Origin of the sequence: Mesorhizobium sp. CA12 (genome assembly GCF_020165255.1) — a bacterium.
Lineage (GTDB): Bacteria > Pseudomonadota > Alphaproteobacteria > Rhizobiales > Rhizobiaceae > Mesorhizobium.
Window position 1 is genome coordinate 113,775 of the sequence record NZ_JAIUHT010000014.1, and the last position, 53,933, is coordinate 167,707.

At 64.0% G+C, this 53,933-nt stretch carries 62 protein-coding genes and 1 pseudogene (2 of these 63 cut by a window edge); 25 read left to right on the forward strand and 38 right to left on the reverse strand.

Going from position 1 to position 53,933, the window contains the following annotated elements; translation table 11 throughout:
• From LB520_RS22120 to LB520_RS22130, 3 genes are all read left to right on the forward strand, one after another.
• Window positions 1-437: the final stretch of an acyltransferase family protein gene (locus LB520_RS22120; protein WP_224639260.1), read on the forward strand. It extends 1,531 nt beyond the left edge of the window; only the last 437 of its 1,968 coding nucleotides appear in the window; the start codon falls outside the window, past its left edge; it ends in the stop codon at window positions 435-437.
• A gap of 199 nt (window positions 438-636) precedes the next feature.
• Window positions 637-2,916 (forward strand): transglycosylase domain-containing protein, encoded by a 2,280-nt coding sequence (locus LB520_RS22125; protein ID WP_224639273.1) that lies wholly within the window; start codon window positions 637-639, stop codon window positions 2,914-2,916.
• Window positions 2,917-2,981: 65 nt separating this feature from the next.
• Entirely contained in the window at window positions 2,982-3,731 is a 750-nt protein-coding gene (locus LB520_RS22130; RefSeq protein WP_095769240.1) for an SDR family NAD(P)-dependent oxidoreductase, read from the forward strand.
• Window positions 3,732-3,754: 23 nt separating this feature from the next.
• Here the strand turns inward: LB520_RS22130 and LB520_RS22135 are convergent, their stop codons facing one another.
• Window positions 3,755-4,675: a zinc-binding dehydrogenase gene (locus tag LB520_RS22135; protein ID WP_224639275.1), complete on the reverse strand. Its 921-nt coding sequence runs from the start codon at window positions 4,673-4,675 to the stop codon at window positions 3,755-3,757.
• A 125-nt stretch (window positions 4,676-4,800) separates the two neighbouring features.
• Between LB520_RS22135 and LB520_RS22140 the strand changes: the two genes are divergently transcribed.
• A complete protein-coding gene (locus tag LB520_RS22140) occupies window positions 4,801-5,607 on the forward strand; it encodes an AraC family transcriptional regulator (protein ID WP_224532238.1) in 807 nt (268 codons plus the stop codon).
• 6 nt (window positions 5,608-5,613) lie between these two features.
• Here LB520_RS22140 and ybaL read toward each other — a convergent pair whose 3' ends face one another.
• Both ybaL and LB520_RS22150 read right to left on the reverse strand, forming a co-directional pair.
• Window positions 5,614-7,413, reverse strand: coding sequence for a YbaL family putative K(+) efflux transporter (ybaL, locus tag LB520_RS22145; RefSeq protein ID WP_224639277.1), 1,800 nt, complete (start codon window positions 7,411-7,413; stop codon window positions 5,614-5,616).
• A 213-nt stretch (window positions 7,414-7,626) separates the two neighbouring features.
• A complete protein-coding gene (locus tag LB520_RS22150; RefSeq protein WP_095769243.1) occupies window positions 7,627-8,067 on the reverse strand; it encodes a host attachment family protein in 441 nt (146 codons plus the stop codon).
• A gap of 416 nt (window positions 8,068-8,483) precedes the next feature.
• Here LB520_RS22150 and cysG point away from each other — a divergent pair, with 416 nt between their 5' ends.
• The 6 genes from cysG to LB520_RS22180 all read left to right on the forward strand — a co-directional run bounded on the left by cysG (window position 8,484) and on the right by LB520_RS22180 (window position 14,223).
• On the forward strand, window positions 8,484-9,932 hold the full coding sequence (gene cysG, locus LB520_RS22155; protein ID WP_224639279.1) for a siroheme synthase CysG: 1,449 nt from the start codon (window positions 8,484-8,486) through the stop codon (window positions 9,930-9,932).
• A complete protein-coding gene (locus LB520_RS22160; RefSeq protein ID WP_140547052.1) occupies window positions 9,929-10,234 on the forward strand; it encodes a DUF2849 domain-containing protein in 306 nt (101 codons plus the stop codon). Before cysG ends, LB520_RS22160 begins: the two co-directional genes overlap by 4 nt.
• A 43-nt stretch (window positions 10,235-10,277) precedes the next feature.
• Window positions 10,278-11,948: a nitrite/sulfite reductase gene (locus LB520_RS22165; protein ID WP_140688229.1), complete on the forward strand. Its 1,671-nt coding sequence runs from the start codon at window positions 10,278-10,280 to the stop codon at window positions 11,946-11,948.
• Complete coding sequence (locus LB520_RS22170) at window positions 11,923-12,684, forward strand: phosphoadenylyl-sulfate reductase (protein ID WP_095769247.1); 762 nt, start codon at window positions 11,923-11,925, stop codon at window positions 12,682-12,684. Before LB520_RS22165 ends, LB520_RS22170 begins: the two co-directional genes overlap by 26 nt.
• A gap of 171 nt (window positions 12,685-12,855) precedes the next feature.
• Window positions 12,856-13,389, forward strand: coding sequence for a DUF934 domain-containing protein (locus LB520_RS22175; RefSeq protein WP_095769248.1), 534 nt, complete (start codon window positions 12,856-12,858; stop codon window positions 13,387-13,389).
• 213 nt (window positions 13,390-13,602) lie between these two features.
• Complete coding sequence (locus tag LB520_RS22180; RefSeq protein ID WP_224639281.1) at window positions 13,603-14,223, forward strand: DJ-1/PfpI family protein; 621 nt, start codon at window positions 13,603-13,605, stop codon at window positions 14,221-14,223.
• Between the two features lie 23 nt (window positions 14,224-14,246).
• On the opposite strand, the gene LB520_RS22185 is transcribed toward LB520_RS22180, so the two are convergent.
• Window positions 14,247-14,447, reverse strand: a complete 201-nt coding sequence (locus LB520_RS22185) for a hypothetical protein (RefSeq protein WP_224548145.1) — start codon at window positions 14,445-14,447, stop codon at window positions 14,247-14,249.
• 218 nt (window positions 14,448-14,665) lie between these two features.
• Between LB520_RS22185 and grpE the strand changes: the two genes are divergently transcribed.
• Together grpE and LB520_RS22195 are read left to right on the forward strand one after the other, a co-directional pair.
• Entirely contained in the window at window positions 14,666-15,298 is a 633-nt protein-coding gene (grpE, locus tag LB520_RS22190; RefSeq protein ID WP_224548143.1) for a nucleotide exchange factor GrpE, read from the forward strand.
• Window positions 15,299-15,399: 101 nt separating this feature from the next.
• Window positions 15,400-16,032 (forward strand): trimeric intracellular cation channel family protein, encoded by a 633-nt coding sequence (locus LB520_RS22195; RefSeq protein WP_224606875.1) that lies wholly within the window; start codon window positions 15,400-15,402, stop codon window positions 16,030-16,032.
• Between the two features lie 107 nt (window positions 16,033-16,139).
• Here the strand turns inward: LB520_RS22195 and LB520_RS22200 are convergent, their stop codons facing one another.
• From LB520_RS22200 to LB520_RS22230, 7 genes are all read right to left on the reverse strand, one after another.
• Complete coding sequence (locus LB520_RS22200; protein WP_224639283.1) at window positions 16,140-17,027, reverse strand: GNAT family N-acetyltransferase; 888 nt, start codon at window positions 17,025-17,027, stop codon at window positions 16,140-16,142.
• A 183-nt stretch (window positions 17,028-17,210) separates the two neighbouring features.
• Window positions 17,211-19,493, reverse strand: coding sequence for a PAS domain-containing hybrid sensor histidine kinase/response regulator (locus tag LB520_RS22205; protein ID WP_224639285.1), 2,283 nt, complete (start codon window positions 19,491-19,493; stop codon window positions 17,211-17,213).
• 124 nt (window positions 19,494-19,617) lie between these two features.
• Window positions 19,618-20,607 (reverse strand): MDR family oxidoreductase, encoded by a 990-nt coding sequence (locus tag LB520_RS22210; RefSeq protein ID WP_224532229.1) that lies wholly within the window; start codon window positions 20,605-20,607, stop codon window positions 19,618-19,620.
• Window positions 20,608-20,662: 55 nt separating this feature from the next.
• Window positions 20,663-21,151 (reverse strand): signal peptidase II, encoded by a 489-nt coding sequence (gene lspA, locus LB520_RS22215; RefSeq protein WP_224639287.1) that lies wholly within the window; start codon window positions 21,149-21,151, stop codon window positions 20,663-20,665.
• Between the two features lie 10 nt (window positions 21,152-21,161).
• Complete coding sequence (locus LB520_RS22220; RefSeq protein WP_140710196.1) at window positions 21,162-22,022, reverse strand: TrmH family RNA methyltransferase; 861 nt, start codon at window positions 22,020-22,022, stop codon at window positions 21,162-21,164.
• The gene (locus tag LB520_RS22225; protein ID WP_224639289.1) at window positions 22,023-23,105 is read right to left on the reverse strand and encodes a class I SAM-dependent rRNA methyltransferase; all 1,083 of its coding nucleotides are present in this window, start codon (window positions 23,103-23,105) and stop codon (window positions 22,023-22,025) included. It abuts the gene before it with no gap.
• Between the two features lie 88 nt (window positions 23,106-23,193).
• Window positions 23,194-23,679: a DUF1772 domain-containing protein gene (locus LB520_RS22230; protein WP_224639291.1), complete on the reverse strand. Its 486-nt coding sequence runs from the start codon at window positions 23,677-23,679 to the stop codon at window positions 23,194-23,196.
• Window positions 23,680-23,780: 101 nt separating this feature from the next.
• Here LB520_RS22230 and LB520_RS22235 point away from each other — a divergent pair, with 101 nt between their 5' ends.
• Together LB520_RS22235 and LB520_RS22240 are read left to right on the forward strand one after the other, a co-directional pair.
• Window positions 23,781-24,491, forward strand: coding sequence for a helix-turn-helix transcriptional regulator (locus LB520_RS22235; RefSeq protein ID WP_224639293.1), 711 nt, complete (start codon window positions 23,781-23,783; stop codon window positions 24,489-24,491).
• A gap of 70 nt (window positions 24,492-24,561) precedes the next feature.
• A complete protein-coding gene (locus LB520_RS22240) occupies window positions 24,562-24,933 on the forward strand; it encodes a VOC family protein (RefSeq protein WP_224639314.1) in 372 nt (123 codons plus the stop codon).
• Window positions 24,934-24,979: 46 nt separating this feature from the next.
• Here LB520_RS22240 and LB520_RS22245 read toward each other — a convergent pair whose 3' ends face one another.
• From LB520_RS22245 to sppA, 4 genes are all read right to left on the reverse strand, one after another.
• A complete protein-coding gene (locus LB520_RS22245) occupies window positions 24,980-25,942 on the reverse strand; it encodes an ornithine cyclodeaminase family protein (RefSeq protein WP_224639316.1) in 963 nt (320 codons plus the stop codon).
• A gap of 189 nt (window positions 25,943-26,131) precedes the next feature.
• The gene (locus LB520_RS22250; protein WP_224639318.1) at window positions 26,132-26,464 is read right to left on the reverse strand and encodes a LapA family protein; all 333 of its coding nucleotides are present in this window, start codon (window positions 26,462-26,464) and stop codon (window positions 26,132-26,134) included.
• A gap of 118 nt (window positions 26,465-26,582) precedes the next feature.
• On the reverse strand, window positions 26,583-26,867 hold the full coding sequence (locus LB520_RS22255; RefSeq protein ID WP_027165368.1) for an integration host factor subunit beta: 285 nt from the start codon (window positions 26,865-26,867) through the stop codon (window positions 26,583-26,585).
• 77 nt (window positions 26,868-26,944) lie between these two features.
• A complete protein-coding gene (gene sppA / locus LB520_RS22260; RefSeq protein WP_224639320.1) occupies window positions 26,945-27,901 on the reverse strand; it encodes a signal peptide peptidase SppA in 957 nt (318 codons plus the stop codon).
• 392 nt (window positions 27,902-28,293) lie between these two features.
• Here sppA and lptC point away from each other — a divergent pair, with 392 nt between their 5' ends.
• From lptC to ptsN, 6 genes are all read left to right on the forward strand, one after another.
• Window positions 28,294-29,007, forward strand: a complete 714-nt coding sequence (gene lptC, locus LB520_RS22265; protein ID WP_140710212.1) for an LPS export ABC transporter periplasmic protein LptC — start codon at window positions 28,294-28,296, stop codon at window positions 29,005-29,007.
• Window positions 28,994-29,584 carry an LptA/OstA family protein gene (locus LB520_RS22270; RefSeq protein WP_095769265.1) on the forward strand — a complete coding sequence of 197 codons (591 nt, stop codon included), beginning with the start codon at window positions 28,994-28,996 and terminating at the stop codon, window positions 29,582-29,584. Before lptC ends, LB520_RS22270 begins: the two co-directional genes overlap by 14 nt.
• Window positions 29,584-30,402, forward strand: coding sequence for an LPS export ABC transporter ATP-binding protein (lptB, locus tag LB520_RS22275; protein ID WP_095769266.1), 819 nt, complete (start codon window positions 29,584-29,586; stop codon window positions 30,400-30,402). Before LB520_RS22270 ends, lptB begins: the two co-directional genes overlap by 1 nt.
• A 175-nt stretch (window positions 30,403-30,577) precedes the next feature.
• Window positions 30,578-32,107, forward strand: coding sequence for an RNA polymerase factor sigma-54 (gene rpoN / locus LB520_RS22280; RefSeq protein ID WP_224639322.1), 1,530 nt, complete (start codon window positions 30,578-30,580; stop codon window positions 32,105-32,107).
• Between the two features lie 305 nt (window positions 32,108-32,412).
• The gene (hpf, locus tag LB520_RS22285; RefSeq protein ID WP_224630319.1) at window positions 32,413-33,000 is read left to right on the forward strand and encodes a ribosome hibernation-promoting factor, HPF/YfiA family; all 588 of its coding nucleotides are present in this window, start codon (window positions 32,413-32,415) and stop codon (window positions 32,998-33,000) included.
• A 61-nt stretch (window positions 33,001-33,061) separates the two neighbouring features.
• A complete protein-coding gene (gene ptsN, locus LB520_RS22290) occupies window positions 33,062-33,526 on the forward strand; it encodes a PTS IIA-like nitrogen regulatory protein PtsN (RefSeq protein WP_042641064.1) in 465 nt (154 codons plus the stop codon).
• An 81-nt stretch (window positions 33,527-33,607) separates the two neighbouring features.
• On the opposite strand, the gene LB520_RS22295 is transcribed toward ptsN, so the two are convergent.
• Together LB520_RS22295 and LB520_RS22300 are read right to left on the reverse strand one after the other, a co-directional pair.
• The gene (locus LB520_RS22295) at window positions 33,608-33,865 is read right to left on the reverse strand and encodes a DUF1150 family protein (RefSeq protein ID WP_036257920.1); all 258 of its coding nucleotides are present in this window, start codon (window positions 33,863-33,865) and stop codon (window positions 33,608-33,610) included.
• A 63-nt stretch (window positions 33,866-33,928) separates the two neighbouring features.
• Entirely contained in the window at window positions 33,929-34,354 is a 426-nt protein-coding gene (locus LB520_RS22300) for an Hsp20 family protein (RefSeq protein WP_095769269.1), read from the reverse strand.
• Window positions 34,355-34,596: 242 nt separating this feature from the next.
• On the opposite strand from LB520_RS22300, the gene LB520_RS22305 reads away from it, so the two are divergent.
• A complete protein-coding gene (locus LB520_RS22305; protein ID WP_095769270.1) occupies window positions 34,597-35,538 on the forward strand; it encodes a nucleoside hydrolase in 942 nt (313 codons plus the stop codon).
• A gap of 163 nt (window positions 35,539-35,701) precedes the next feature.
• On the opposite strand, the gene LB520_RS22310 is transcribed toward LB520_RS22305, so the two are convergent.
• The 9 genes from LB520_RS22310 to LB520_RS22350 all read right to left on the reverse strand — a co-directional run bounded on the left by LB520_RS22310 (window position 35,702) and on the right by LB520_RS22350 (window position 42,797).
• Window positions 35,702-36,316 (reverse strand): LysE family translocator, encoded by a 615-nt coding sequence (locus LB520_RS22310; protein ID WP_224639325.1) that lies wholly within the window; start codon window positions 36,314-36,316, stop codon window positions 35,702-35,704.
• A gap of 94 nt (window positions 36,317-36,410) precedes the next feature.
• A complete protein-coding gene (locus LB520_RS22315) occupies window positions 36,411-37,862 on the reverse strand; it encodes an amidase (protein WP_224639327.1) in 1,452 nt (483 codons plus the stop codon).
• A 3-nt stretch (window positions 37,863-37,865) separates the two neighbouring features.
• Window positions 37,866-38,771: a ribokinase gene (locus LB520_RS22320; RefSeq protein WP_224639330.1), complete on the reverse strand. Its 906-nt coding sequence runs from the start codon at window positions 38,769-38,771 to the stop codon at window positions 37,866-37,868.
• A gap of 196 nt (window positions 38,772-38,967) precedes the next feature.
• On the reverse strand, window positions 38,968-39,450 hold the full coding sequence (locus LB520_RS22325) for a hypothetical protein (protein WP_095769274.1): 483 nt from the start codon (window positions 39,448-39,450) through the stop codon (window positions 38,968-38,970).
• Window positions 39,425-39,976 (reverse strand): hypothetical protein, encoded by a 552-nt coding sequence (locus tag LB520_RS22330; RefSeq protein ID WP_095769275.1) that lies wholly within the window; start codon window positions 39,974-39,976, stop codon window positions 39,425-39,427. Before LB520_RS22330 ends, LB520_RS22325 begins: the two co-directional genes overlap by 26 nt.
• Complete coding sequence (locus LB520_RS22335; RefSeq protein WP_140546269.1) at window positions 39,943-40,335, reverse strand: hypothetical protein; 393 nt, start codon at window positions 40,333-40,335, stop codon at window positions 39,943-39,945. The genes LB520_RS22330 and LB520_RS22335 overlap by 34 nt, the downstream gene beginning before the upstream one ends.
• A 23-nt stretch (window positions 40,336-40,358) precedes the next feature.
• Window positions 40,359-40,832 carry a hypothetical protein gene (locus LB520_RS22340; protein ID WP_224548052.1) on the reverse strand — a complete coding sequence of 158 codons (474 nt, stop codon included), beginning with the start codon at window positions 40,830-40,832 and terminating at the stop codon, window positions 40,359-40,361.
• A 237-nt stretch (window positions 40,833-41,069) separates the two neighbouring features.
• Complete coding sequence (locus tag LB520_RS22345) at window positions 41,070-41,975, reverse strand: methylated-DNA--[protein]-cysteine S-methyltransferase (protein WP_224639331.1); 906 nt, start codon at window positions 41,973-41,975, stop codon at window positions 41,070-41,072.
• A 327-nt stretch (window positions 41,976-42,302) separates the two neighbouring features.
• On the reverse strand, window positions 42,303-42,797 hold the full coding sequence (locus LB520_RS22350) for a DUF2244 domain-containing protein (protein ID WP_140636934.1): 495 nt from the start codon (window positions 42,795-42,797) through the stop codon (window positions 42,303-42,305).
• 22 nt (window positions 42,798-42,819) lie between these two features.
• Here LB520_RS22350 and nth point away from each other — a divergent pair, with 22 nt between their 5' ends.
• Window positions 42,820-43,629: an endonuclease III gene (gene nth, locus LB520_RS22355; RefSeq protein ID WP_224639333.1), complete on the forward strand. Its 810-nt coding sequence runs from the start codon at window positions 42,820-42,822 to the stop codon at window positions 43,627-43,629.
• A 12-nt stretch (window positions 43,630-43,641) separates the two neighbouring features.
• On the opposite strand, the gene LB520_RS22360 is transcribed toward nth, so the two are convergent.
• Complete coding sequence (locus LB520_RS22360; RefSeq protein WP_140636930.1) at window positions 43,642-44,097, reverse strand: DUF2214 family protein; 456 nt, start codon at window positions 44,095-44,097, stop codon at window positions 43,642-43,644.
• 188 nt (window positions 44,098-44,285) lie between these two features.
• On the opposite strand from LB520_RS22360, the gene LB520_RS22365 reads away from it, so the two are divergent.
• Window positions 44,286-44,846, forward strand: coding sequence for a GNAT family N-acetyltransferase (locus tag LB520_RS22365; protein WP_095769310.1), 561 nt, complete (start codon window positions 44,286-44,288; stop codon window positions 44,844-44,846).
• Here LB520_RS22365 and LB520_RS22370 read toward each other — a convergent pair.
• The 10 genes from LB520_RS22370 to LB520_RS22415 all read right to left on the reverse strand — a co-directional run bounded on the left by LB520_RS22370 (window position 44,843) and on the right by LB520_RS22415 (window position 51,453).
• Window positions 44,843-47,320 (reverse strand): EAL domain-containing protein, encoded by a 2,478-nt coding sequence (locus LB520_RS22370; protein WP_224639335.1) that lies wholly within the window; start codon window positions 47,318-47,320, stop codon window positions 44,843-44,845. The two genes, LB520_RS22365 and LB520_RS22370, sit on opposite strands and share 4 nt — an antisense overlap.
• A gap of 300 nt (window positions 47,321-47,620) precedes the next feature.
• Window positions 47,621-48,019, reverse strand: coding sequence for a DUF1801 domain-containing protein (locus LB520_RS22375; RefSeq protein WP_224532207.1), 399 nt, complete (start codon window positions 48,017-48,019; stop codon window positions 47,621-47,623).
• 78 nt (window positions 48,020-48,097) lie between these two features.
• Window positions 48,098-48,541, reverse strand: coding sequence for a DUF1801 domain-containing protein (locus LB520_RS22380; protein ID WP_224610888.1), 444 nt, complete (start codon window positions 48,539-48,541; stop codon window positions 48,098-48,100).
• Complete coding sequence (locus LB520_RS22385) at window positions 48,541-48,774, reverse strand: hypothetical protein (RefSeq protein ID WP_095769283.1); 234 nt, start codon at window positions 48,772-48,774, stop codon at window positions 48,541-48,543. The genes LB520_RS22380 and LB520_RS22385 overlap by 1 nt, the downstream gene beginning before the upstream one ends.
• A 39-nt stretch (window positions 48,775-48,813) precedes the next feature.
• Window positions 48,814-49,206, reverse strand: coding sequence for a VOC family protein (locus LB520_RS22390; protein WP_095769284.1), 393 nt, complete (start codon window positions 49,204-49,206; stop codon window positions 48,814-48,816).
• Window positions 49,207-49,284: 78 nt separating this feature from the next.
• Window positions 49,285-49,689 carry an SRPBCC domain-containing protein gene (locus tag LB520_RS22395; RefSeq protein ID WP_224639338.1) on the reverse strand — a complete coding sequence of 135 codons (405 nt, stop codon included), beginning with the start codon at window positions 49,687-49,689 and terminating at the stop codon, window positions 49,285-49,287.
• Entirely contained in the window at window positions 49,686-50,009 is a 324-nt protein-coding gene (locus LB520_RS22400) for an ArsR/SmtB family transcription factor (protein ID WP_224639361.1), read from the reverse strand. Before LB520_RS22400 ends, LB520_RS22395 begins: the two co-directional genes overlap by 4 nt.
• 145 nt (window positions 50,010-50,154) lie before the next feature.
• A complete protein-coding gene (locus LB520_RS22405; protein WP_224532205.1) occupies window positions 50,155-50,622 on the reverse strand; it encodes an NUDIX hydrolase in 468 nt (155 codons plus the stop codon).
• Window positions 50,623-50,871: 249 nt separating this feature from the next.
• A complete protein-coding gene (locus tag LB520_RS22410) occupies window positions 50,872-51,168 on the reverse strand; it encodes a hypothetical protein (protein WP_224639362.1) in 297 nt (98 codons plus the stop codon).
• Between the two features lie 108 nt (window positions 51,169-51,276).
• Window positions 51,277-51,453, reverse strand: coding sequence for a hypothetical protein (locus tag LB520_RS22415; RefSeq protein ID WP_224548010.1), 177 nt, complete (start codon window positions 51,451-51,453; stop codon window positions 51,277-51,279).
• 172 nt (window positions 51,454-51,625) lie between these two features.
• Between LB520_RS22415 and LB520_RS22420 the strand changes: the two genes are divergently transcribed.
• Window positions 51,626-52,225, forward strand: a complete 600-nt coding sequence (locus tag LB520_RS22420) for an invasion associated locus B family protein (protein WP_224639365.1) — start codon at window positions 51,626-51,628, stop codon at window positions 52,223-52,225.
• Between the two features lie 61 nt (window positions 52,226-52,286).
• Here LB520_RS22420 and LB520_RS22425 read toward each other — a convergent pair.
• Window positions 52,287-52,622, reverse strand: a pseudogene (locus tag LB520_RS22425) (winged helix-turn-helix domain-containing protein); the annotation flags it as partial.
• Between the two features lie 40 nt (window positions 52,623-52,662).
• Here LB520_RS22425 and LB520_RS22430 point away from each other — a divergent pair.
• A protein-coding gene (locus tag LB520_RS22430) for an NAD(P)/FAD-dependent oxidoreductase (RefSeq protein ID WP_224639367.1) crosses the window boundary here: on the forward strand, window positions 52,663-53,933 show its 5' portion. 520 nt of this gene lie beyond the right edge of the window; 1,271 of the gene's 1,791 nt are visible here — the first part of the coding sequence; the start codon lies at window positions 52,663-52,665; its stop codon lies beyond the right edge, outside the window.

Sequence of the window (53,933 nt, forward strand, 5' to 3'; positions counted from 1 at the left end):
GGGAGAAAGTTCTCGCTGAAATCGCCAAATTGAAGCCCGATTTCGTGATCACCAGCCAGAGCAATTATACCAGCGTTACCCAGGGTGCGATGATTGAGGGATTGCGCAGCGTCTGGGGCGAGCTCACAAGTCAGGGCGTGCGCGTCGTCGCCATCCGCAACACACCTTTTAGCCTGTTCGACCCGCGCACCTGCCTGGGCACGGACCCGGCCAAATGCATCAATCCTCGCGCCGAGGTCGAACGGGAAAACATCTACGCGCTCGCCGCCCGGTCCGTGGCCGGGGTGACCTTGGTCGACATGAACGATGCGCTATGCAGCAAGGACAGCTGCCCGGCGGTGGTCGGCAACATCGTCGTGCTGCGCGACAACCATCATCTCACGGCAACCTACGCGCTGGCGCTGGCGCCCTATCTGGCCAAGGCAGCGGGACTTTGAGCAACCGTCCACCCGCGATAATACGGCGCCCCGCAGGCGATGGATTCGACAGCGAAGGACGGTGCGATGCCGTTGGATTCAGAAAATCCTAAGGGTTTTCAAGACGCTGCATAAACCCTGCTTTAACCCGCCCTTAAACCGCCGCATCTACTCTGCAACCCGAACGCCATCGGCATCGGGGACAGACAAGCAAGAGCACATGGCGAACCGCAGGGACAGTCGCATCGAACCGAGCTTCGAGGGATCGCCGCGCGCGAAATCTTCCGAGGGCTTTTCGGTGAGCGAGGAGGATCGCGTCGTGCCGCGCACCCGTAAATCCGCTGCGAAGGGCAGATCCGCAAAGGTGAAATCACGCGGTCGCGGCCGCGACCGCAGCCGGCGGGGCTTGCTTGGCATCGCCACCCGCCTGGTCTACTGGTGCTTCGTGTTCTGCATCTGGGGCGGCATCGCGGCGGCCGGCATCGTCGTCTATTACGGCGCCAAGATGCCGGCGGCGACCACCTGGTCGATCCCCGACCGCGCGCCCAACATCAAGATCGTCTCGGTCGATGGCGGGCTGATCGCCAATCGCGGCATGTCGGGCGGCGAGGCGGTCGGCCTGCACGAAATGTCGCCTTATATCCCGCAAGCCGTCGTCGCCATCGAGGACCGTCGCTTCTATTCGCATTTCGGCATCGATCCGATCGGGCTTTCACGCGCCATGGTCACCAACGTTCTCGGCGGCCATTTCTCGCAGGGCGGCTCGACGCTGACGCAGCAGCTGGCCAAGAACCTGTTCCTGACGCCGGACCGCACGCTGGAGCGCAAGGTGCAGGAAGTGCTTCTGGCGCTGTGGCTCGAACACAAGCACAGCAAGGACCAGATCCTCGAAATGTATCTCAACCGGGTCTATTTCGGATCCGGAGCCTATGGCGTGGAAGCGGCTTCGCGGCGCTATTTCGGCAAGAGCGCGCGCGACGTGAGCCTTTCGGAGGCCGCGTTGCTGGCCGGGCTGCTCAAGGCGCCGTCCAAGCTTTCGCCGGCACGCGATCCCAAAGCGGCCGAGGAGCGGGCGCAACTCGTGCTCGCGGCCATGCGCGCGGAAGGCAAGATCAGTGATAAGGAATATAAGGTGGCGCTGAGCGCGCCGGCGACGCGCGCGCCGTCCTACTGGACCGGCTCCGAGAACTATGTCGCCGACACGGTGATGGAGGAGCTTCCCGATCTCATCGGCGAGGTGCGCGGCGACATCGTCGTCGACACCACTGTCGACTTGACCCTGCAGAAGCTTGCCGAACAGTCGATCCGCCGGCTGATCGACGAAAGCGGTAAGAAGCTCAACGTCAGCCAAGGCGCGCTGGTGTCGATCGATGATTCCGGCGCGGTGCGCGCCATGGTCGGCGGCTATGATTATTCGACCAGCCAGTTCGACCGCGCCTCGGAAGCGCGCCGGCAGCCGGGCTCGGCCTTCAAGCCGTTCGTCTACATGGCGGCGCTGGAGGCCGGCCGCACGCCGGACAGCATCCGCAACGACGCGCCGATCAAAATCGGCAAATGGACGCCGGACAATTACGGCGGCAAATATTACGGCAAGGTGACGCTGGCGACGGCGCTGGCCAAGTCGCTGAACTCAGTGGCGGCGCAGCTCACCATGGAAGTCGGGCCCGACGCGGTGGTGGAAGCCGCGCATCGCATGGGCATCCAGTCCGACTTGCAGGCCAACACCTCGATCGCGCTCGGCACCTCGGAGGTGACGCCGCTGGAGCTGACTTCCGCCTACGTCCCGTTCGCCAATGGCGGCTACAAGCCGGACGTCCATTTCATCCGCCGCATCACCACCGGCGACGGCAAGGTGCTTTACGAGAACAGCGGCGGCAGCGCGCCGCGCGTCGTCAAGGCCGACACCGTCGGCATGATGAATTCGATGATGACCGGCACGGTCGAGATCGGCACCGCCAAGAAGGCGGCCTTCAATTGGCCGTCGGCCGGCAAGACCGGCACCAGCCAGAACTCGCGCGACGCCTGGTTCGTCGGCTACACCGCCAATCTCACGACGGGCGTGTGGTTCGGCAATGACGACGGCAGCCCGATGAAGAAGGTCACCGGCGGCGCCCTGCCGGCGCAGGCCTGGCACGAATTCATGGTGGCCGCGCATGAGGGCGTGCCGGTGCGGCCGCTGCCCGGCACCTGGAAGTCGACGCCGTCCGACACGATCGTGCCGGACGAGATCCCGTCGGCGGACGCCTCGCAGCCGCCGCCTGCGCCGCCGGCGGCCGTCGGCCAGTCACAGCCTGCTGCTCGATCGCAGCCTGTCGCCCAGGCGCCCGCACGCCCAGTGCGGACCGCGCGACCTGCCGAGACGGTCGATGCCGCCGGCTTCGATATGCCGAGCGACAGCGGCGAGACCGCCTCGATCAAGCATCCGGTGCCGCCCGGCAATGTCGGCGGCCCGACGAAAAAACGCCAGACTTCGATCCTCGATATTCTGAGCGGGGGTTAGAGCGGCAACTTCACCTCTCGCAATGGCAAGCGCCTTCGGCTACATGTCCGGCCGGAGACAAAACCATGGCCGAGACCGACAGCAGAAAAACAATCGTGCTCACCGGCGCCAGCCGCGGCATCGGCCATGCGACGGTGAAGCGCTTTTCGCGCGAGGGCTGGCGCGTCATCACCTGCTCGCGCCAGGCCTTCGCCGAGGATTGCCCGTGGCCGGCCGGCCCCGAGGACCACATCAAGGTCGACCTCGCCGACCAGGAGGATGTCGGCATCGCCGTTTCGGAAATCCGTCACCGGCTTGAGGCGCATGGCGGACAGCTGCACGCCCTGGTCAACAACGCCGGCATTTCGCCGAAGCTGAAAGACGGCAGGCGCATGGACTCGATCGAGACGCCGATGCATGTCTGGCGCGACGTGTTCCAGGTCAATTTCTTCGCGCCGATCATGCTGGCAAGGGGGCTGTTCAAGGAACTCGCCGCTGCCAAGGGCTCGATCGTCAACGTCACCTCGATTGCCGGCACCCGCGTGCATCCGTTCGCCGGCACGGCCTATGCGACGTCGAAAGCGGCGCTGGGCTCGCTGACTCGCGAGATGGCGCATGACTTCGGCCCGCACGGCATCCGCGTCAACGCCATCGCGCCGGGCGAGATCGACACGGCGATCCTTTCGCCCGGCACCGACAGAATAGTCGAGACGATCCCGCTGAGACGGCTGGGCGCCACCTCTGAAGTTGCCGACATCATCTTCTTCCTGTGCTCGGGCCAGGCATCCTACGTCACCGGCTCGGAGATCCACATCAATGGCGGCCAGCACGTTTGATTGGCTGGCGCCAAGAACTCCGCTCATCCGGCCATGGTGACAACGGCCTTGCCGCTGAAGCTGCGTTGCCGCAGCGCGTCCAGGGCCCGGCCGATCTCCGCCCACGGCACGGTCATGGCCACGCGGGTCTCCAGCCGGCCGGCGGCGACCAGATCGAGCAGCGCGGCGATGTCGGCGCCGATGGCTGAACCGGACGTGTAATAGGCGAAGGTCTGTAGTCGCGCGCCTTCGTGGCCGGGAACGAATTGGCGGAAGCCGATCGGCGTGAGCTCGCCGCTGCTGGAGCCGAACATGACGATGGTCCCGCCGGGCGCGACGCGTTCGATCGCGTTGGCGAGGCTTTTGCCGCCGACCGACTCGGTGATCAGCGAAAACGGTCCCTCGGCCAGTTCGATCGACTCGACGACCTGCCCGGCGCCCAGATCGCGAAGGTCATCGTGATGCCGCGCCGAAGCGACCGCTGTCACTGAAGCGCCTTGCTCGCTGGCGATCTGGACCTGGAAGCGGCCGACCGCGCCGCTTGCGCCGGTGATCAGGACCTGCTGTCCGGCGAGATCGCCGCCATGGCGCAAGGTTCTCAGCGCCGTCGTGCCCGCGACCGGAAGCGTGGCTGCGGACGCGAAGCTGACCGCGTCCGGCACGACGGCAAGACGATCGGTCGGAATCGCGACCCGTTCGGCCCAGCCGGCCTGGTCGACCAAGGCGGCAACGCGCGTGCCCGCGGTCGGGCCCGAGCCATCGGCCGCCGCGCGCTCGACAATGCCGACGATGTCCTGGCCAGGTATCCACCCGTCAGGTCGTAAGCCGAGCAGGCGCAGCTCGCCACGATTCAACGATGTTGCATGAACTGCCACCAATGCTTCATTTCCATTGCAGTTTGGGTGATCGACCTGGGTGAGCTTCAGCCGGTCGGGGCTGTCGGAAGAGATGGCGAGAGCGAGCATGGGCCCATCCTTTTGAAATTGGCGTTTGGGAGTCGCGATCGATTGACGAATTGGCTGGAGCCTATCGACTTTCCTGGTTGAAGAATTTAGAGATAACGCCAGATGATCGCTGAAAGCAGTCAAGGATGAGACAGCCGCTTCGCTGGCCCTGGCTGGATTTCGACGTCGACGATGTGGCTGCGCCGGCGATGGCCGTTGGCGTCGACGTCACCGAGACCAGGGCCGAGGCGCGTGAGCATTGGCACCGCAAGGCGCAGCTCGTCTTCGCGCTCGGCGGCGGCGTCACCTGCCGCGTTGCGAGCGGGCTTTGGATGGTGCCGCCGCATTGCGGGGTGTGGGTGCCGAGCCGCATGGAACACAGCAACATCGCGACGGCGAATGCGCGGATTTTCTTCGTCTATATCGAGCCCGGCGCCGCCGACCTGCCGGACCGGTGCTGCACGCTTTCGATCTCGCCGCTGCTGCGCGAGCTCATCATCGAACTGTCGGAGTGCGCGCCGGACGATGCGCGCGGCAACTTCCTGGGGAGCGTGCTGCTCGCGGAACTGCCGCGCATGCCTGTGCAGCAATTGCATTTGCCGATCTCGGCCGAGCCGCGGCTGCGGCGGATCGCCGAAGCGCTGGCCGACGACCCCGCCGATCGCAGCACGTTGGCGCAATGGGCCGGCCGCGTCGCGCTCAGCGAGAGCAGCCTGGCGCGGCTCGTTGTGAAGGAGACGGGCCTGAGTTTCGGACGCTGGCGCCAGCAGCTGCATCTGATCGTGGCGCTTCGGGAGCTGTCTTCCGGCGCCAGCGTGCAGCAGGTGTCGGGCGATCTCGGCTATGAATCCGTGACCGCTTTCATCACCATGTTCAAAAAGGCGCTGGGCAAGCCGCCGGCAAAATACCTCAGCGATATCGCGCAGAATGGCGGCTCCGCGTTCCTGGCCTGACATCCATCAAGCGGGCTGCGGATCGATCTCCATGCCAGGCGCGGCCGGATCGGTGGTCTTGCCGGTCACCACCTCGACGATGCCGCGGGCGATCTCGCGCTCGCCCATGATCACGATGTCTGCGCCGAGCCCTTTCAGATGCTCGACCTCGGCGTCGGAATGAGCGCGGGCAATGATGCTGATCGCCGGATTGGCGGCTCGGGCCCGAAGCACGATCTGGCCGGCCTCGAAGGCATTGGGGATGGCGAGGATCAGCCGCTTGGCGCCCTCCGGGTTGGCGGCCGCGAAGACGTCCGCATTGGCGGCGTTGCCGGCGATGGTCTCGACGCCGTCGTCGCGCAGCTTGGCCAGCGTCTTGTCGGCGTCCTCGATGACCAGGAAGGGCAGGGCGGCTTCTTTCAGCGCAGCGCCCACAAGGCTGCCGACCCGACCATAGCCGATGAGGATGGAATGGCCGGCGAGGGTCGTCTTCGGCGGCGGGCCGTCTTCCTTTTCTGGAGCCGCCGACACCGAAGCGACCTGGCCGGGCTCGGTCGCCGGGCCGATAGGCCTTTGCTCTTCGGCCGGCGCGGCCTTGCCGGCGTGCTTTTCCAGCCACGGCTTCACCCAGTCGACAACGAGGAACATCAGCGGATTGAGCAGGATCGAGAGAATGGCGCCAGCCAGGATCAGGTCGCGGCCCTGTTCGGGCAACAGTTTCAGGCCGACGCCAAGCTCGGCCAGGATGAAGGAGAATTCGCCGATCTGGGCAAGGCTCGCCGAAATCATCAGCGCGGTCGCGATCGGATAGCGGAAGACAATGACGATGACGAAAGCGGCGATCGACTTGCCGATGACGATGATGGCCAAGGTGGCGAGGATCGGCAGGCCGTTGCTGATCAGGCTGAACGGGTCGAACAGCATGCCGACCGAGACGAAGAACAGCACCGAGAAAGCGTCGCGCAGCGGCAGCGATTCTTCCGCCGCGCGGTGGCTGAGCTCGGATTCGCTCATGATCATGCCGGCGAAGAAGGCGCCGAGCGCCAGCGAGACGCCGAACAGCTTCGCCGCGCCGAAGGCGACGCCGAGCGCGATGGCCAGCACCGCGAGCCGGAACAATTCCCGGGAGCCGGTGTGAGCGACGTAATGCAGGATCCACGGAATGACCCTGCGGCCGACCACCAGCATGACGACGACGAAGGCGGCGACCTTGGCGAGCGTGACGCCGACCACGCCCCAAATGCCATAGCTGGTGGGCAGCGAAAGCAGGCTCGCATGGTCGTCGACCTGGGGCTGGCCGCCGAGCACGCCGGCGAGCGCTGGCAAGAGCACCAGCGCCAGCACCATGGCGAGATCCTCGACGATCAGCCAGCCGACGGCGATGCGGCCGCGCTCGGTCTCGATCAGCCGCCGCTCCTGCAAGGCGCGCAAAAGCACCACGGTCGAGGCGACCGAAAGCGCCAGGCCGAAGACCAGGCCGGCGCCCAGCGACCAGCCGAGCAGCCAGGCAAGTCCGACGCCGAGCAGTGTCGCAAAGCCGATCTGCACGATGGCGCCCGGCACGGCGATGGCGCGGACGGACAGAAGGTCCTTCAGCGAAAAATGCAGGCCGACGCCGAACATCAAAAGGATGACGCCGATTTCCGCGAGTTCATTGGCAAGGCTGGCGTCGGCGACGAAGCCGGGCGTGTTCGGACCGACAAGGACGCCAGCGACAAGATAGCCGACGAGCGGCGGGATGCGGAAACGGTTGGTTAGCGCCCCGAAGACGAATGCAAGCCCCAGACCGGCGACGATGGTGGCGATAAGGGGCGTGTCATGCGGCATTGTCTTTTGCGCGCCTTTCGAAAAGTTGCGATGCCGGATGGGTGCCCGCCGAGGCCGTCGCCTTCGGCAATATGATGGTGGGAGCGGCGATGATGCAACCATCGCCACGCCGAAATCGACGCTGAAGCAGGTCCTTCGCGCGGAATCTGCGACGCGCGGCCAGAGGCAGCTTCCGGACCCTGTTTTGCCCTCAGCCGCTTTCCTTTCGCCGCTTCATGCCGCTTGCAACAGGTTCTCGATGTCGGGAATCGTATGGTTCGTGAGTGTCTTCGGGATTTCCGCCTGCACCTTCTCGCAAACCTCCTTGTGCAGCTTCTGGCGCATCTCGCCAAGCACCTGCGGCGGCGCAATCAGCACGACCGCGTCGAACGCGCCGCGGTGCGCCAGCTTGTATAGCCGGTCGGCAATCTCGACGGCGAAGCGCTCCTTGCCGAGACGGTGCCAGTCGGTTTCCTCGACGGCGCTGCGGGGACCCTCGTTGCTCTGGCGGCCCGGCTTGTCGCTGCCTTGCTCGCGCGTGGCGGGGTTCTCCTGCTCCATCTCCTGCACCACTTCGAGGTTCGGGAACTTGGCGTCGCCCTGGTTGCGCAGGAAAAGCGCCTTTTCGCCATCAGCCACGATGACCCACAGTCCGTGTTTCAGCTTGATGCTCATGGCGTTCCTCCTTGCTTGCTGCTTGCCGATAGATGGAGCTTGGGATCCGCAAATGGATTGCTAGGCAAACGAGCCGCGAGGCATGATTGTTCCGATCCGGAGATGGCGTCTCGATCGCTTCCGGCAGACTCGGTCGAGCGCCTATCCCGCAGGGTCAGCTTTAATCTACTAACTTAGTAGAATTTAGAATAAACTGTTTTGCGGCTTTCTCGGTCACGCGCTAAAAATTACGACGGATCAAGGCTGTTTCTTATGCCGCTCCGGCCGTCTCACCGTCAAAGTAGAATTTTTTTCTCTTGGCCTTCGCAGTTGCGAAAAAGCGATTGCCTGCCGTTCGGCGACGCGCGAGTGCTTGCCTTCTGATTTTGGGCGTGGCCGCGTAAAACTGCCAAACTATTCCAATATTGCTCATTGCCATGTCGCCAGCCAACGCCAAGCTCAATGCCTTTCCCGTCTTCATGCGGGTCGACGGCGAAGCCGTAGTCATCGTCGGCAATGGCGAGGAGGCGCTCGCCAAGGCGCGGCTGCTTTCGCAATCGAGCGCGGTGTTGCGCATCGTTGCCGACGATGCCAGCGACGGCCTGCTGGATTTCATCGCGTCGGCCGGCGCTGTTCACATCAACGCAGTCTATGAGGCCGCGCATCTCCAAGGTGCCGCCCTGGTGTTCGCCGCCAGCGGCGACGAGACGCTCGATCGCCGCGTCGTCGAGGACGCGCGGCGGCGGGGCATTGCGGTCAACGCCGTGGATCGTCCGGAGCTGTGCGATTTCTTCACGCCCGCATTGGTCAACCGGGCGCCGGTGGCGATCGCCATCGGCACAGAGGGCGCCGGACCGGTTCTGGCGCAGATGCTGCGCGGGCGCATCGACCGCATGCTGTCGCCGTCGCTCGGCCGGCTGGCGGCACTTGCCGCGTCCTTCCGGGCCGCCGCCGAGAGCCTGCCGAAGGGCAATCGCCGCCGCCGCTTCTGGAGCGATTTCTTCGCCGGTTCGCCGGCCAAGGCCATCGAAGCCGGCGACCTCGCCGAGGCGCATGGCGCGGCGCTCGAGCTTTTGGCTCACGATGCTCCGGTCGAGGGACATATCGCGCTGGTCGGCGCCGGTCCGGGTGCGGAGGACCTTTTGACCTTGCGCGCGCATCGCCTGCTGTTGGAGGCCGACGCCATCGTCTACGACGCGCTGGTGCCGGAGGCGATCGTCGCCATGGGCCGCCGCGACGCCGAGCGCCTGCCGGTGGGAAAACGCAAGGGTTGCCATTCCAAGAGCCAGGAAGAGATCAACGCGCTGCTCATCGAGCTGGGCCGCGCCGGCAAGCGCGTGGTGCGGCTGAAGTCCGGCGATCCGCTGGTGTTCGGCCGTGCCGGCGAAGAGATGGCGGCGCTGCGCGAGGCCGGGATCGCCTATGAGGTGGTTCCGGGCGTCACCGCCGCCTTCGCCGCCGCCGCCGACTTCGAGCTGCCGCTGACGCTGCGCGGCGTTTCGTCCTCGATGGTGTTTACCACCGGCCACGACCTCAAGGGCAACTCGCTGCCCGACTGGGCCAAGCTTGCCATTTCGGGCGCGACCGTTGCCGTCTATATGGGCCGTTCGGTCGCGGCGGAAGTCGCCGGCCGGCTGATCGAAGCGGGACTGTCGCCGGATACTGCAGTTGCCGTCGTCGAGAATGCCAGCCTCGGCAACCGCCGCCGTTTCCACGGCACGCTTGCCGACCTGCCGTCGCTGGAGGAGCGCGCCGATCTCACCGGACCGGTGATGACGATCATCGGCGATGCCGTCGCCGGTGCCAATTTTGAACAATCTGAGCCGCTCGCGGCACATAAGCATGAGGGCGCGGCTTCAGCCGTGGCCGAAGGAGTCCGGCAATGAAGGTTCTCACCGCGAACAGGCTCTCCGACGGCATCGCCGTCTGGTACGCCGACGGCGGCTGGGCGGAGACGGTTGGTCACGCCGATATAGCGCATGACAAGACGGCGGAGGACCGGCTGGAAGCGATCGGTGCCGCGGCTGGCGCCAACAACGAGGTGGTTGACGTCAACCTGATCGACGTCACGGTGGTCGATGGCCTGGTCGAGCCGGTGCGGCTGCGCGAAAAGATCCGCGCCGCGGGCCCGACCATCCGCACCGATCTCGGCAAGCAGGCGAGCCCGGAAGCGGCCCGGGCGGCTTAAACCCAAGAAAAGCAGCGGGCGGACGCGCCCTGAAAGACGAAGCATGTACCGTTACGACGAGTTCGACCAGGATTTCGTTCACGCCCGTGTCGCCGAGTTCAGCGACCAGGTGCAGCGCCGGCTTGCCGGCGAGATCACCGAGGACCAGTTCCGGCCGCTCAGGCTGATGAACGGCGTCTATCTGCAGCTGCACGCCTATATGCTGCGCATCGCCGTGCCCTACGGCACGCTGAACAGCAGGCAATTGCGCATGCTCGGCCACATCGCGCGCAAATACGACAAGGGCTACGGCCATTTCACCACGCGCCAGAACATCCAGTTCAACTGGCCGGCGCTGTCGGACATCCCTGCGATCCTCGCCGATCTGGCGAGCGTCGAGATGCACGCCATCCAGACCAGCGGCAACTGCATCCGCAACGTCACCGCCGACCATTTCGCGGGAGCCGCCGCCGACGAGGTCGCCGATCCGCGTCCCTATGCGGAAATCCTGCGCCAATGGTCGTCGGTGCATCCCGAGTTCTCGTACCTGCCGCGCAAGTTCAAGATCGCGGTGACCGGTGCCGAGCGCGACCGCGCCGCCATCCAGACGCATGACATCGGTCTGCATCTGAAAAAGAACGCCGCCGGCGAGCTGGGCTTTGCCGTCTACATAGGCGGCGGCCAGGGCCGCACGCCGATGGTGGCGAGAAAGATCCGCGACTTCCTGCCGGAGGCCGAGTTGCTGTCCTACTGCACGGCCATCCTGCGCGTGTACAACCTCTACGGCCGTCGCGACAACAAGTTCAAAGCGCGCATCAAGATCCTGGTGCACGAGACCGGCGTGGAGGAGATCACCCGCCAGGTCGAGGCCGAGTGGCAGGCGCTAAAGGACGCCGAGCTCAAGCTGCCGGAAGCCGATATCCAGGCGATCAATGCTTATTTCGCGCCGCCGGCGCTGGTTTCCCGGCCGGAAGGCGATGATGCGGTGAAACAGGCCAGGCTCGATTCCAAGAGCTTTTCGGAATGGCTCGACCAGAATGTCGTGACGCATCGCCATCCCGACTACGCGGCGGTGACGATCTCGCTCAAGGGCATCGGCGAGGTGCCCGGTGACGCGACGGACAGCCAGATGGAAGCGGTTGCCGACATCGCCGAGAAATACGCCTTCGACGAATTGCGGGTCAGCCACGAACAGAACCTCATCCTGCCGCATGTGGCGCGCGCCGACCTCAAGGCGGTCTACGACGCGCTGGTCGAGATCGGCCTGGCGACAGCCAATTCCAATCTGATCAGCGACATCATCTCCTGCCCGGGCCTCGATTATTGCGCGCTGGCCACGGCGCGCTCGATTCCGGTGGCGCAGGAAATCTCGCGCCGCTTCGCCTCGCTGGAGCGGCAGCGCGAAATCGGCGAGTTGAAGCTGAAGATCTCCGGCTGCATCAATGCCTGCGGCCACCACCATGTCGGCCATATCGGCATTCTGGGCGTGGAGAAGAAAGGCACCGAGCTCTATCAGGTGACGCTCGGCGGTTCGGCCGACGAAAACACATCCGTCGGCGAGATCATCGGCCGCGGCTTCTCCTCCGATGAGATCACCGATGCCATCGAGCAGATCGTCGATACCTATCTCGGCCTTCGGCTCAGTCCCGACGAACGTTTCATCGACGCCTACCGCCGTGTCGGTCCCGCGCCGTTCAAGGAGGCGCTCTATGCTGGCGAAACCAAGGCCGCTTGACCGGACAGGCGAAGTCGAGACCGGCGTTGCCGCCGAGGCAGCGGGGCTCGACGCGCTGTTGGGCCATCTGAAGCCGATCGAGATCATCGAACGGTCGGCGCACGAATTCCGCGGCGCGGTCGCTGCGGTGTCTTCCTTCGGCGCGGACTCCGCCGTGCTGCTGCACATGATTTCGGAGATCGACCGCGCGCTGCCGGTCATCTTTCTCGACACCGGCAAGCATTTCGAGGAGACGCTCGGCTATCGCGACGCGCTGGTCGCTGATTTCGGCCTCACCGACATCAGGGTGATCAAGCCGGAAGAGACCGCGCTCCAGCGCGTCGACCCGACCGGCAGGCTGCACGAGACCGACACCGATTCCTGCTGCAATGTGCGCAAGGTCGAGCCGCTGGCGCGCGGCGTCGAACCGTTCCGCGCCTGGTTCACGGGGCGCAAGCGCTTCCAGGCTTCGACGCGCACGGCTTTGCCCGTCTTCGAGGCCGTTGGCTCGCGCATCCGCATCAATCCGCTGGCGCATTGGACGACATCGGACCAGGCCGACTATATGCGGGCGCATGCGCTGCGCGAAAATCCGCTGGTCGCCTATGGCTATCTCTCGATCGGCTGCTTCCCCTGCACGCAGCCGGTGCAGCCGGGCGAGGATGCGCGCAGCGGCCGCTGGGCGGGGCACGCCAAGACCGAGTGCGGCATTCATTTGTCGGGGCTGGAAAAGTCGCTGACCGACGCCTCACTTTAGGATACGCCGATATTCAGGTGATGCCGGCCTGCAAATGGCGACTTCCTGCGCTTCCGGTGCTCACGTACTTCAAGTACGCTCCGCTCCGGTTCTCGGAAGCCACAATTTTCGGCTCGGCCTGACCTGAATCTCGACATATCCTTGGGACTCTTTGGAACTTTAGGAATTTTGATGACTGGATCGACGACAGCGGGGACCCGCCTCTGGACCCGTGACGGTTTTCGCGAGGATGAGTGGACCCACGCCGAAAGCGCCGAGGCGCTTGCCGGCAACGGCCGTTTCATCCTGCCTCTGCAGGCTTTTCTCGGGCTGGATGAAGACGTTCGCAAATCGGCCAAGGAGCGTCTCGGCGTCCTGCTGCAGCCCGGCGACGAGCTGGATAAGATAACTGGCCTGCTCGACCAGCTGTCGTTGGTGGCGCTGGCCTTCCCGGCCTTCAATGACGGCCGCTCTTTTTCCAAGGGCGAATTGCTGCGCGCCCGACATCAATTCAAGGGCGCGGTGCGCGCCACCGGGCAGGTGCTGGTCGACCAGCTGCCGCATATGCTGCGGCTCGGCTTCGACGAGTTCGAGGTCTCCAATCCGGTGCTCTTGAAGCGGTTGGAGGAAGGCCGCACCGGCGGCTTGCCGCTTTACTACCAGCCGGCCGTCGAACCGGAGGCCAAGGGTCCAAAATATTCCTGGCGGCGCAAGCGCCCCAGCTGACGCGGCATTTCATAGGGCAAATGAAATCGCTGTGGTCCGACCAGCGTCACACATTTTGTTGGTCAGCTCAGCTCAAGATAGGTTTGGAAGGCGCGCCGCGCTGGTCTGGTCAGACCACATTGGCGATTCGGGCTTCCGCTTCGGCCGACCTGCCCTTAGGATAGGGCCATTACTTCGTACCACGAAATAACGGCCAGCTAAGGAGGAAGCAGCATGGCAGGCAAGAAGATATTGATGCTCGTTGGCGAGTTCAGCGAGGAATACGAGATTTTCGTCTTCGAGCAGGCCATGCACGCGGTCGGCCACACCGTCCATGTCGTGTGCCCGGACAAGAAGGCCGGCGACGTGCTCAAGACCTCATTGCACGACTTCGAGGGCCACCAGACCTATACCGAAAAACCCGGTCACGATTATGTCCTCAACAAGACCTTCGCCGAAGTGAACCCAGCCGACTACGATGCTGTCTATGCGGCGGGCGGGCGCGGGCCGGAATATATCCGCATCGACAAGCGGGTGCAGGCACTGGTCAGGCATTTCCATGAAACCGGCAAGCCGATCTTCACCATCTGTCATGGCGCGCAGATCCTGATCGCGGTCGACGGCGTGGTGCGCGGCAAGGAAGTGGCGGCGCTGCATTATTGCGAGCCGGAAGTGACGCTCGCCGGCGGCATCTATATCGATGTCGCGCCGACGGGCGCCCATGTCGACGGCAATCTGGTTTCAGCCAAGGGCTGGCCGGGCCTAGCCGCCTTCATGCGGGAATGCCTGAAGGTGCTCGGCACCGAGATACGTCACGGCGAAGTGCTGATGCGCGACGACAGGAAAGCGGCCTGAAACTTGTCAGTTGCGGCGCGCGGCTATTGACGCCGCGGGTCGTCCGCGTTCTCCGCCTCGGCGCCGTCGAGGCGGTCAAGCAGGTCGGTCAACTGCCGGGGCATCTCCCTTTCCAGGCGAAACACCGGCAAGGTACGCAGAAAGCGCTTCGTCGCTTCGCTGCCCGCCTGCCGCCTAATATCGTTGGCCAATTCGGCGCGCCTGTTGCCGCTGTTGCCGTTCATCGTCCCAAAATCCTGTGTCGGCTTCGAAACTCCCGCAGCCGGTTCATGGTTCCCGCAGTAGTGCCCGAGAGCAAGCAAAGCTACGTGATACGGTAAAGTTTGAATTAATTTGGAATGGCAGCCTGCTATCAGCCGCCTGCGCTTGCCCCTTGATTTTTGGCCTCCAAACCTCGATATCGGGCGCAAATCCAGAGCAATTCGAAATGACGGGAAACGCGATGAGCGACCAGGCAAAAGACGAACGCACGCCCGAAGAGATGGAAGCCGCCGAGGCTTCCGGCGAGCGTGCGGAGGGCGGCGTCGACGGCGACTACGAAGCGCTGGTGCGGCTGCTGAAGGAAAACGAGGAACTGAAGGACCGCGCGCTGCGCGCGGCGGCCGAAATGGAGAATTTGCGGCGGCGCACCGCGCGCGACGTCCAGGACGCCCGCGCCTATGCCGTCGCCAATTTCGCGCGCGACATGCTGTCGGTGTCCGACAATCTGCGCCGCGCGCTGGACGCGATTCCCGCCGAGGCAAAGGCCAGCGGCGACGCCGGCTTCAAATCGCTGATCGAAGGGGTCGACCTTACCGAGCGCGCCATGCTTTCGGCGCTGGAGCGCCACGGCGTGAAGAGACTCGCGCCCGAAGGCGAGAAGTTCGATCCGAACTTCCACCAGGCGATGTTCGAGATCCCCAATCCGGATGTTCCCGCAGGCACTGTCGTCCAGGTGGTGCAGCCGGGCTATTCGATCGGCGAGCGCGTGCTGCGGCCAGCGATGGTCGGTGTCGCCAAGGGCGGCCCGAAGGCGGCCGCCGAGGCCAAGGTCGAGCCGGGCCCGGTGAACGAGCAGGCCGAGAAGGATGCGTGAGAGGGAGTAGCGAATAGGGATTAGTGAGTAGGGACTGATATTTATCCGCGGCTTCGTGCTATTTCCCTACTCACTATTCGCTACTCACTACTCGCTCGCCCATGAATCCCATCGCGTTGCTCGACTATGCCGGCGTCGCCGTGTTCGCGGCGACGGGTGCGCTTGCCGCATCGCGCAAAGAACTCGACATCATCGGCTTTCTGTTCCTGGCCAGCGTCACCGGCATCGGCGGCGGGACGCTGCGCGACGTCATCCTCAACCTGCCGGTGTTCTGGGTCGCCAACAGCGGCTATGTGCTGATCTGCGCCGTCGTCGCGGTGCTGGTCTTCTTCAGCGCCCACCGGTTCGAATCCCGCTACAAGCTGCTGCTGTGGCTCGATGCCGTCGGCCTTGCCGCTTTTTCGGTGATGGGCGCGGCCAAGGGGCTGGCGATCACCGGCTCGCCCGTCGTGTCGGTCATCACCGGCGTCTTGACGGCGACCTTCGGCGGCATTCTGCGCGACCTGCTTGCCGGCGAGCCATCGGTGCTGCTCAGGCCCGAGATCTATGTCACGGCCGCGCTTGCCGGCGCCGCCATCTTCACCCTTGGCGATCTTGCCGGCCTGCCGGCGCTGGCGTCCAGCCTGCTCGGCTTCGCGGGCGCATTCGCGGTGCGCGGCGGAGCGCTTAAATTCGGCTGGTCGTTTCCCGCCTACAAGAGCCGGCCGGGGCGAAGGCCGGAGGATATTCCCTGAGGGAGCAGGGGTTAGTGAGTAGTCAGTAGTCAGTAGTGACAAGGGCGCGAGCGGCGGTGTCCATCACTACTCACTACTCACTACTCACTACTCACTGCTCACTGGAATCACGCCGCGAAACGCTGCCCTTCGCCGCCATAGTAGTTGACATAGCGGGCGCCGATCTCCTTGACCGGCATAACGACGAAGACGTCGACGGTCGAGAATTCGTGGTCGATGACGCAGCCGTCGCCGATGCGGGCGCCGACACGCAGATAGCCCTTGACCAGCGGCGGCATGGCGGCGATCGCCGCCTTGGCGTTCACCGCCTCGATCGGCATCAGGTCCATCGAACAGTAGCGTCCCGGAACCGCGCGAACATCCCAGGCGGAGTTGGTGCGGCAATGATGGGCGAGATAGGTCAGCGCCTCGGCATGCGCCGCCGGCACGATGCCATGGAACGAGGCGCAGCCGGTCATCACGCCGATGTCGTAGTGGTTGATATAGGTCCAGATGCCTTGCCAGAGCGCCTCGATGGTGCGCTTGGAGCGGTATTCCGGCAGAACGCAGGAACGGCCGAGCTCGAGGAAGCGCTGGCCGGGATGCCGCGCGATCAGCTTGGTAAGCTCGAACTCGCCCTCGGAATAGAAGCCGCCGGCCGTCGCGGCGATTTCCTGCCGCAGCAGGCGGTAGGTGCCGACGATGCGGCGGTGCTCAGGGCCGGGAAGGGAATTGTCCAACACCAGAAGGTGATCGCAGAGCGGGTCGAACCGGTCGGCGTCGCGCCGGTCCTGCGCCTGGAACAGGTCCTTCCTCGCGCCAAGCTCGTCGTAGAATACCCGGTAGCGCACTTCCTGGGCGGCGGCGATCTCGGCCTCGTTGCGGGCGAGCCGCACTTCGAGATTGCCGATGCGGCCCAGCGGAGCGCCGCTTGCGACGGCGTCGGCGGTACGGGCGGCGAGCAGGGCGCCGCCGGCATTCGGCCGAGTGTCACATTCAGGCACGACTGTATGCACGAGTGATTCTCCTTCGAGCCATCCCTCTTGGCACGGGGATACGGTGTAGGTGCAACAGGATTGTGACAGTACCGTGATACGACGTGGCGGGCAATACTTTGTCGGCTGGGCAATACACTCAACCGGCTATCTTGTGATCGCGAAAGCCAAGCAAGCCAAGGTGTTCAACGGTTAGAAATTTCCTCAGGCGGCAACCTGGCCCTCGACCGCCTGGACAAGCGCGTCCGGGTCGAGCGGCTTGGTCACGAAACCGCTGGCGCCATGGGCGAGCACGGCATGCCGGGTCTTTTCCTGGCTGTCGGCCGAAAGCACCATGATCGGAATCGGGGGCATGGCCAGGGACTCTTCATGGCGACGGATGGCGGCGATCGCGTCCAGCCCATCCATGACAGGCATATGCAGGTCCATCAGCACCACGTCGAAGCGGAACTTGAGGCCGGCATCGGTAACGGCATCGACCGCGGCCTTGCCGTTGCCGACGATCTTGACGCGGTGTCCGGCCTTGAGCAGCGTGGCGCGGGCGAGCATGGCGTTGATGTCATTGTCTTCCGCGATCAGCACCGACAGGCCCTGGTCGCGCTTGCGCACCGAGGGGGCACCGCGCGGCTTCGGCAGCGGCTTGGCTAGCGCCGAGCCATGGCTGGTCAACAGCAGACGCAGCAGGGTCTCGCCCCGCACCGGCCGGGCCAGGAAGGTGGCATAGCCGCTGGCCCGGAATTCGCCGAGCATGCCGCGATCCGTCGGCGCAATCAGAGTGATGGCCTCGCAGTCGGCAAAGCCAGAATCGCGCAGCCGCTTGAGCAGCCTCCCGTCGCTGTTTTCGAGCGCGGCATCGATCAGAAGGACGTTGCAGCCCGCAGCGAAGGTGGCGGCCTGGCCCGGTGTCGCGGCAACCTCGCCGATGCCGCCATGGGCCTTGATCGCGCGGGCGATGGCATCGGCCTCGATGGCGTTTTTCGACACGATTACGGCCCGCCGGTCGGCAAGGATGTTGTGGCGATGCGGCGGCGGCTCGGTCGCGGCGACCGCCGGAAGCTCCAGGACGAATTCGGATCCTTCGCCGAGCCGGCTCGAGACCGAGATCGAGCCGCCCATCGCCGTCGCCAGCCGCTTCGAGATGGCAAGCCCGAGGCCGGCGCCGCCATGCACCCTGGTTGAGGTGCCGTCGGACTGCTCGAATTCCTCGAAAATGCGCTCCATGTCCTCTTCGCGCAGGCCCGGGCCGGTGTCGGCGATGGTGAAGCAGATCCGGTCGGTGGTTTCGCTGCGGGCGCGCGTCACGGTCAGCAGCACCCCGCCCGTGTCGGTGAACTTCACCGCATTGCCGATGAGGTTGAGCAGCACCTGGCGCACGCGGCCTGGATCGGCGGTGATCATCTGCGGCACATCGGGCTCGACATGGCAGCCGAGGCCGATGTTCTTGGCGAAGGCCTTTGCGGCCAGAAGCTCAATGATGTTGTCGGCGATCTCGCGCAGCGAGATCGGCTGGGGCTCGGGTTCGAAGCGGCCGGCCTCGATCTTGGAATAGTCGAGCAGGTCCTCGATGAGCGCGAGCAGCGCGCTGGCCGAGGTGGAAATGGCGCCGACATAGGTGCGCTGTTCGGGCGAGAGGTCGGTATCGGCAAGCAGCTTCGCCATGCCCATGATGCCGTTCATCGGCGTGCGGATCTCATGGCTGACGGTGGCGAGGAAGCGTGACTTGGCCTGGCTGGCATATTCGGCCCGTTCGCGCGCGGTGATCAGCGAGGATTCGGCGCGCTTGCGGGCGGTGATGTCGCGGGCGATCGCCCGGTGCGAGACCGCACCCGTGTCCTTGTCGCGCACCGACAATTCGATCCAGGAGAACCAGCGTGGTCCGTTCGGGGTGCGGATCGCGACATCGGTCGAGCTCAGGCATTCATGATCGGAGAAGGCGGCGTCGGGAACGATGCCGACATCGATGCCAAGCTCGGACAAGGTCTTGCCGGCAAGATCGCGCGCATCGAGCTCGACAAGCGAGGCAAAGACGCTGTTGGCATAAACGATATGGCCGTCGCGGTCGCGATGGACGACAAGGTCGCCAAGCGCGTCGATCAGGCCGCGGAAGCGCTCCTCGCTCTCCTGCATCTCCCACATGCGGTCGGCGAGGGTTTCGATCTCGGCGCGGCTGCGCGCGGCGGTCTCGTCGAGAAGCGCTGCGGTGCGGCGCTCATCGCGACGGCTGCGCAGATGCATGGCCAAGCCCGCAAAGGCTATGGCGGCGAGGCCGGCGGTGATGATGAGCGGCGCTCCGGTGAGATGCGCGAGCCCCGCCATGATGGCGATGGCGGCAACGATCGTCAGGAAGGGCAGGCCGTCGTGGCGGGCCCCCGGCAGGTCGGGAGCCAGCGGCGGCGCGACGAGCACCTGCCGCTTCGGCGCATCAGTGATGAGCCTGTCAGCGCCGGCGGCTTTGCTGCCCAGTCTGATGTCGGAGTCCGCGACCATGCGCAGATCATGCCAGACAGAAATTATGGAAGGCTGGGAGGGATCGTTCGAATTTTAGCTATTTGAGCGGATTCCGGCTGTCCGTACGCGTGGGCGAAACCGAGCTTCGCGAGGTCGTTGCGAGCTACATATCGACAACGACGCGACCCCTGACCTTGCCTTCGACGATATCGCGCGCGGCGGCTACAATGCCGTCGAAACCGATCGTGCGGGACAACGTCGACAGCTTCTTGGAGTCGAGGTCGGTGCCGATGCGGCGCCATGCTTCCAGGCGTACCGGCTTCGGCGCCATCACCGAATCGATGCCGAGCAGCGAGACGCCGCGCAGAATGAAGGGCGCGACGCTTCCGGGCAGGTCCATGCCGCCGGCCAGGCCGCAAGCGGCGATCGCGCCGCCATAGGAGGTCATCGACAGCACATTGGCCAAGGTATGGCTGCCGACCGAGTCGACGCCGCCTGCCCAGCGCTCCTTGGCGAGCGGTTTCGCGGGCTGGCTGAGCTCTTCGCGCGAGATCACCTCGGCCGCGCCAAGGTCGATCAGATAGGGGCTCTCGGCGTTGCGGCCGGTCGAGGCGATGACATGGTAGCCGAGGCTCGACAGGATCGAGATGGCGACCGAGCCGACGCCGCCGGCAGCACCCGTCACCACCACGGGACCGCGGTCCGGCACGATGCCGTGCCGCTCCAGCGCCATGACCGAGAGCATTGCCGTGTAGCCCGCCGTGCCGACAGCCATCGCATCATGCGCGCTCATGCCCTCGGGCAGCGGCACCAGCCAGTCGCCCTTGACGCGGGCGCGGCCGGCATAGGCGCCGTAATGCGTCTCGCCGACGCCCCAGCCGTTGAGGATCACCTTGTCTCCCTTGCGCCAGTCGGCATGCGAGGAAGAGATCACGGTGCCGGCGAAATCGATGCCTGGAACCAGCGGCCAGCGGCGCACGACCGGGGCCTTGCCGGTGATGGCGAGCCCGTCCTTGTAGTTCACCGTCGTCGCCTCGACGGCGACGGTGACATCGCCTTCCATCAGGTCGGCCTCGGCGAGGTCGACGACATCGACGGACTGCTTCTTGTCCGCATCGCGCGAGACGAGGATGGCTTTGAAGGTGTCGGGCATGATTTTCTCCTCGCCTTTGGCTGATGAGGAAGTCTGCTGTTTCAACAGCGTGAGGTCAATTGCCAAGGTCCTGGGACTTGGCTTCGCGCCGCCAGCCGATCAGTTCGTCGAAGACGACAAGCGCTGCGCCGACCGCGATGAAGGTGTCGGCGAGATTGAAGACCGCGAAGGACCAGACGGGCGTGTGGAACAGGATGTAGTCGATGACGTGACCGTAGACGGCGCGGTCGATGAGGTTGCCGAGCGCGCCGCCGATGATCAGCGCAAAGCCGATACGAGCGACGACATGGCCGGCCGACGTGCGCGTGGCGAGATAGAGCACGAAGGCGACGACGAGCACGGCGATGACCACCAGGCCGGTATCGCCGAAGGACTGGAACATCGAGAAGGCGATGCCGGTGTTGTAGGTGCGAAACAGCGCCAGGAATGGCAGCAGATCGACCTTCTCCTGAAAGGCGAGACCGTTCTCGACCAGCTGCTTGATCCACTGGTCGAGCGCAATGGCGATGACGACCAGCACGACGTAAGGCGACCAGTATTTCATTTGGCGGTTCTCATCGGATGTCATTGGCAGGCTCGAGCTTCAACGCGCCGCGCCGGATTTCGAACAACATCACGCCGGTGGCGACCGCCAGATTGAGCGAATCGGCCCGGCCTGCCTGGGGAATTCTGAGCAGCCGGTCGCAGCTTTCGGCGAGACTGTCCGGCAGGCCCTGCTGCTCGTTGCCCATCAGCAGCAGGACCGGTCCCCTGGAGAAATCGACCGAGCGATAGTCGACCGCGCCCTTGAGATGGGTTCCGGCGACAAGGCCGGAGAAATCGCGGCGCCAGGCGAGGAAGGCCTGCTCGGTCGCCCTGGCGACCGGCACGGCGAAGATCGAGCCCATGGTGGCGCGCACCGTCTCCAGCGAGAACGGGTCGGTGGTGTCGCCGACCAGGATGACGCCCTTGGCGCCGACGGCGTCGACGGTGCGGATCACGGTGCCGAGATTGCCGGGGTCGCGCACCCGGTCGAGCGCCACCCAGACATCGCCGTCCCTGGCGCGGATGTCCTTCAGCGGCACCGTCTGCTGCGCGAAGACGCCGACCACCATTTGCGGGTTCTCGCGGCGGGTGATGGCAGCGAGCACCTTTTCGGAAACTTCGAGCACCATGCCGCCGGCGGCAACGGTCCGCGCGGCGACCTTTTCGACGGCCGGGTTGCCGCGTCCGGCCTTGGCGAAGACCAAGGTCCTGATCGACCAGCCGAGGTCGAGGGCATCGATGACCAGCTTCAGGCCCTCGGCCATGAAGGCGTTCTGCTGGTCGCGGAATTTCTTGAGCGCCAGCGCCTTGATGTCCTTGACCAGGGGATTGGCAAGGCTGGTGACTTCCTTGACCTGCCCGACCGGGCGAGCGCCGTCATGTGCCGTCATTCAAGCCACCCAGCGCGAGAACAGCGAAGTCGACAGCACGCGGCCGGCGGATTTCTCGCGAATGATCAGCTCGCCGGATTCGACCGTGCCGCCCATACCGGCGAAGGTATCGCGCATCAGCGCATGGATGGCGAAGAAGGAAGCGCGGATCGAATAGGCGGTGAGGACGACGGCGAGCGGTTTCGGCGTCAGGATCGAGCGGCAAAGCTCGGTGAGGCCCGGCAGGTCCTCGAACAATTGCCAGACCTCGCCCTTGGGTCCGCGGCCATAGGCCGGCGGATCGAACAGCACGATGTCGTAGCGGCTGCCGCGGCGTTCCTCGCGCTCGGCGAATTTCATCGCGTCCTCGACGATCCAGCGGATCGGCTTGTCGGCAAGGCCGGCCATCTCCTGGTTCTCGCGCGCCCAGCCGATCGCCTTCTTCGAGGCATCGACATGGGTGACCTCGGCGCCGGCGCGGGCCGCCACCAGCGAGGCGAGGCCGGTATAGCCGAACAGGTTAAGCACCTTGACCGGGCGTCTCGCCGACGCGATCAGTCCCGCCATATGGTCCCAATGCGAGGCCTGCTCCGGAAAGACGCCGACATGGCGAAACGAGGTGAAGCGGCCGAGATAATCGATGCCGTCATGCTTCATCGGCCAGGTTTCGCCGAGCGGCGTTTTGGGAAACCGCCAGCGGCCGATGCCTTCTTCGTCGGTGTCGCCGGTGAAGATGGCGTCGGCGCGCTCCCATTCCTTCGCCGGCAGGGCCCGCTGCCAGATTGCCTGGCCCTCGGGACGCACGATGCGGTACGGGCCGTATTGCTCGAGCTTCTCACCGGCGCCGCTGTCAAGCAGGGCGTAATCGGCGTTTGGCGCGACTTCGAGGATCAATGGCAGGCGCTCGGCAGGCAACGCGCCTTCGCGGCGCGCAAGCACGCGTGGCGCCGGCTTGGCTTCCTGCCGCTCCGCCGGCTTTGTTTCACGGCGCTCGGCAGGTGCGGCCTGCTGCCGTCCGGCCGCGAACGCATCACGCGGGCGGGGCTGTTCCGCCCTTGCGGGATGCGGGCGGCCATCGCGGCGTTTGTCGCGAAAAGATTTCAAGAAAGGTCATCTCCGGCGGTTCGGCCCGCTTCTGCCACAGCTCAGCCCACCGGCGCAACAAAGCCTGGCTCATTCAATGGTGCTGTAATCAACCATGCCGGATACCGAGCAGGCCGAAACAAAGCGAAACGAAGCCAAGCGCCTTCGCCGCGGCCACCGCCATGTGGCCGGTCTCCCAACGCAGCCGGACGGCCTCGAAATTGTCCGGGATCGGTCCGGGCGCCCAGGTCGCAAGAATGTCGTTGGCCGGCTTGACCAGTCCGAACCAGATCGCCAGCGAGACGGCATAAAGCAGTGTGGCGGCGAGCAAGAGCCAGAAGGCTGTCGCTTGGCCGCGCAGCATCCAGGCAAGCAGCGCCGGGCAGAGGATCGCAGCGATATCGAGCGGCGCTCCAATGACGGCAAAGAGCAGGAACTGACCGTTGAAGACCGTCGCCTCTCGCCAGAGCGCCGGCGACCATTTCGTCAGCCTGGGCAGCGATTCCAGCACATGGGCAAAGGACGGCCCAAGGCTGAGCGCCGCGACGAAAGCGGTCAGCACTGACCAGAACAGCAGGGTCCCGGGCATCTCCATTGTGGGGAGAACGGGAACGGGACGCGGGCGTTCCGTGGCAGAAGGTCGCTTGCCGCGATGTGCAGGCCAGCCCTATTGTCCGGCACGCCGGTTAGCCATTCATGTCCCGTTCAGCCCGCCTGCTCGACCTCGTCCAGATCCTTCGACGCCATCGCCGGCCGGTGAGCGGCCGCACGCTTGCGGACGCAATCGGCGTGTCGATCCGCACGCTTTATCGCGACATCGCGACGCTGCAGGGGCAGGGCGCGCCGATCGAAGGCGAGGCGGGGCTTGGCTATGTGCTGAAGCCCGGCTTCATGCTGCCGCCGCTGATGTTCACCGACGAGGAGATCGAGGCAATCGTGCTCGGCTCGCGCTGGGTGGCTAAGCAGCCGGACAAAAGGCTGGCGGCCGCCGCGGCGGATGCGCTGGCCAAGATCGCGGCGGTGCTGCCGGATGATCTGCGCGACGATCTCGACGCGACGACACTGCTCGTCGGGCCGCGCTCGGAAAATGCCGAAGCGATCGACCTCGGCATCGTGCGGCAGGCGATCCGCGACGAGCGCAAGCTTGGCTTCCTCTATCGCGACGCCGGGGGAGCGGCATCGAAGCGCCTGGTCTGGCCGTTCGCGCTCGCCTTCTTCGACAAGGTGCGGGTGATGGTGGCGTGGTGCGAAACGCGCCAGGATTTCCGGCATTTCCGCGCCGACCGGATGTCCGGCCTGACAGCGACAGACATCCGCTATCCGCGCCGCCGCCAGGCAATGCTGAAGGAGTGGCGGGCAACCCTCGATGCGCCGGGCCAAAATGGGGCGAAAGACGCCTCCGGCTGATCGCTGCTGCCAGAATCTGACAACAGGTCCTCATATGGTCTCCAAGGTTCAGACACTTTGGAGATCAGATATGACCACGCCGAATTTCGTCATCCTCTATGTCGACAGCCCGGAAAAGAGCGGCGCGTTCTACGCTTCACTGCTCGGACGCGAGCCGGTCGAATCCTCGCCGACCTTCGTCATGTTCGTGCTCGACAAGGGGCTCAAGCTCGGCCTCTGGTCGCGCCACACGGTGGAACCGGCTGCGGCGGCAGCGGGCGGTGGCGGCGAGCTCGTGCTTGCCGTCGAGAACGCGGCAGCGGTCGATGCCACCCATGCGGATTGGACTGGCAGGAGCCTCAACATTCTGCAGACCCCAACCGATCTTGATTTCGGCCGCACCTTCGTCGCGCTCGATCCCGACAATCATCGCCTGCGCGTCTACTGGCCGAATGGGCAGTAGGCAGCAGGCCTATGTTCCCTATTGCCTACTGCCCAATCCCTACTGCCTATTTGAGCGCCTTGTAGACGGCGACGCCGGCGGCGAGATCCTCTAGCGCCGCGCCGACCGACTTGAACAGTGTGATCTCGTCATCGGTTTGCCGGCCCTGTTTCTCGCCGCGCGCGAGCTCGTGCAGGTCAGCGACAATCGCTTCCGGTTTCAGCACGCCGGAGGCCAGCGGCTGGACGATGTCGCCTGCCTCTTTGGTGGCGCCGGCGCGGGTGTCGACATAGACGCGGGCGCGCCTGATCGCATCGTCATCGCTCTCGCGCATCGTCGGCGTGAAGCCGCCGACGAGATCGACATGGGCGCCCGGCTTCAGCAGCGCGCCCTTGACCAGCGGCGTGTTCGAGATGGTCGCGGAAGCGACGATGTCAGCCTCGGCAAGCTCCGCGTCGAGATCGCCGGCGGCACTTGCCGGAAGGCCTTCGGCGCGCAAGGCCGCCGCCACTTTTTCGGCATTGGCCGGCGTGCGGTTCCAGATGCGGATGGATGTGATCGGCCTGACTGCAGAATGCGCCTTGGCAAGGAAGGGCGACAGCGCGCCGGCGCCGATCACCAGAAGCCGCGAGGCGTCCTTGCGGGCGAGATAGGAGGCGGCGAGCGCGGAGGCGCAGGTCGTGCGCCACTGGGTCAGCCGCTGGCCGTCGATCAGCGCCTGCGGCTCGCCGGTGACGCCGTCTAGCAAAAGATAAAGGCCCATGACCGCCGGCTTGCCGATGGCATTGTTGTCCGGCGACACGGTGACGATCTTGACGCCGATATGGCCTCCCTCGGAGGTGCCCGCGGCGTTGAAGTCGGTCCAGGCCGGCATCAAAAGCAAGGTCGAGGCGACGCCGTCCGGCCGCTCGACGCCATGATGGTGGCGAACCGGCTGCACGGCGCCATCGCGAAAAGCCGTGCGCAGAGTCTCGACAAGGCCCGGAAAGGTCAGCGCGCGGTCGACCTCGGCGGCCGAAATGGTCAGCATTGAAAGCTCCGTGGTGTCGAAAGGACGCTCGACTATCTTCTACGCAATTCCGGACGGAAAACCGCTACGCACTTTGCCTGGAATTGCTAAAGCGCGTCGCGCTGAAACAGAATCAGGCGGCGCGCTTTAAGTCTTTGTTCGATGCATGTCGTTGTCCCAGAACCGCTGCGCACTTCTGGGCGACATGCATTAGTTCGTCGGGTTGGGCAGCGCCGGTCCCTTGGGCGCCACGGGCGTGCGGCTCACCGCCTGGCGCAGGTTTTCCGCCTCGAGGCCGCGCTGGCGCGCGAGCTTGCGATAGCGTCCCTGCTTCACCCAGGTGGCCAGGCTTCCGACGACCATGCCGATGGCCAAAGCCAGGAACAGGAAGATGAAAAGCGGCAGGGTCAGCGTCAGCGCGGGATTGCCGGGATGAAATGGATCGACCGTGAAGGCGACAGGGCCGCGATTGGCGACGGCGAGCGCGATCAGGATGACGGCCAGCGGCACGAAGACCACGACGAGTATGAAGCGATTGAACATCAAATCTCCATGGGGAGGCTTCTTGAAGCGCGCATGTCCTTGTCCTGAAACCGGTCTCCACTTTCGGGAGACATGCCTTTAGGCGCCAAGATGCCGTTTCGACCCGCCGGCCCGGCGCCTATTTGCCGCCGTTCAGCCTTTCGCGCAACTCCTTGCCGGTCTTGAAGAACGGCACCCATTTTTCCTCGACCTCGACGGACTCGCCGGTGCGCGGGTTGCGGCCGGTGCGGGCCGGACGGTTCTTCACCGAAAAGGCACCGAAACCGCGCAACTCGACCCGGTTGCCCTCAGCAAGCGCGTCGGTGATCTCGTCAAAGATCGCGCCGACGATGTTTTCGACGTCGCGCAGGAAAAGGTGCGGGTTGCGTGCAGCAATGATCTGCACAAGCTCGGATTTGATCATAGAACATTCCCCGTAAAACCACTGCAACCGATTATCAGGATGATTTTATTGCTTTTTCGGCTCGTCCCAACGGCACCTTAAGGGTGCCAGACCGAAACGAGACCGTCAAGAAACAAGCGGTCGGCGCCGAGTTCGTGAATGATATCGCCGCCGGCATCCGGCAGGCCGAGCGCCTTGGCCGCCACTTTTGCCATCGACTGGGAAAACAGGAAACCGCCACGCCTGTCCTTGTCCTTCCACTCGACGACCTTGAGCTTGCTGTCCACGCCCTTCGTCGCCAGCCAGTCGATCGCCTCCTGCTCGCCGCCGAGGGCGTCGACCAGGTGGTTGGCCAAAGCCTGGCGGCCGGTGAAGATCGAGCCGTCGGCAAGCGCCAGCGCCTGCTCATGCGACATCTTGCGGCGATCGGCGACGATGCCGACGAACCAGTCGTAGCTGTCGAGGATCAGCTTGCGCACCATGGCGCGCTCGTCGTCATTGGTCGGCTTGAAGGGCGAGGGCGAAGCCTTGAGCGGCGACGATTTCACCTCCTCCAGCTTGATGCCGAGCTTGTCCATGAGACCGCTGACGTCGGGATACTGGATCAGCACCCCGATCGAGCCGACGATCGATGTCTTGCGGGCGACAATGTGGTCGGCTGCACTTGCGATCATATAGCCGGCCGATGCCGCCAGCGTGCCGACTTCGGCCACCACCGGCTTGTCACCGGCAAGCTTGCGCACGGCGTCGAATGTGGACTCGCCGCCGACCGTGGTGCCTCCGGGCGAATCGATCGAAAGGATGACGCCCTTCACCTCCGGCGACTTGCGGATCGATTCCAGCCTTTTGAGCAGCTCCTCGTCCTCGGTGATGGTGCCTTCGACCTTGACCTTGGCGATGTGGGGGACCGCCCGGCCGGTAAAATTGTCGTCATAGACCCAGGTCGAGAAAGCGATGATCGCTGCCGCCAGAACCAGAAACGCGACCACGCGCCAGAATGTCAGCTTGCGGCGCAAGCGGCGGCGGTCGATCAAGTCGTCGGCTCTCATTGCCATTGTCAGCCTCATGGGTGGTGGGAAAGCACGCTTTTAAAGCAAGCTTCTACACACGGCTACCGTTTCCTGGCGCGGGTCATCCGCTTCACAGAAGGGTGACCCCTCTACTTTCTTGTCCTGATGCAATTCCTGTCGGAAACCGCTCGCAGCTTTCCCGGAACTGTTCCGAAAGGCCCGGCTTCGGCCTCCGGCGGTGACGCCGGGCTCACGAAAAATTAACGCAAGCAGTCCGTATCTGCTATGAAGTACAGGCCGTCTCGCCGAATTCCTTTCGATTTTGCGCGCGGCAGCTGTCACATTTTTGCAGTTTTCCTCCGCTTGTGCTTGCTTGTAGGTGCCGGCATACCACCTATAGGCGGTGTTTGGGCGGGCAAAGGTCCATTAGAAAAGTCATGTTGGCGCGATCTGACGAAACGAGCGATGCCGGTGAGGCATCGGCTCCCGCGAACCAAGGCGGCACGCGTGGCGATGCGTTCAACCGCGCCCGGCGGCACTCGCGCCGCGTCCGCGTGCTGAAATTTGCGGTACCGCTGCTCGCGGTCGCGATCGCCGTCGCCTTTCCGGTCTATTCCTACCTCAAAGCGCCGCTGTCGGTATCGGTGCAGGCCGACGGCACGGCGTTTTCCGATGGCAAGCTGGTGATGGCCAATCCGAAGCTCAACGGCTTCACCAAGCAGAAGCTGCCATATTCGCTGACGGCGACCAGGGCGACGCAGGATGTTGGCCAGCAGGCCGTCATCGACCTCGAAGGCATCAACGCCAGACTGCCCGTCGCCACTGACAACATCGTCTCGGTGGATGCCGCGCACGGTATCTACAATCGCGACGCCAACACGATGGATCTGACCAGCGACGTCAGCGTGACGACGACCGACGGCCTGATGGCGAAGTTCAAATCGATCTTCCTAGACATGGGCAAAGGCTCTATGAAGACGAGCAATCCGGTCGACGTCAGCCGTGGGGGGTCGCGCATCACCGCGGACTCGATGTCGGTCGAGGACAATGGCAGGCTCGTGGTCTTCGAGAGCCGGGTTCGCGTCAACATAGATCCAACTGCGCTGAAGGCAGCGGGGGTAAACGGTGGAGAACAGAATGCGTCGCAGTAAATCCGCATGGCTTCCGGGCGCTGCTTCCGCATTGCTGTTTTTGGCAACGGCGCATTCGTTCGCGCAATCGAGCGCGACCAGCCAGATTCCCGGGCTCAAGCTGTCGGGTGACCAGCCGATCCAGATCGAAAGCGACAAGCTCGAGGTCCGCCAGGCCGACAGCATGGCCGTGTTCAGCGGCAATGTGACGGTCAATCAGGGGCCGACCCTGCTCAAGGCCGGCAAGATGACGGTCTACTATGTCAAGGATGCCAATGCCGGCAAAAGTGCCGCAGCAGGCGCATCGGCGATGACGGGCGCCGCCAATATCGACCATCTCGAGGTCGAGAACAAAGTCTACATCAAATCGAACGACCAGATCGCCACCGGCGACACCGGCAAATTCGACATGAAGACGCAGGTGCTGGTGCTTTCCGGCAAGGAAGTGGTGCTGTCGCAGGGCGACAATGTGCTCAAGGGCTGCAAGCTCACCGTGCAGATGAAGAGCGGCCTCGGCAATGTCGAAGGCTGTCCTCGCGTCATCATGATGTTCAAGCCGCAGAAACAGGACGCGCAGCAGGGAGCGTCGAGCAAGTAATGGCCGGCGTGACTTCGCTGCTGGCCCGTCTCCCGGGACGGGCAGCCGCACAACCCGCTGCGCCGGCGACGGTCGGCGCCGACAAGGCGAAGTTCAAGGGCACCCTGATCGCCAAGGGGCTGACCAAGAGCTACAAGGGCCGCAAGGTGGTGAGCGGTGTGACGCTCGGCGTGCGCGCCGGTGAGGCTGTCGGCCTGCTCGGCCCCAACGGCGCTGGCAAGACCACCTGTTTCTACATGGTCACCGGCCTTGTTCCCGTCGACGAAGGTTCGATCGAGATCGACGGCTTTGATGTCACCTCAATGCCGATGTACCGGCGGGCCCGCCTCGGCATCGGCTATCTGCCGCAGGAAGCGTCGATCTTCCGCGGCCTGAATGTCGAGCAGAACATCCGGGCCGTGCTGGAGGTGGTGGAAAAGAGCCGCAAGGAACGCGAGCGCACGCTCGACGAGCTGCTCGAGGAGTTTCACATCAGCCATCTGCGCAAGGCGCCGTCCATGTCGCTGTCGGGCGGCGAACGGCGTCGCCTCGAAATCGCGCGGGCGCTGGCGACGCGGCCTGCCTATATGCTGCTCGACGAGCCCTTCGCCGGCATCGACCCGATCGCCGTCGCCGACATCCAGCAACTCGTTCGCCACCTCACGGCGCGCGGCATCGGCGTCTTGATCACCGACCACAATGTGCGCGAGACGCTCGGCCTGATCGACCGCGCCTACATCATCCATGCCGGTCAGGTGCTGACGCATGGCCGCGCCGACGAGATCGTCGCCAACGCCGATGTGCGGCGTCTCTATCTCGGCGAGGGTTTCACGCTCTGACCGCGGGTTTCGACGCGGTTCGATGGCCGCGTCACGGCTTTCGGTCATTTTAGCGCTCGATAACGCTCCGGTAAGCCGCAACTGCTAGCGTTTTGCTTGACAAGCAAAAGCCGGGCCAGTTTCTATGCCCGACCGAAAAACAGTCGACGCGTAGACGAGGCGTTTGAAGTCCATCATGGCGCTGGCAGCCAAACTGCAGCTCAGACAATCCCAGTCGCTGGTGATGACGCCGCAGCTGATGCAGTCGATCCGGCTGCTGCAGCTCACCCATGTCGAGCTCGAGCGCTTCATCGACGAGGAGATCGAGCGCAATCCGCTGCTGGAACGGGCCGAGCCGCAGGACGATGCCGCCGGCGATCTATCCCAGAAAAGCGAGACATCGCCGGAAAAGGACAGAGAAGGCGACTGGTTCGAGGGCGAGATGGAGTGGAGCGCGGAAGCGATCTCGCAAAAGCTCGATTCTTCCCTGGAGAACCTGTTTCCCGACGATCCAGGCACCAGCGAGAGGCTGGGGCCGGATCTCTCGGCGCAATGGAAGTCGGCCGCCGGGGGCGGCGCGGGCGCAGCATCGTCCGAGGGGTTCGACGTCGGCGACATGGCCGCGGCCGCCATCACGCTGCGCGAACATGTCGGCGAGCAGATCGCGCTTGCCTCCTTGAGCCCCGGCGAACGCCTTATCGCGGGTGAGCTGGCCGAAGGGCTCGACGAAGCCGGGTACCTGCGCACCGAACTCGACGAGATCGCGGTTCGGCTCGGCACGGACGGCGCGGCGGTGGCGCGGGTGCTTGGCGTGTGCCAGACCTTCGAGCCGGCAGGACTTTTCGCGCGCGACCTTGCCGAGTGCCTGTCGCTGCAACTGGCGGTGCGCGACCGGTTCGATCCGGCGATGAAGGCGCTGGTCGCCAACCTCGAGCTTCTGGCGCGGCGGGATTTCCAGTCGCTGAAACGCATCTGCGGCGTCGACGAGGAAGACCTGCTCGACATGCTGGCCGAGATCCGCGCGCTCGATCCGCGGCCCGGCCTGGCGTTTTCGGGCGGCGCGAGCGACGCGATCGTCGCCGATGTCGAGGTGCGCGCCGCCAATGACGGCAGCTGGGCGGTGGAGCTCAATGCCGATACGCTGCCTCGCGTGCTGGTGGACAATGTCTATTTCGCCCGCATTTCGAGCCATGCCAAGGACCAGGCGGAAAAAGAGTTTCTCGCCGAATGCCTGCAGAACGCCAACTGGCTGACGCGCAGTCTCGATCAACGGGCCAAGACCATTCTCAAGGTGGCGTCCGAGATCGTGCGGCAACAGGACGCTTTCCTCGTCCATGGCGTGCGCCATCTCAAGCCGCTCAACCTGCGTACGGTGGCCGACGCCATCGGCATGCATGAATCGACGGTCAGCCGCGTCACCGCCAACAAATATATGCTGACGCCGCGCGGCGTCTTCGAGCTGCGCTATTTCTTCACCGCGTCGATTGCCTCCGCGGAAGGCGGCGAAGCGCATTCGTCCGAGGCCGTGCGCGACCGCATCAAGCAGATGATCGACGAGGAAAAGCCCATCGACGTGCTTTCCGACGACGCCATCGTCGACATGCTCAAGGAAAGTGGGGTCGACATCGCGCGCCGCACCGTCGCGAAATATCGCGAAGGCATGAACATTCCCTCGTCGGTGCAGCGGCGGCGGGAGAAGCGGGCGCTCGCGAACGCCGGCCGCTAGGCCGATGCGAATCTCGACAAGCCCTGGCCGGTGCGAGACGGTGCTGATTTCCCACAATTCCCGAGTTTCATTGACAAGCCGCAATGAAGTGTCTAGAAGCCCGCCCGCATGGAGCAGGGCGGTGATGCCCGCTAGCGAATGGGTCCGTCAGACACGGCCATGGACGGCCAAGAAGGCGACTTGTGATCAACCGGAAAGTTCGGGTCTAAAATCGGCGCGCATGCCGCTGCAAAGCTTGTGCGCGCGCACCACGGGTATAAACTCGGGAACAGTTTGGAGCCTGAGCAAGGAAGGTCAGTTTTCAGATGAATCTACGCATTTCGGGAAAACACATGGACATCGGCGATGCGTTCCGCACACGCATCAACGACCGGGTCGGCGAGGCGATCGAGAAATATTTCGATCGGGGTTTTTCAGGACATGTCACGGTCATCAAATCGGGGTCGCGTTTCTCCGCCGACTGCATGGTCCGGCTCGATTCCGGCGCTTCTTTGCAGGCGACCGGCGACGCCCAGGACCCGACGCTTGCCTTCGAGGCGGCGGCCGACCGCCTGGAAACGCGGCTGCGGCGCTACAAGCGCCGGCTGAAGTCGCGTAACACCGGCAACGGCAATGGCGAAGAGCCGACCGACATCGCCTACACCGTGATGGCTCCCCTCGCCGACGACGAGGAAGACATTCCGGAGGACTTCGCTCCGGTCATCGTCGCCGAATCAAGCTTGACGCTGCGGACCATGTCGGTGGCTTCGGCGGTCATCGAGCTCGACAACAGCGACAGCCCGGTCTTCCTGTTCCGCAACGCCGGAACCGACCATCTCAACATCGTCTACCGCCGGCCGGATGGCAACATCGGCTGGATCGATCCGTCGACGACCAAAGTCGCGCAAGGATAAAAAGCCAGCCGCGCAAGGGGGCGACGACTGGCGCGGCAGGCGAGCAAGGGATTTTTCAAGCATGGATCTCAGCGATCTCATCAGCGTTCCGGCGATCATGCCGGCGTTGAAGGCGAATTCCAAAAAGCAGCTTCTGCAATTGCTGTCGGAGAGGGCGGCGGCAATTTCGGGGATTCCGGAGCGGGAGGTGTTCGACACCATCCTGCAGCGCGAGCGGCTGGGCTCGACCGGCGTCGGCAACGGCATCGCCATTCCTCACGGCAAGCTCGCCGGCGTGAAGCGGATCGCCGGCGTCTTCGCCCGGCTGGAAACGCCGGTCGATTTCGAGGCGCTGGACGACCAGCCGGTCGACCTGGTGTTTTTGCTGCTTGCGCCGGAAGGTGCCGGCGCCGACCATCTCAAGGCGCTGTCGCGCATCGCACGCGTGCTGCGCGATGCCGACACGGTGGCCAAGATCAGGGGCACGCGCGACGCGGTGGCGATCCACGCGCTCTTGTCTGATACGCAGGCCTCGCACGCGGCCTGACGTTTTGGGATCGAACCTGGTTTTTGGGCTAGAGGGGCCGCCGGGAGCGGCCCTTTCCATTTCAGACTGCCAGCAATCGCCTTAGTGAATGGCGACAGTGGTCAGGTCGTTCTCCAACGCACCCGCCAGTGCCCGGTCACGGGCGTCGGAAAGCAGAATCGGCTGGCCGTTGGCGGCAAACAGCGCCCACAGCTCCAGGCCGGGCGCGATCTCGCCGAGGCCGGGGAAGCGGCCGCGCAGGTCGTCGCTCGACACTTTCCTGAGATAAGCGACCGAACCTTCGCCGAGATGGGCGAGTTCGCCGCTGGTCATGGTGATCGTTTCGTCAGTTCTGGTCATTTCAAGCCTCCTTGGCGCGAGGACGCCAGGATCGGCCGCCTCGCATAGAGCCATCGGCAAAGGTCAGTCTTTCACCGATATGTTTATTTTCCGTACCATCCGCTCGGACTCCGGCCGATCGAGATCGATCGACAGCAGACCGTTCTTCAGTTCCGCCGCGATCACCCGCATGCCGTCGGCCAGCACGAAGCAGCGCTGGAACTGGCGCGCGGCGATGCCGCGGTGCAGGAATTCGCGCTCGGTGTCGTCGGTCTGACGACCGCGCACGATCAGCTGGTTTTCCTCCGTGGTGACATCGAGGTCGCTTTCTGCAAAACCGGCAACGGCCAGCGTGATGCGCAGCCTTTCGGCCTTGCCGTCGGCGGCATTGAGGCGCTCGATATTGTACGGAGGGTAGCTGTCGCCGGACTTCGCCAGACGCTCAAGCGTCTTTTCCATGGCATCAAAACCCAGGAGAAGCGGGCTGGAGAAAGGCGTCATTCGACTCATTGTTACACTGTCCTCTGAAGAGCGACACAAACTGGAAAAACCCGGATGGCATTTTTCCCGATGGTCTTGATATGGTCCGTCGCGCGATCAAGTTCAAGCCGCCAAATCAGGATGGCGTTTCGTCGAACCGTCATCTTCATCCAGCCTTTCATTGGAGCATGATTTCGTCCGAAAACCGGTTCCCACCTTTCGGGAACCATGCTCTAAAACCCGCCCAAAAAGACTTCCCAAAAGGAATTGAAATGCCCCAGTCCAGAAAGATCATCATCGACACGGATCCCGGCCAGGACGATGCCGTCGCCATATTGCTGGCGCTCGGCAGTTCCGAGCTGGAGATCGTCGGCATCACCGCGGTAGCCGGCAACGTGCCGCTGAATCTGACCCAGAACAACGCCCGCAAGATATGCGAGCTGGCCGGCCGGCCCGACATCAAGGTCTATGCCGGCGCCATCCGGCCGCTGGCGCGTGAACTCGTCACCGCCGAGGAGGTGCATGGCAAGACCGGCCTGAACGGCCCGCAGCTGCCCGAGCCGACCATGCCGCTCCAGGAACAATATGCCGTCGATTTCATCGTCGAGACGCTGATGCGCGAGGAAAGCGGCACCATCACGCTCTGCCCGCTCGGACCGCTCACCAACATCGCGCTGGCGCTGATCCGCGAGCCCAGGATCGCGCCGCGGATCAAGGAAATCGTCCTGATGGGCGGCGGCTTCTTCGAGGGCGGCAATGTCACGCCGGCCGCCGAATTCAATATCTATGTCGACCCGCAGGCCGCCGATCTGGTGTTCAAATCGGGCATTCCGATCGTGATGATGCCGCTCGACGTCACCCACCAGGCGCTCACCACGTCCGAGCGCATCCAGGCCTTCCGCAAGCTCGGCACCAAGGTCGGCACCGCGACCGCCGAGATGCTGGAGTTCTTCGAGCGCTATGACGAGGAAAAATACGGTACTGATGGCGGGCCGCTGCACGACCCGTGCGTGATCGCCTATCTCGTCAAGCCGGAGCTGTTCAAGGGCCGCCACTGCAATGTCAGCGTCGAGACGACCTCCGAGCTCACCATGGGCATGACGGTGATCGACTGGTGGGGCGTCGCCAAGCGCAAAAAGAACGCCATGGTGATGCGCGACATCGACCATGACGGCTTCTTCGCGCTGCTGGTGGAGCGGCTCGGGCGGCTATAAGGGCCGCTTCTTCCTTCCCCCCTTGTGGGGGAAGGTGGATCGGCGCGAAGCGCCGAGACGGATGAGGGGTGCTCCAGCGGAGTGAGACGTCGGCATTCCCTGGAACACCCCTCATCCGTCGCCTTCGGCGACACCTTCTCCCACAAGGGGAGAAGGTGAGGTGCTACTTAGCCTTCGAGAACGCCAGCCATAGCCCGCCGCCGACGAGGAAGCTGCCGCTGATGCGCGACATCAGCTTGACGCGGCTGGCCGACAGAACGCGCCCGGCGCGGCCTGCCGCAAGCGCATAGGTCGAGTCCGACATGGCGGCGAAGATCATCGCGGTCAGGCCCATCACCACGATCTGAAGCGAATAGTTGCCCTGCGGGGCGATGAACTGCGGGAAGAAGGCGCCGAAAAACACCAAAGTCTTCGGATTTGAGATCGCCACCAGAAAACCCTGCAGGAAGAAGCCGCCGCGCGGCTTTTTGGCCGAGCCGTCGGGGTTCAGCGCGCTTTTGGCGCGAAACATCTGCACACCCATCCAGATGAGATAAGCGGCGCCGATCAGCCGCACCCATTCGAACCAGTGGCCCATGCCGGCGATCAGCGTGTTGAGGCCAATGCCGACGATGGCGATCATGATGGCAAGGCCGGCCTGCGTACCGGCGACGTTGGCCAAGCCCGAGCGCGAGCCGTGGCGGATGCTGTTGGCGATGATCAGCGTGACCGTGGGACCCGGCACCAGGATGATGACGATGCAGGCGACGACGTAGGTGGCGTAGAGTTCCAGCGACATGATCTTCCCCCGAACAGGACAGCGCCGACTTGGGCGGAGCGCGATCAATGCACGGGATTGACGCTGGCGCAAGCTGGCCGGGCAGGGCGGCCCGTCATGCAGCTCCCGCCGCCCATGGCAGGGTTGCCTCGTAGGCGGCGCCGGCCTTGAGCACGGCGAGATCGGCGCGCGGGCGGCCGATCAATTGCATGCCCATGGGCCGGCCCTTCTCGTCGAAGCCGGCCGGCACGTTGAGCGCCGGGCAACCGCCCAGCGTGGCGAAAGCGGAGACCTGCATCCAGCGGTGATAGCTGTCCATAGTTCGCCCCGCGACCTCGCGCGGCCAGCGGGTGGTCACGTCGAACGGGAAGACCTGAGCGGTGGGCAGCGCGATCAGGTCGAAGCGCTCGAAAAGCGCAAGCAACGTCCTGTGCCAGGACGTGCGCCGGACGGTCGCGGCATGGATCTGCGGGGCGGTCAGGCGCATCCCCTGCTCCACTTCCCAGACAGCCTCAGGCTTCAGAAGCCCGCGTTTTGCCGGATCGTCGTAATGCGCCTTTAGCCCGCAGCCGCTGCTCGCCTGGCGCAAGGTGACAAAAGCCTGCCACAGCGCCTCGAAGTCGACATCCGGCACCAAGGCCTCGCTGTGGAAGGCAGCATCGGCGAAGCGGGCAAGCGCGGCCTCGCAAAGGTCGAGCACGCCGGGCTCCGTCGGCAGGCGGCCGCCGAGGTCGCCCAACCAGGCGATGCGGCCGCCTGACGCTTTGGTCCGTAAACCTTCAAGGAACGAGCCCGTCTTGTCGTGCGAAAGCGGTGCATGCGGGTGATAGCCGGCCTGTTCGTCGAGCAGCAGCGCGATGTCGCGAATGTTGCGGCCCATAGGCCCTTCGACGCCCATCTGGGAATGGAAGACATCGACGTCCGGGCCAGCAGGCACCAGGCCCTGCGAGGGACGGAAGCCGTAGACATTGTTGTAGGCCGCCGGATTGCGCAGCGAACCGCCGAAGTCGCTGCCGTCGGCGACCGGCACCATGTCGAGCGCCAGCGCCACGGCCGCGCCGCCGCTCGAGCCGCCGGCGGTCAGCGCCGGGTCGAAGGCGTTGAGCGTCGGCCCGAAAACCGGATTGTAGGTGTTGGAGCCGAGGCCGAATTCCGGAACATTGGTCTTGCCGATGATGATGGCCCCGGCCTTGCGGACGCGCTCGACGAAGAAGTCGTCCGTGTCGGGAATGAAATCGGCAAAGATCGGCGAGCCGAAGGTGGTTCTGAGCCCTTTGGTCTGGGCAAGGTCCTTGATGGCGATCGGCAGGCCGTACAGCGATCCGGCCTCGCCGCCACGGGCGAGATGAGCATCGGCCCTGTCGGCCTCGGCCAGGATGTCGGCGTGCTCGCGCAGCGAGACGATGGCATTGACCTGTGGGTTCACGGCCTCGATGCGGTCGAGGAACGCGCCGACCACCTCGCGAACCGAAAAGCGACGCCGTCTGATACCTTCAGCGAGCTCAACGGCGGAGAGGCGGCAGATATCGCCGGCCGGCGGCACGGCATGTTTTGTGACGGGGCGCATCGCTCAACGGGTGCCCGCCAAAGTCGCGTCGACATCCTTGGCCAGTGGGATCGCCGGTTGCGCGCCTGGCTTCAGGCAGGCGAGCGACCCGGCCGCGGCGGCGCGGGTGAGCGCATCCTGGAGTGACAGACCGGACGATAGGCCGGCGCCGAAATAGCCGCAAAACGTATCGCCAGCGCCGACCGTGTCGACCGGGGTGATCTTCAGCGCGGGGACGGCAAGGAAATCGCCCGGTGTGGCGGCCAGCACCCCGTCGCCACCGAGCGTGACGACGATGATGCTGCCTGTCTTTTTGGCATAGTCGCGCATGCGGGCCGGGCGGTCGCGCCCCGAAAGCGCGAGGGCCTCGCCATAGAGATCGAACTCGGTTTCGTTGGCGACGGCATAGTCGGCCTTGCCGAGGAGGCCGGCGGCTTCGGCACGGAACGGGGCGGTGTTGAGCACGCTGACGGCGCCCGCCGCGCGCGCCGCGTCGAGTGTGGCCTCGACGGTCTGCAACGGGATCTCGTGCTGCAGGAGCACGACGTCGCCTTTCTTGAGATAGGCCTTGGCGACATCGCCCGGCACCACCGAATCATTGGCGCCCGGCACGACGGCGATGACATTTTCGCCGTCGGCGCCGACCAGGATCAACGCTGTGCCGGTGGAGGCGAAGCTCTCGCCGACACCGGACAGATCGACATTGCCGGCCTTGAGAAGGGCGAGCGCCTCGGCGGCAAAACTATCCTTGCCGACCGCGCCCACCATGCGCACTTGCGCGCCGGCGCGCGCCGCGGCCAGCGCCTGGTTGGCCCCCTTGCCGCCGGGCGCGGTGGCGAAGCCGGAGCCGCGCACCGTCTCGCCGGGTTCCGGCAAGCGGTCGACATTGGCGATGAGGTCGAGGTTGATCGAACCGACAACGATAATCAAAAAACTGCCTCCCGGTGAGGCGGGTCAGCCTGTGCTGAAAGGCGGACCTGCTCCAAGACTTCTGCTTTCTTGCGCAATTCCAGGGGAAATGCATGGCGTGTTTTTTCCCCTGGAATTGCAGGCTGGGCGCGAAGCTAGCCGCAAAGCCCGCCGGTTGCCAGATCATGTCGTCGCTGGCGCGGTCTGGCCCACAGCATCATTCGCAACGGACAGTGACCTCCGCCTGGTAACTGCCGGCCGGGAAGATGCCCGGCGATTTCGTGGCGGTCAGATCGACCTGGATGGTATGGGTGCCGTTGGTCAGCCGCTGCGGCGAGCCGCCTGGGTTATCCAGCCCCGAGCCGTCGAGGCGGAAGACTGAGGCGAAAGAGACGTCGGTGTCGCCGCCGCTCGGAGCCGAGGTGAAGGCGATCGGCGCCGGCGCGGAGACGGTATAGCAGTCTAGCAGGTTCAGGATCGAACACAGCGTCGAGTTCGCGATGATAGTGGCGCCGGCGCTCGACCCGCCCGCCTGCTTGGAACCGAATATGTTGATAGAGGGGTTCGACTTCATCGTTCCCGAGGCACCGATCATGATGGTGCAGGTGCCGATGATCGCCGCCTGTGCTGGGAGACAGAAGCCGGCAAGCGCTGCCGTCGTAAGCAGCGCGCGGCTATTTCCTCTTCTTTTTCTTTTCATTGCCGGTCGTGCCTCTGATGCTCCAGCCTTCGTTGGCCCATCCCGCCGATGCGGCCGAGCGAGCCGTAGGAGCCTCGGAAGCCGTGGCAGCGATGCCCGTCGTGCTCCCCGTTGTCTGACCATCGGCGCCAAGGCCCATTTTCAGGAGCTTCAATTCAAGCTGCAGGCGCTCGACTTCCAGCTCGTAGAGGCGGCTGCAATCGACGCGTTTCGGCGTCCGCCCGATCGGGATCACCACGCGGCCGTATGTTGCGATGTCGCTATTGGCCTGATTGCTGCTGTTGTTGCCCCGGATGACGCCGAGGTCGAGATAGGCGCCGCTGCCGGAGACGGCTGAGCGGCAGGTCGTGCCGTCGCTGGCATGAACCTCGTCCTGGCCCTGAGGCAGGCTGACGCCGGGCAGACTGAAACCGGTTTGGTTCTGGTTCAGGTTCAGGATGTCCTCGGCAAGCCCCTGACTTACGACAGCCAAGGCGGACAGCAGGGACAAGGTCAGAACCTGCGATGCCCGAAAAACTTTCCGCATATCTGTGCCCTTATCTGGGTCTGCTCGCTTGGAAAGGGGATACTCTCGGTACAGATACGCACCTTGCGCTCGTTCGCGCCGTCGAACGGGACGACCACCAGAACCGGACGCGACGCCTGGCCGGCCAGAAGGAAGGCGCTTGGCGTGATCTTGGCGTCGACCGGCTGGAAATCCTGGTCATAGACATGAACCTCGACACGTATGCGCTGGTTATACGGGTTGCCTGGGAAGACACGAACGGCGAAGGCATCCGCGAAGGATCGCACCTCACCCCGCATCGGCGTCATCGACTGGCCGGTCGCGGCGATGGGAAACAGCACGGCAGTCAGGCCCGCCGCCAGAATTGCAATCGTTCTCAAGGATCACTCCTTTCGCGACAAGACTATTCGCAGCGCAGCGTCACCGTTGCTTGGTAGTTGCCGGCGGAGAAGCGGTTCGTGCCGCTCTTGGTGCCGGAAAGATTGACGGCGACCGTGGATGTGCCTGGCACCGTCAGGGCCGTCGCAGTGCCGGTTTCCGCAATCGTCTGGGCGCCGGAAGTGGCGAAGGTGGGGGTCCATGTCGTCGCCGTAACGTCCGAAGCCGGCACGGTCGTCGTGGTTACCGGGTCTACGCTGAGCGAGACGCCGCCCGTGGTATCGACCTGAGCGCTGCCGGCTGAGCCGCCGGCATTATGCGAGCTCAGCGACTGAAGATTGCTGCTGACGGTCATCGTACCGTTGGAGTTGATCGTGACCGTGCAGGTCGCGGTGATCGTACCATTGAACAGCACATTTCCGGTGGTGGCGGCCGATGCTGCCTGGCCGCCGCAGGCGGCGAGCACGCTCGCAGCCATGACGGCGCGAAAGAACTTCATTGAGACCCCGCTTTCGAGCCGGATAATGCGGCTCAATGTAGGGTTATCTTCTCTTTATCGTGGTTAATTTAGCGTTAAGTGAAATAACAACGGAAAGCAACTTCAAAGAAAGCGGCGATAACCAGAGGTTGTCGCCGGTTGCATTTCATGAACAAGGCTGTTTATTTGTTTGGCTTGTGCCGCTTTATATTTGATGCGCGGTTTTTCGCAAGGAGACGCGAAAAAATCGATTGTTTTTCAGGACGTCACTTGTCCCGCTTCCCAACCGAGGATGGCGCGCTTGCGCGTCAGGCCCCAGTGATAGCCGGTGAGCGCGCCGGACTTGCCCAACGCCCGGTGGCACGGCACCACGAACGACATCGGGTTGGCGCCCACAGCCGCGCCCACGGCCCGGCTCGCGCTTGGCGCGCCGATGCTTGCCGCGATCGAGGAATAGGTACAGGCCCTGCCCATCGGGATGCGCAGCAATGCTTCCCAGACGCGAAGCTGGAAATCGGTGCCGATCATTACCACGCGCAAAGGCTGGTCGGCGCGCCATTTCGTCGGGTCGAAGACCCGCGCGGCGTAAGCCTGGGTAACGGACATGTCCTCGACATAGGTCGCGTTCGGCCAGCGGCCGGACATGTCGGCGAAGGCAGCCCGCTCGCCGCCGGCGTCACAGAAGGCGAGACCCGCTAGACCGCGGTCGGTGACCATGATCAGTGCGATACCGAAAGGCGAGATGTGATAGCCGTAGCGGATGGTGAGACCCGCGCCCCGGGTCTTATAGTCGCCGGGCGACATCGCCTCATGGGTGACGAAGAGGTCGTGCAGTCGGCCGGGACCGGACATGCCGAGCTCGAACGAGGTCTCCAGCAGCGGCATGCCTGAATCCAGCAGCCTGCGCGCATGGTCGAGCGTCACCGCCTGCAGGAAGGCCTTGGGCGACAGGCCGGCCCAGCGCGTGAACAGCTTTTGCAGGCCGGTCGGCGTCTCGCCGACTTCCTCGGCCAGCACCTCCAGCGAGGGCTGGTCGCGATAGTCGAGGCTGATCTTCTCGATGGCGCGGCGCACGACGTCATAGTCGCTGCCTTCCGGCGTGATGTCATTCTCAAGGATCGCGGTTGGTTTCATCCGCGTATTCATGGTCATCTGAGCGTTCATGGCAATATCTCCTTGACCGCGAATATCGGTCCTCCAGAGCTTTGCCACCACCCGAAACTTGCCTTCCCGCCATCCGCACCCAGATAGAGTCAGCTTCGGGCCGAAGAGGGTGATCATGGCCGTCGAAAAGGTTGATCTGACCGGGGCAAGGGAGACCTTGCTGATGACGCTCTACGGCAAGGCGCTGGAGAGCCGGCTGCCCAATTCGCTGCTCCAGGATCGCTTTGCCGACTAGGCGGTGCGCAGGATCGACTATATTTCTCGAGGCTCAAGGTCGACGGCAATCTCGGGCTGGGATTTGCAATCAGGGCGAAGACACTGGACGCATCAGCGCGTCTTGGCGGTCGCCAGCGCGCGCGAAAAGGCGGTGGCAAAACTTTCGCGGTCGTCGGGATTGAGGAAGCCGCCAATCGCGACACTCTTGCCTTGCGCCTCGACGGCCATCTTGGTGATGCCGATCTCGCTGTGGCGGGCGATCGAGAACCGCGTCCAGAACGGGTTGAAGCGATGGTTTTCCGAGCGGCCGGAAGGCGCTGTCTTGCGAATGTCGAGACTGGTGCGCGAGACCGAGATTTCCTCACGGGCGCGCGCAGCCCGGTAATTGGCGCGGAAAGCGATGTAGACGGCGACCACGTCGAGGCCGAAGAAGCCGAACACCGGCCATGCGCCATGCGCCAGGAAGAACGCGCCGGTGACCGCCCAGCCGAACAGAAGCGCCCCCATCAGGATCAGAAAACCGGTGCGGCCGAGCGAGCGGTGCGGCGTCAGCAAGGCCTGGAAAAATGGCTCGTCGGCCTGGAACGAGGCGTTTGTGTCGCTCATGAGGGAATATTATAGGAGGGAAATGGCGCCTCCCAAGTCGAAAAAATCCGCAGCTGTCAAAAAACCTCAGCCCGCTATCCCGGGCGGCGGCCGGGCGCCTGGTCGACGGCCGCGAAAAGCCGCCACGCGGTCGCTCTACAGCCCCGCCGAAGTGCATGAGATCTTCCGGCGCTTTTCCGTGCAGCGGCCTGAGCCGAAAGGCGAGCTCGACTATGTCAACGCCTTCACTCTGCTGGTCGCAGTGGTGCTGTCGGCGCAAGCGACGGACGCCGGCGTCAACAAGGCGACGAAGGCGCTGTTCGCCGCGGCCGACACGCCGGCCAAGATGCTGGCGTTGGGCGAGGCCAAGGTCGGCGACTATATCCGCACCATCGGTCTGTGGCGCAACAAGGCCAAGAACGTGATCGCGCTGTCGAAGGCGCTGATCGACGATTATGCAGGCCAGGTGCCGCAGGATCGCGACGAGCTGGTGAAGCTGCCGGGCGTCGGGCGCAAGACCGCCAATGTCGTGCTCAACGTCGCCTTCGGCCAGCATACCATGGCGGTCGACACCCATATCTTCCGCATCGGCAACCGGATCGGGCTGGCGCCCGGCAAGACGCCGGAGCAGGTCGAGCAGGGGCTGCTCAAGGTCATCCCCGCCGAATATATGCGCCATGCGCATCACTGGCTGATCCTGCATGGCCGCTATGTCTGCAAGGCGCGCAAGCCCGATTGCCCGGTCTGCGTCATCGCCGACATCTGCAAGTCGAAGGAAAAGACCACCGACGTGCCGGCCCCGCTGGTGCCGATCGCGCCGCTGGATGAGACGTTTCCGGTCGAAGCTGTCTGACACAGTAAAGTTTTAATATCCGTAGCCGCGCGCCATGGCCGCGGCAAAAACTGGAATGAGCAGGAAGATAAAGCCCTCGGCGCGGACATAGTTCTTCACCGAGGCCAATTCCGCCGCCGGCACCGCGAAAGACGGATTGCCGCTCGCCTGCCTGTTCCAGGAGAGGAAGCGCATAGTCGGCACAATCGACAGCAGGCCGACGATGACGAAGGCCGCCATCTTTGCCCAGAACACCCAATTGTAGACGTAGAATTCCCAGCCCTTCAGACCGAAGAACACCCGGCAGATGCCGACGATGACGATCAGCGCGGCGATGATGCCGTAGTGGCGGTCGATGCCGGCAAGGCGCTTCAGCGTCGCCGCTGCCAAATCGCCGCGCACCAGCACGAACTCGGCGCCGATGATGCCGGCCAGCGAGAACACCAGAAGGTGATGCGCGATCGCCAGCAACAGGTCTGTGGTGTCCATGGTTCTTCCTTCGGTCGACTTGCGTTTCTGGGTCGGCTTCGCGCGCAAACTAGCATCGCCGGGCGAAAAGCCCATAGCGATGCTGCCGTGCCATGGCTTTTATGGCTGGAAGAGCCAACGCATTGGCCTGGCTCTTGATCGAGCGTGCTGTTTTGCTAAGCGCGGTCGCGTCAATGGAGGGCAATGCCATGAGCATCAAGATCGAAGCCGGCGTGCCGCTTCTCGAAACGGCGCGCACCGTTTTGCGGCCGCACAGGCTGGACGATTTTGAAGCCTATGCCGCCATGTGGGCGGAGCCCGCCGTCACCCGTTTCATCGGCGGCAAGCCGCGCACGCGGGAGGAGAGCTGGATGCGCTTCCTGCGCCATGCCGGCCTATGGTCGCTGATCGGCTATGGATTCTGGGCGATCGAGGACAAGGCGAGGGGGAGCTTCATCGGCGAGGCCGGCTTCCACGACCTCAAGCGCGAGATCGTGCCGTCTCTCGAAGGCGTGCCGGAGGCCGGCTGGGCGCTGGCCTCGGAGGCGCATGGCCAAGGGCTTGCGAGCGAAGTCGTGGGGCGGATCGTCGCCTGGAGTGACGAGACGTTCGGACAGGCAAGAACCGTCTGCATCATCGATCCGGAAAACGGCGCTTCGCAGAAGGTGGCCGAAAGGAACGGCTATAAAGAAATTTTGCGGACCACCTACCACGAGAAGCCGACGATCCTGCTGGAACGGCAGGCCGGATCCGGAAAGCAAAGCGCTTAACCCGCCTTGCGGCGCAAGGCCCCTGCCACTCCGTTCCACGCGTCCGCCTTTGCACCTGGATGGCTGCCCAGCACCGTCGTCGCGTCGAATGGCTGAGGCCTCGCTATGGCATAGCCCTGCGCGTAGTCGACGCCGATCGCCTTCAAGGCTTCGGCGATGCCATCGCTTTCGACGAATTCGGCGATGGTGCGTTTTCCCGTCACCTTGCCGATGTGATGGATCATCTCGACCATCGCGCGGTCGATGCGGTCGTCGAGCATGTCCTTGACGAAGCCGCCGTCGATCTTGAGGTAGTCGACCGGCAGATGTTTCAGATAGGCGAAGGACGACATGCCGGAGCCGAAATCGTCGAGCGCGAAGCGGCAGCCCAGGCCGCGCAGATCGGCGATGAAGCGCATGGCCTCGGTCAGATTGGCGATGGCACTGGTCTCGGTGATCTCCAGGCAGATCGTTTCGGGCGCAATGGCGTGCGCGGCGAACTGCTCACGCATGAAGCCGAGAAACGTCTCGTCGCCGAATGTGGCGCCGGAGAGATTGATCGCGCAGGTGGATGTCGGCGCCGCGTGCGGATTGGTGCGTCGCGACGCCAATATGGCGAAGGCGTTGCGTATCACCCAGCGGTCGATCGCCGGCATCAGTCCGTAGCGCTCCGCCGCCGGAATGAAGCTCTGCGGGGTGACGAAGCTACCGTCCTCGTCGGTCAGCCTGAGCAGGATTTCGACATGCGCGCCCGGCTCGGCAGCATCGTCCCGCAGCGGCGCGATCTCCTGCGCATGCAGCCGGAAGCGGTTTTCATCCAGCGCGGCATGCAGGCGCTGCACCCAGGCCATCTCGCCGAAGCGCTCGCGCAGGGCCCTGTCGCCGTCGCTGTGGAGCTGGACGCGGTTGCGGCCCTTTTCCTTGGCCATGTAGCAGGCGACGTCGGCGGCGCGCAGCACCTCCTCCAGCGTCATGCCGACATTGGCGACCTCGACCATGCCGATGCTGACGCTGATGTTGAAGGGACGCCCTTCCCAGGAGAAGTGCAGATCCTGGACCGTGGCGCGCAATCGTTCGGCGGTGGCGGCGGCACAATCGGCATCGCAATCGAAGAGCAGCACGCCGAACTCGTCGCCGCCCAGTCTCGCCAGGATGTCGCCGGGCGGCAGCTCGTTGGCGAGCAGCGCCGAGATCTGGCGCAGCAACTGGTCGCCGGCGGCGTGGCCGCAGGTATCGTTGACCAGCTTGAACTGATCGAGGTCGAGATACATCAGCGCGTGCCGGCGCGGCTTCTCCGGGTCTTCGGAGATCGCGCTCGCCAGACGCTTCTCGAAATCGCGGCGGTTGACGAGACCGGTCAGCGCATCATGCGATGCCTGCCACGACAGGCGCTCGATATAGTCCTGCTCGCGCGTCATGTCTTGCAGGGCCAGGACGCAACCCAGGATCGAGCCGGAAACGATCAGCGGAGCGCCGTTCAGCGCCACCGGCACGACCGAACCGTCGGGGCGCTCCAAAAGCTGCGGGCGAACATTGGAGCGGCGCGGCTCGCCCGCCAGCAGGCGCGGGATCAGATCGGTCTCCTCGACGCCGCTGTCCTTGTCCACGAGCCGGAACAACGAGGCGACCGATCTGCCTTTGGCGGCGACTAAAGAGCAGGCAAGCAGCCTTTCCGCTCCGGCATTCATATAGTCCAGCCGCCCCTTAGCATCGGTGCTGATGACAGCCTGGCCGATCGAGGCCAATGTGATCTGAGCCCGCTCGCGCTCGGCGCTGAGGGCTGTCTGAAATGCCTGGCGCTGTTTTATCAGCTTTCGCGTGCGCCAGACGGCGAGCAGGATAAGCAGCGCGGCTGTCGCGAGATTGGCCGCCGTCAGCGCCGTCTTGATGAAGCGCGATCCCTCGCCGAGACTGTCCGAAAAGTCCTTGGCGAGCGGCCCGATCCGGTGGTCGATCTGGTGGATTTGCACTTTCCAGAGAGCGATCTCGGCTGACGATGGCGGCCCTTTTTCGAGCCTGCGATGCATGTCGTCGCCAAGTCTTTGGATGGCGAGGATCATCTCGTCGGCAGCCGTCCAGTGGCGGATCGCCGTGTCGAGATAGCTGACGCCGCGGAAATTCCGGAACAGCCAGATCAGGCCGGCGACATCGTCGGGATGGTTGTTGCCGCCGAGAAAGCCGAGCCTGGCCGCATTCGTGTCGGGCTCAGCCTGTTCGAGCGCAAGCCGCGCGGTGCGATCTGCCAGCGGCACGGCGATGGCCTGACGATATTCGCTGAAATACTCTTCCCGGCCGGTGTCGGCATAAAGGCTGAGGAAATAGATGGCGTGCTTCTGCCCCTTCGACCATTGGCTTTCGCCGCCGACATAGGCGCGGACGGCTGACAACGTGTGGAGGCTGAGCGTCGCAATCAGCGCCTGGATCAGGACGACCGCGACGAAGGGCCAGACCAGCCCGATGAGACGCGGGGCGGCATCGGTCGATGAGAGCTTCATCCCATTCCCATGGCGCGTGCGCAGGCCCCCTCGGTGTCTGTCCGACTGGCTCATCCGCCGGTTGAGACGATGTTCTTCCCCACATGTCGTCCGGTTACTGGCGACATCAATCCAAATAACGTGCCTGGATTAACGGTCGATAAATTTGCCCAGTATTTGTTTCATGAGTTATTGCTCAGCAACAGAAGGACGCTTACACGCTTGATGCCGATATTTCGTGCCTAATATCGGTTTACGGTGCGAGGGCGCGGAAGAAAAGCCGGCTACATCAATCCGATAGCGCCGCGCGACAGTCTCGTCTCAGCGCCTGGTCTTGGATTTGTTGAGCGCAACGGCCTCGCGGACGAGCGCCTTCAGGGCGTCGGCGTCGATCTTGTCGCCTTCCTTGAAATCGATGGCGCGCCGGGTGTTGCCTTCCAGGCTGGAGTTGAAGAGCTTCTTGGGATCGGGCAGCGCCGCGCCTTTGGCGAAGGTCAGCTTGACGACGGCCTTGTAAGTCTCGCCGGTGCAGATCATGCCGGCATCCTCCCAGACAGGGACGCCGCGCCATTTCCATGTCTCGACGGCTTCGGGCGCCGCCTCCCTGATAAGAGCGCGGAGCCGGGCAAGCGTCTCGCCCCGCCAGTCGCCCAGCTCCTTGATCCGTCCGTCGATCAGTTCGGACGCAGACTTGCCGTCCTGTACGTCGCCTTGTTGCATGTCCGGTTCTCCTCGATGCTAAATAAGAGATCGCCACCATGGCCCTTTCGGGGAGATGGCGCTTGATTTTTCGTGCGCTTACATCCGTTCGCCGGGCAGCCGGCTTGCCTGCTTCACCCAGGAGACGAACTGCTCCTCGTCGATCGGCTCGTTCTCGTGGATGTGGAAATAGCGTGTGTCCTTGCTCTTGGATTCGACAGGCGGCACGGGCTTCAGCGACAGGCCGCGGAAGAACGCCACCTTGATGTATTTGGCGAAGCAATGGATGCCGAGGAACCAGCCTTCGCCTTCCATGCCGTAGAAGGGAGAGTTCCATTTGACAGCCTTTTGCACACCAGGGACGGCCTGCATGATGAGCTGGTCGAGCCGGCGCCCGACCTCGCTCTTCCAGCCCGGCATCGCCGCGATATAGGCCTGCACCGGAGCATCGCCATAGCCCTTGGCGATCTGCGGGTTGCCGCCCGAAAGCAGGACAGGTTTGGCGTCCGCGGATCCGGCAGCCTTCGATTTCGTCTTTGCCATCAGGCCGATCCCGTGCGCTCGCCCGCCGGCTCCCCGCGCCATCTGGCGGCATAGGGCAGCACGAACATATAGAGGCCGCTGAACAGCAGCAGGAAAAGCGGAATCAACGGCGAATAGACGATCCAGGCGGGCGGCGGGCCCATGGCCATGGCAGCGAAATTGGCAATGACGGTGACGGTGAAGATGATCGAAAGCCAGCGGTGAAGCTGCCTGATCCACTTGCTCCAGTTCAATATAACCTCCCTTGCGAATGACGATACGGATCGAGCTCTCTACCAGTGCGCCAGTTGCGAAAGCTGAATGAGGTTGCCACAGGTGTCGTTGAGCTGCGCGATGGTCGCGCCGGTCACCGCGGTCGGCGCCATGGCAAAACTGCCGCCATTGGCCTTGATGCGCTCATGGTCGCTCTTAATGTCGTCGGTGAACAGCATCAGCGCCGGCTGGCCTTGCTTGAAGATGGCCTGCTGATAAGTCTTTGCCGCCGGATTGTCGTTGAGGGCCAGCTGCAGTTCGGTGCCGTCCGGATCGTCAGGCGAGACGACAGTCAGCCAGCGAAACGGCCCATTGGTGAAGTCGGCCTTCTTGGTGAAGCCCAGAATTTCGGTATAGAAGCCAAGGGCCTTTTCCTGGTCGTCGACATAGATGCTGGTCAGCTTGATCTTCATTTTGGTGTCTCCATTGCTTACGCCTGCGGTTTGCCGCCCCGCCGGGACCGTGTCTGTCTTTTGAGGCTTCGGCGGACGTCAATCGATCCGCGAAAGCAGCTGCTCCAGGCCCGTGAAGTTGCGCTTCCAGCCCACTGTGGCGCCGCGGTAATACGGCTCCTGGTCGGTACGGAAGCCGACCTGCTCCATGCGCAAATGCGTGCCCTTGCCCGTCGGGGTGAGCGTCCAGGTGACCACGCTCTCGAGATCCTTGGTGTCCCAGCTGTAGGACAGGGTCCGGTTGGGCTCGACCGTCCGCACCTGGCAGTCGACGCCGCCCCATTCGGCGCTCATATTGAAGCGATGGTCCACGACCGGCTTGAAGCTGTTCTTCATCAGCCACTCCTCGATGAGATGCGGTTGGGTGAGCGCGCGCCAGATCTTTTCCGGCGGAAAAGGTATCTCGCGCTCGACAATGACGGAGCGCGTTGCGGCCTCATTCATTGATCCATCCTTTTGAGCAGGTCTTCCAGATCGTCGAAGCGGCTTTCCCAAAACCCCGCCATGTGGCGCGTCCAGTCCATCAACGGCGCGAGCGCCTTGAGCTGGGCACTGTAATGGGTCTGGCGACCCTGATGGCGGTCGCGCACCAGTCCCGCTTCCTTGAGGACGCCCAGATGCTTCGACACCGCCGGCTGCGACACCCCGGCCTGGGCGGTCAGGGCTCCGACCGTCTGCTCGCCCTGGCGGCACAGACGTTCGAAGATGGCGCGTCGCGTCGGATCAGCGAGCGTCCTGAACAGCATGTCATGCGCGGTCGTCATTTTTAACCGATAACCCGTTGGCTATTGATTAACGTATAACCATTGGGATATGCATGAGTCAAGCAGCGAATGAGGACGCGCACCTGAAGCCGCGGCCGTGGGCCGGCACGCCGGTACGGCCGGACGGCACTGAAAAGATGGTTGCTTATGCCGCGTTTGCTGACGGAACGGTCAAATCCCTCAGCAGCGTGGAAAGGTCCGGTTCGTCGATGAGCAGGGCGGCGTCGACCGCCGGAAGCCATGCGCGCTGCCGGTTCGCCGCTTCCTGCCAATCGGCAAGCTCCTCGGCGACCTCGAGCAGATAGACCACAACGTCGACGCGAATGAAGCCGTTGGGCATACGTTTCCAATAGGAATAGGTGCCGGCAGGCTGCTTCAGCGTCCTGCCGAGCACGCCGGCTTCCTCGCGGGCTTCGATCGTTGCCGCCTTGCGCCCGCTCTTGCCCTTCATCGGCCAGCCTTTTGGCACGATGAAGCGCCGCGTGGTGCGTGAGGTGACCAGCAACACTTCGAGATTGCCGTCTTCTCGCACCCGATATGGAATGGCCGCCACCTGGCGGATGCGTTGGCCTTTCCTGGCTCTGCGGACTGCTTTCTTCTTGGTTGTTGCCATTCCAAATTCCGTCAGAGCAGCATCCCTGCCATACGCTATCCGCGCGGGCAAAAACCTGTCCTCCTGCAAACTCTAGAGCGTTTCACCGTTTCACCGAAACGGCGACTCGCTCCATCTCTTTAGTTTTGACCCAATTCCTGACGGAAAAACGTGTCACACTTTTCCTGAAATTGCTCTAGAACCACCGCCCTTGCCATCCCGCATTTTGCCGGCAAGTAAGTCGGCTAATAAACTGAAAAAAACAAAATGTCAGCGGCAAACCCTGGAAATCGTGTTGCCGACCGCTTCCATCCGGCATGTCTTGTCAAATACCGGCACATCGGGCTGGCTCCTGGGCGGGGCCGGCCGGTCGAGCTCGCGATAGATTTGCTGCTGCTGCTGGTATTGCTGCCGCTGCAAGCGGTTCTGCAACTGCTGCAGCTCATTCTGCTGCTCCAATGCATCGCGGTTCGTCGGGATGACGATCTGCGCATAAGACGGCGCAATCAGATAAACCGAGGCCGCCAGCACTGCGCCTGCAAGAACAGCCAGACTGTGACGAAGCATCCGCGCGGCTCCCATACAAAAAACCATGCATTTCATATAATGCGGGCAGCCAATAACGCCATGGGTAACCGCGAAACGTGATGCGGCTCACCGACGCCGGGCGATTGGCTATGCCGGGACGCCGGCGCTGGAGATCGGGGCCGACATCCCGGTCAGCGCCATCGCCAGTTCCCGCATCTGCGGAAAGGCCGGCGTCGAGTTCTCCACCAAGCAGTGGATCGAGAGGCATTTCGCCGCCGCCGAGAATCTGCCCGGCAATCCGGCATTGCACTTGACGGAAGCCATCGATTCGCCCCTCTATCGGGTCGGCGCCGGGCTGGAGCTCGATGGCGTCAGCGGCGTCGGGTTGCTGTCAGGTACGACGACGCCTTTGGGCAAACGGTCAAGCAGAATGCGGTCAGCGTGTCTCTGAAGGTCAGCTTTTAGCTGACGCGGGCGGCGGCTAAGAAGGGATCTCATGAGGACGAAATACGCGTATCTCGCAGCGATGCTGGCAGCCGCCTGCATTGCCGGTGTGCCGGCAGCGGGACTTGCCGCGCAGAACAAGGCCGACAAGGTGGCTCCAGCGGCCGCTCAGCCAGGCGACGCAGCGGCCAAGCCGCAGCTGCCGGGCGGCGCCTCGGCGCTGTCGGAGACGCATGGCGACTGGACGGTCAACTGCCAGGTCACCGGCACCAACAAGGTCTGCAGCCTGTCGCATCAGCAGTTCAACAAGCAGAGCGGCCAGCGGCTGCTGGCGATCGAATTGACGACCAAGACCGGTCAAGACGCCGCCGGCACGCTGGCGCTGCCCTTCGGGCTTGCCTTGGCCAACGGGATCTCGTTCGAAATCGACGACAAGAAGCTGGACGGCACGTTGCAGTTCAACACCTGCCAGGCGGTAGGTTGCCTGGTACCGGTGACGTTCGACGCCAATATCACGCCGTTGCTGCAGAACGGCACCACGCTGAAGGTCAACGCCACGGCGGCCGACACTGCGCAGCCGATTTCCTTCACCATCTCGCTCAACGGTTTTGGCAGCGCCCTGGCGCGGACGGCGGATCTATCGGCGGACTGAGCGATCGAACAAGCGTTATTCGTCTTAGAGCAGTTTCTACGCAATTCCCGACGGAAAGCCGCTACACACTTTGCCTAGAATTGCTCGGGGCGACGGGCGGATGCCGATCGCCCTCTTCGTTTCGATCAATCTCACGCAACCGATAGCCGACGCCCGTCTCGGTGATGATGTAGCGCGGCTGGTCCGGTGTCTTCTCGATCTTCTGCCGCAGCTGGCGCACATAGACCCTGAGATACTGGACGTCGGTCGAGTCGTTCCAGATCTGCTTCATCAGGAACTGATGGGTCAGCACCTTGCCGGCATATTGCACGATGATGCGCAGGATGTCGTATTCCTTGGGCAAGAGTTTCACTTCCTTGTCCTCGACCTTGACGATACGCTTCACAAGGTCGACCGAAAAGGATAAAAGAATTCGAACAAAAAGGGAACGAAGAAAAATGCTCGACATCGCACCATCGCAACAGGCGGCAACCTGGCTCGGCTCATTCGGCCGGGCGCTCGGGGCCGGCGATATCGAGGCGACGACGAACCTCTTCGCGCAGGATTGCTACTGGCGCGATCTCTTGACCTTCACCTGGAATATCAAGACCATGGAGGGGCAGGCGGCGATCCGCGAAATGCTCAAGGCCACGCTCCACTTGGCGCAACCCTCGCACTGGCGGCTGTCCGGAGAGCCCAGCGTCGACGACGGCACCGTCGAGGCCTGGTTCACATTCGAGACGGCGGTGGCGCGCGGCGAGGGGATCCTGCGGCTCAAGGACGGCCGCTGCCGCACGCTGTTCACGGCGATGAGCGAACTCAAGGGGTTCGAGGAACGGAAGGGGCCGGCGCGGCCACTCGGCATCCGCCACAAGGCCGACCCGAACCGCGAGACCTGGGCGGAAGCACGGGCACGCGAGGCGCGCGATCTCGGCGTGCATGAGCAGCCCTATTGCCTGGTGATCGGCGGCGGGCAGGGCGGCATCATGCTCGGCGCCCGGCTGCGCCAGCTCGGCGTCCCTACGCTGATCATCGAGAAGAACGCGCGCGCCGGCGATTCCTGGCGCAACCGATACCGCTCGCTCGTGCTGCACGATCCCGTCTGGTACGATCATCTGCCCTACATTCCGTTCCCGGAAAACTGGCCGGTCTTCACGCCCAAGGACAAGATGGGCGACTGGCTGGAGATGTATACCCGCGTCATGGAGCTGAACTACTGGGTCGCCACCAAATGCATCAGCGCCGCCTATGACGAGGCCGAAAAAGTCTGGACCGTGGTGGTCGACCGCGTCGGCCAGCGCATCACGCTGAAGCCGAAGCATATCGTCTTCGCTACCGGCGCCTACGGCCCGCCGCGGCAGATCGAGCTGCCGGGCGCCGACAGCTTCAAGGGCGAGCTTCTGCATTCCAGCCAATATTCCACCGGCGAGAAGTTTCGCGGCAAGCGCGTGGCGGTGATAGGTGCTGCAAGCTCAGGCCACGATGTCAGCGTCGACCTGTGGGAAGCGGGCGCCAAGGTCACCATGGTGCAGCGCTCGCCGACGACGGTGGTGAAGTCCGACACGCTGATGGATATCGGCTTCGAGATCTTCTCGGAAAAGGCGCTGGCGCGCGGCATCACCACCGACAAGGCCGACATGATCGTCGCCTCAACGCCCTTCGCGCTGGTGCCGAAGGGCCAGCGGGCGCTTTATGATGTGATCCGGGCGCGCGACGCGGATTTCTACCA

Bases quoted from the DNA above. Each gene is read 5' to 3' on its own strand.
- LB520_RS22125 (WP_224639273.1), top strand. From the start codon at position 637: ATGGCGAACCGCAGGGACAGTCGCATCGAACCGAGCTTCGAGGGATCG.
- LB520_RS22130 (WP_095769240.1), top strand. From the start codon at position 2,982: ATGGCCGAGACCGACAGCAGAAAAACAATCGTGCTCACCGGCGCCAGC.
- LB520_RS22135 (WP_224639275.1), bottom strand. From the start codon at position 4,675: ATGCTCGCTCTCGCCATCTCTTCCGACAGCCCCGACCGGCTGAAGCTC.
- LB520_RS22140 (WP_224532238.1), top strand. From the start codon at position 4,801: ATGAGACAGCCGCTTCGCTGGCCCTGGCTGGATTTCGACGTCGACGAT.
- ybaL (WP_224639277.1), bottom strand. From the start codon at position 7,413: ATGCCGCATGACACGCCCCTTATCGCCACCATCGTCGCCGGTCTGGGG.
- LB520_RS22150 (WP_095769243.1), bottom strand. From the start codon at position 8,067: ATGAGCATCAAGCTGAAACACGGACTGTGGGTCATCGTGGCTGATGGC.
- cysG (WP_224639279.1), top strand. From the start codon at position 8,484: ATGTCGCCAGCCAACGCCAAGCTCAATGCCTTTCCCGTCTTCATGCGG.
- LB520_RS22160 (WP_140547052.1), top strand. From the start codon at position 9,929: ATGAAGGTTCTCACCGCGAACAGGCTCTCCGACGGCATCGCCGTCTGG.
- LB520_RS22165 (WP_140688229.1), top strand. From the start codon at position 10,278: ATGTACCGTTACGACGAGTTCGACCAGGATTTCGTTCACGCCCGTGTC.
- LB520_RS22170 (WP_095769247.1), top strand. From the start codon at position 11,923: ATGCTGGCGAAACCAAGGCCGCTTGACCGGACAGGCGAAGTCGAGACC.
- LB520_RS22175 (WP_095769248.1), top strand. From the start codon at position 12,856: ATGACTGGATCGACGACAGCGGGGACCCGCCTCTGGACCCGTGACGGT.
- LB520_RS22180 (WP_224639281.1), top strand. From the start codon at position 13,603: ATGGCAGGCAAGAAGATATTGATGCTCGTTGGCGAGTTCAGCGAGGAA.
- LB520_RS22185 (WP_224548145.1), bottom strand. From the start codon at position 14,447: ATGAACGGCAACAGCGGCAACAGGCGCGCCGAATTGGCCAACGATATT.
- grpE (WP_224548143.1), top strand. From the start codon at position 14,666: ATGAGCGACCAGGCAAAAGACGAACGCACGCCCGAAGAGATGGAAGCC.
- LB520_RS22195 (WP_224606875.1), top strand. From the start codon at position 15,400: ATGAATCCCATCGCGTTGCTCGACTATGCCGGCGTCGCCGTGTTCGCG.
- LB520_RS22205 (WP_224639285.1), bottom strand. From the start codon at position 19,493: ATGGTCGCGGACTCCGACATCAGACTGGGCAGCAAAGCCGCCGGCGCT.
- LB520_RS22210 (WP_224532229.1), bottom strand. From the start codon at position 20,607: ATGCCCGACACCTTCAAAGCCATCCTCGTCTCGCGCGATGCGGACAAG.
- lspA (WP_224639287.1), bottom strand. From the start codon at position 21,151: ATGAAATACTGGTCGCCTTACGTCGTGCTGGTCGTCATCGCCATTGCG.
- LB520_RS22220 (WP_140710196.1), bottom strand. From the start codon at position 22,022: ATGACGGCACATGACGGCGCTCGCCCGGTCGGGCAGGTCAAGGAAGTC.
- LB520_RS22230 (WP_224639291.1), bottom strand. From the start codon at position 23,679: ATGGAGATGCCCGGGACCCTGCTGTTCTGGTCAGTGCTGACCGCTTTC.
- LB520_RS22235 (WP_224639293.1), top strand. From the start codon at position 23,781: ATGTCCCGTTCAGCCCGCCTGCTCGACCTCGTCCAGATCCTTCGACGC.
- LB520_RS22240 (WP_224639314.1), top strand. From the start codon at position 24,562: ATGACCACGCCGAATTTCGTCATCCTCTATGTCGACAGCCCGGAAAAG.
- LB520_RS22245 (WP_224639316.1), bottom strand. From the start codon at position 25,942: ATGCTGACCATTTCGGCCGCCGAGGTCGACCGCGCGCTGACCTTTCCG.
- LB520_RS22250 (WP_224639318.1), bottom strand. From the start codon at position 26,464: ATGTTCAATCGCTTCATACTCGTCGTGGTCTTCGTGCCGCTGGCCGTC.
- LB520_RS22255 (WP_027165368.1), bottom strand. From the start codon at position 26,867: ATGATCAAATCCGAGCTTGTGCAGATCATTGCTGCACGCAACCCGCAC.
- sppA (WP_224639320.1), bottom strand. From the start codon at position 27,901: ATGGCAATGAGAGCCGACGACTTGATCGACCGCCGCCGCTTGCGCCGC.
- lptC (WP_140710212.1), top strand. From the start codon at position 28,294: ATGTTGGCGCGATCTGACGAAACGAGCGATGCCGGTGAGGCATCGGCT.
- LB520_RS22270 (WP_095769265.1), top strand. From the start codon at position 28,994: ATGCGTCGCAGTAAATCCGCATGGCTTCCGGGCGCTGCTTCCGCATTG.
- lptB (WP_095769266.1), top strand. From the start codon at position 29,584: ATGGCCGGCGTGACTTCGCTGCTGGCCCGTCTCCCGGGACGGGCAGCC.
- rpoN (WP_224639322.1), top strand. From the start codon at position 30,578: ATGGCGCTGGCAGCCAAACTGCAGCTCAGACAATCCCAGTCGCTGGTG.
- hpf (WP_224630319.1), top strand. From the start codon at position 32,413: ATGAATCTACGCATTTCGGGAAAACACATGGACATCGGCGATGCGTTC.
- ptsN (WP_042641064.1), top strand. From the start codon at position 33,062: ATGGATCTCAGCGATCTCATCAGCGTTCCGGCGATCATGCCGGCGTTG.
- LB520_RS22295 (WP_036257920.1), bottom strand. From the start codon at position 33,865: ATGACCAGAACTGACGAAACGATCACCATGACCAGCGGCGAACTCGCC.
- LB520_RS22300 (WP_095769269.1), bottom strand. From the start codon at position 34,354: ATGAGTCGAATGACGCCTTTCTCCAGCCCGCTTCTCCTGGGTTTTGAT.
- LB520_RS22305 (WP_095769270.1), top strand. From the start codon at position 34,597: ATGCCCCAGTCCAGAAAGATCATCATCGACACGGATCCCGGCCAGGAC.
- LB520_RS22310 (WP_224639325.1), bottom strand. From the start codon at position 36,316: ATGTCGCTGGAACTCTACGCCACCTACGTCGTCGCCTGCATCGTCATC.
- LB520_RS22315 (WP_224639327.1), bottom strand. From the start codon at position 37,862: ATGCGCCCCGTCACAAAACATGCCGTGCCGCCGGCCGGCGATATCTGC.
- LB520_RS22325 (WP_095769274.1), bottom strand. From the start codon at position 39,450: ATGAAAAGAAAAAGAAGAGGAAATAGCCGCGCGCTGCTTACGACGGCA.
- LB520_RS22330 (WP_095769275.1), bottom strand. From the start codon at position 39,976: ATGCGGAAAGTTTTTCGGGCATCGCAGGTTCTGACCTTGTCCCTGCTG.
- LB520_RS22340 (WP_224548052.1), bottom strand. From the start codon at position 40,832: ATGAAGTTCTTTCGCGCCGTCATGGCTGCGAGCGTGCTCGCCGCCTGC.
- LB520_RS22345 (WP_224639331.1), bottom strand. From the start codon at position 41,975: ATGAACGCTCAGATGACCATGAATACGCGGATGAAACCAACCGCGATC.
- LB520_RS22350 (WP_140636934.1), bottom strand. From the start codon at position 42,797: ATGAGCGACACAAACGCCTCGTTCCAGGCCGACGAGCCATTTTTCCAG.
- nth (WP_224639333.1), top strand. From the start codon at position 42,820: ATGGCGCCTCCCAAGTCGAAAAAATCCGCAGCTGTCAAAAAACCTCAG.
- LB520_RS22360 (WP_140636930.1), bottom strand. From the start codon at position 44,097: ATGGACACCACAGACCTGTTGCTGGCGATCGCGCATCACCTTCTGGTG.
- LB520_RS22365 (WP_095769310.1), top strand. From the start codon at position 44,286: ATGAGCATCAAGATCGAAGCCGGCGTGCCGCTTCTCGAAACGGCGCGC.
- LB520_RS22370 (WP_224639335.1), bottom strand. From the start codon at position 47,320: ATGAAGCTCTCATCGACCGATGCCGCCCCGCGTCTCATCGGGCTGGTC.
- LB520_RS22375 (WP_224532207.1), bottom strand. From the start codon at position 48,019: ATGCAACAAGGCGACGTACAGGACGGCAAGTCTGCGTCCGAACTGATC.
- LB520_RS22380 (WP_224610888.1), bottom strand. From the start codon at position 48,541: ATGGCAAAGACGAAATCGAAGGCTGCCGGATCCGCGGACGCCAAACCT.
- LB520_RS22390 (WP_095769284.1), bottom strand. From the start codon at position 49,206: ATGAAGATCAAGCTGACCAGCATCTATGTCGACGACCAGGAAAAGGCC.
- LB520_RS22395 (WP_224639338.1), bottom strand. From the start codon at position 49,689: ATGAATGAGGCCGCAACGCGCTCCGTCATTGTCGAGCGCGAGATACCT.
- LB520_RS22400 (WP_224639361.1), bottom strand. From the start codon at position 50,009: ATGACGACCGCGCATGACATGCTGTTCAGGACGCTCGCTGATCCGACG.
- LB520_RS22405 (WP_224532205.1), bottom strand. From the start codon at position 50,622: ATGGCAACAACCAAGAAGAAAGCAGTCCGCAGAGCCAGGAAAGGCCAA.
- LB520_RS22410 (WP_224639362.1), bottom strand. From the start codon at position 51,168: ATGCTTCGTCACAGTCTGGCTGTTCTTGCAGGCGCAGTGCTGGCGGCC.
- LB520_RS22415 (WP_224548010.1), bottom strand. From the start codon at position 51,453: ATGGCTTCCGTCAAGTGCAATGCCGGATTGCCGGGCAGATTCTCGGCG.
- LB520_RS22420 (WP_224639365.1), top strand. From the start codon at position 51,626: ATGAGGACGAAATACGCGTATCTCGCAGCGATGCTGGCAGCCGCCTGC.